Source organism: Stackebrandtia soli (genome assembly GCF_965137155.1).
Lineage (GTDB): Bacteria > Actinomycetota > Actinomycetes > Mycobacteriales > Micromonosporaceae > Stackebrandtia > Stackebrandtia soli.
The window spans coordinates 67,074-124,744 of sequence record NZ_CBCRZX010000005.1; the positions used below are offsets into that span (position 1 = coordinate 67,074).

Here is a 57,671-nt window from a genome sequence, read left to right on the forward strand (position 1 = left end):
CGACTACCTCTTGCGGGACCTGACTCCGCAGGTCCTGGGGGTCCTCGTCCGCCGTGGAGCCGACTTCGCGGCGGCCGAGGACGCCGTTAAGGAAGCGCTTGTGGAGGCCGTCCGGCGCTGGCCCGTCGAGGTGCCCGACGATCCCGGGGCGTGGCTGATCACCGTGGCCTGGCGCAAGTTCCTGGACGCGCGGCGTTCGGCGTCCGCTCGGGTCCTGCGCGAGGTGGCGGTGACGCGCGAGCCGCCGTCGGGTCCCGCCGAGCAAGTGGACGACACGCTGTTGTTGCTCAGCCGCTGCTGTCACCCGGCCCTGACGCCGGCGTCCGCCATCGCCCTGACGCTGCGGGCGGTGGGCGGCTTGACGACCGCTCAGATCTCGCGCGCGTTCCTGGTCCCGGAGGCGACGATGGCGCAGCGCATCTCCCGAGCCAAACGGGCGGTCGCGAACGAGCGGTTCGAGCGGCCGGGTGACGTGCGCGCGGTACTGCGCGTCCTGTATCTGATGTTCGACCACGGGTTCGCCGGGGCGAGCGACAAAGGACGGGGCATCGGTGATGCCGACCTGGCCGCCGAGGCGATCCGTTTGACGCGGCAACTCGCGGCCTCCGTGCCGCACGACATGGAGGTCGCGGGTCTGCTCGCCTTGATGCTGCTGCACCACGCCCGTCGCGCTGCACGGCTCGACGCGGCGGGCGAGCTGGTGCCGTTGACACGGCAGGACCGGTCCCTATGGGACACTTCGATGATCGCCGAGGGCGTCGACGTCCTGCAACGGGCGCTCGCGCGCGACCGGCTCGGCGAGTACCAGGCGCAGGCCGCGATCGCGGCTCTGCACGACGACGCGGCGTCGCCGGACGAGACCGACTGGCCGCAGATCCTCGAGTGGTACGAGGAACTGATGCGGATCGTGCCCGACAACCCCGTCGTCGCGCTGAACCACGCGGTCGCGGTCGGACATGTGGACGGCCCGCGCGCCGGGCTGCGGCTGGTCGACGAGTTGGACGCGGGACTTCCGCGTCGAAGTGCCGTGGCGGCATATCTGCAGGAGCTCGCCGGGAATGACGCCGGGGCGGCGCGTCTCTACGTGGCGGCCGCCGAACCCGCGCCCAGCGCGGCCGAGCGGACGCACCTGCTCAAACAGGCGGCCCGGCTGAATCAGTCACGCGTGGTCGCACATTGACGAACGCCGAAGCTCATTCCGCGGAACGGCACTCGACGCCCGACAAACGGGCCAGGAATCATCGAACTCCATTCATCCACAAGGGAAGAATCGGTGCGCGAAGCCGTGAACGCGAAGGATCCCCGACCTCTTGGTCGGGGATCCTTCGGGGCTGTCGCCGAGGACCGTGGCTCGCCCGTCAGGCGTCCAGTTTGGCCATTTCCTCGTCGCTGACGTCGAAGTTGGCCCAGACGTTCTGGACCTCGTCGGAGTCCTCGAGTGCGTCGACGAGTTTGATGACCTTGCGGGCGCCGTCGGCGTCGAGCGGGACCTCGACGGTCGGAATGAAGCTGGCCTCCGCCGACTCGTAGTCGTGGCCCGCCTCCTGGAGCGCGGTACGGACGGCCACCAGGTCGGTCGCCTCGCTGACGACCTCGAAGGCCTCGCCGAGGTCGTTGACCTCTTCGGCTCCGGCTTCCAGGACGGCCATGAGCACGTCGTCCTCGGACAGGCCGTCGGCCTTCGGAACGATCACGACGCCCTTGCGGTTGAACATGTACGCGACGGCTCCGGGTTCCGCGAGGTTGCCGCCGTTGCGGGTCAGAGCGGTGCGGACCTCGGCGGCGGCGCGGTTGCGGTTGTCGGTCAGACACTCGATGAGGACGGCGACACCACCGGGCGCGTAGCCTTCGTACATAATGGTCTGGTACTCGGCGCCGCCGCCTTCGGCACCGGAACCGCGCTTGATCGCCCGATCGATGTTGTCGTTCGGGACAGAGCTCTTCTTCGCCTTCTGAATCGCGTCGTACAGCGTCGGGTTACCGTCCGGGTCTCCCCCGCCGGTCTTCGCCGCGACTTCGATGTTCTTGATGAGCTTGGCGAACATCTTGCCGCGTTTGGCATCGATGGCAGCCTTCTTGTGCTTGGTTGTCGCCCATTTGGAGTGGCCGCTCATCAGTCCTCTTTCGTGTCGATCGTCGTTCGTCTCTACACAGCCGCGCGCACCAGTTCGACGAATGCCTCGTGAATCCGCAAGTCTCCCGTGACCTCGGGGTGAAAAGCGGTGGCCATCACATTGCCGGCGCGGACCGCGACGATCTTACCGTCCGCCGGTCCTCCGCTGATCCGCCCAAGGACCTCGACGTCCGGTCCGACCTCCTCGGCCCAGGGCGCGCGGATGAACACGGTCCGAAACGCGCCCCCGTCGATGCCGAGAAGCTCGACGTCCGTTTCGAAGGAATCGACCTGCCGACCGAAGGCGTTACGCCGGACCGTCATGTCGATCGCGGACAACACCTCTTGATCGGGGCGACCGTCGAGGACCTTGGAGGCGAGCATGATCATCCCGGCGCACGAGCCGTAGGCGGGCATCCCGGCGCGAAGGCGTTCGCGCAGCGGCTCCAGCATTTCGAAGGAGACGAGGAGTTTGCTCATCGTCGTGGACTCACCGCCGGGAATGACGAGCGCGTCGACGTCGGCGAGTTCCTCGGGACGGCGGACCGGGCGCGCGATCGTGCCGAGTTCGGCGAGCGCGGCCATGTGCTCGACGACGTCGCCTTGCAGGGCGAGTACCCCGATGGTGGGCATGGAGGTCTCCTTCTCGGGGGTCGGATGGTGCCTGGCGGGGCCGACCGTCGTGGGACGAGGGTTGGGATCGGCCGTGGCGAATCTACGTCACGACTTGCCTTGGAACGGCTCTCGACGCACCAACGTGATCGAGGTCCCATCGTCTCGGCTCGGCGCTTCCGGATGTGGCGCACGGTCCGGATCCTCGTGTGGGCGGCCTGCTCGCGCCATCGATGATCCGCGCACTCTGGGCCGATCCGCGTCGTCGGACGCGCGTTCAGGACCCGGTGGCGAGGCGGCGGCGCCAGACGTTCCAGGGTTCGGGCCCGTCGGCGCCCCGGACGCGCAGTGGGGCCGCCGCGCGGCTTGACTGGCGTTGGCGGGTCACTTCGTAGGCGCGCTCCTCGGCCGCCGTCAGCGACCGGTTCCCCTCGGTGGCTTCGAAACGAAGGTCGACGCTCCATCGGACCTTGCCGCTACGGTTCTCGGTTCCCGTGTGCGCCAAGGTGTTCGTGAACAGAAGTAGGTCGCCCTTGCGCATCGGCAACAGGGCCGTCGGTTCGAAGCGAACGCGGGCGCCCGTCGCGGCGTAGACGGCCTCGGGTTCGGTGGTGACGGTGACGGGGCGACCGTCGGGAAGCGGAATCGGCCCCCAGCGGTGGCTGCCGGGGACGACGGCCATGCAGCCGCCGTCAACGGGCGCGTCCGACAGGGGCAGCCACACCTGGACCATGTTCCACAGCATGCCGTCGATGCCCGGGCCGTAGAACTGCGCGTCCTGATGCCAGGGAAGCCGGTCGAGGTGGCGCGGCAGGTGCGGGCGCAGGTGGGAGTTGCCCTGGTAGGTGATCTCACCGCCGATGAGTGTGGACAGCGGATCGGTCAGCTGCGGGGAGGTGACGATGTCGTGGTACTCGCGGCAGCGGAGGTGTTGACGCCAGTCCCGCATGACGAAGCCCCCTGTGGAGTAGACGGCGGCGATGCGCTCGTCGAAGTCGAGTTCGTCGAATGTGGATGGGACGAGACCGGAACGGTGGCGTTCCTCGGCGACGGCGGCCACTCGCGCGGACAACACGTCTATGAAGGGCTGCAGGAGATCGGGATCGACGGCGTTGCGTAGGACGACGTAACCGTCCCGACGGAACTGCATCAGGTCCATGGCTGGCCTTTCGGTAGGTCGTGCCTTGCCCCCCGCCCGTCCCATTCTGACCCAATCGCGGGGTTCGATGGTGACCACGCGGGAACGGAATGCCACTGTCACGACCTCCAGTGGCTTCGCAATTCGCCTGTCGGGCAATGAAATCGGGGCGAAACGTCCCCACAAAGACTTACTAACAAGTCAGTAACCGTGATACTGTGACGCACATCGCATTCGGATGCGAGTACCCATCACATCGATACATGGAGCTGTTTCAATGCTTTCCCGTCGACGACTCTTCGCCGCGACCGGCGCCGGCGCACTCGCGTCGCTGTCCACATCACTGTGGACCGGGGCCGCGAGCGCCAACCGCGTCAACTCCCCCGAAACCTGCGAACTCGCCCTCGAGAACCGGGGCGGAACCGCGCTCAACGCCTACGTCACCGGTCGCGAGTTCGGCACCAACCGCTGGATGCTGCTGCGCGCCGACTCCTCCGTCTACTACCTCGAGAACCCCGGAGCGCCCCAGACTCCGCTGCCGGTGGACTGCGCCATCCCCGTCGGTTCGTCCACAGTCCTCACCTTGCCGCGCATGTACGGGGCGCGCATCTACTTCGTCGCCGACGACACGCTCGACTTCTTCGTCAACCCCGGCCCGGCCCTCGTCGAACCGGCCTTCGTCAACCCGGCGGACTCCAACTATCACAAGATCTGGTCGTTCTGCGAGTTCACGTTCAACGACGTTCAGATATACGTCAACATCAGCTACGTCGATCTGGTGACGGCACTGCCGATCGGTCTGACGCTCGAGGGCGACGGCACGCACACCGTCGCGGCGCTGCCGGACGGCGCCGTCGACGCCATCGCATCCGACCTCCAAGCACAGGCGGCGGCCGACGGTCTGCCGTGGAACGAGCTCGTGCTGGCCGGTGACGGCGGCGGGGTGCTGCGCGCCATCTCCCCTCAGAACCTCACCGGTGACCGCTTCGCATCACTGTGGACGCCCTATGTGGATTCCGTGTGGAACAAGTACCGGGACACGGATCTGCGCGTCGACGTCCAGGGTGGAGGCGGAATCTACACCGGACGCGTCGTCGGCGACACGTTGACGTTCAACGGTGGTCACACCTTCATCAGGCCGAACGCCTCCGACATATTCACGTGCAATTCGGGCCCATTCGCCAACAACCCGGCCGACCCGGACGCGAAGAAGGGACTGCTCGCGCGCATCGCGGCCGCGTTCAATCGCTCGACGATCCTCGACATCGCCGACCAGCCGAACGGCGCGACCGCCGCCGACTACTACCAGACCCCGATCACGAACCACTACTCCCGAATCGTGCACGCCAACTCCCCCATCGGCTACGCGTTCCCGTACGACGACGTGCGGCCGGACGGCCAGCCCGACGAATCCGGGGCCGCGCACGACGGAAACCCCCGGCGTCTCACCGTCTCGGCCGGTTGAGGCGCGTCCACACAGAAAGGTATGACCATGTATGCCCGCTCCATCCGCACCCGCGCGGTGCCACTCGTCTTCGCGATCGCCGCGGTGCTAGTGGCGACTCTCAGTCCACAGGCGAACGCCGACGCGCCCGACGCGAACATCCGTGAGGTCGTGTGGTCCGACGAATTCGACGGCGCCCCCGGCACGCCGCCGAACCCCGCCAACTGGACGCACGAGGTCAACGGCGACGGTGGCGGCAACGCGGAACTCCAGTACTACACCAACAGCACCGACAACGCCGCGCTCGACGGCAACGGAAATCTCGTGATCACGGCTCGCCGGGAGAACCCCGCCGACTACCAGTGCCACTATGGACGTTGTGAGTACACCTCGGCGCGTCTGATCACGGCGGACAAGTTCACCCGACAGTACGGACACTTCGAGGCCCGGATCAAGGTCCCCGTCGGACAGGGGATCTGGCCGGCGTTCTGGATGCTCGGCGAGAACATCCGCCACGGGGTGCCGTGGCCGGACTGCGGCGAGATCGACATCATGGAGAACATCGGCAGCCAGCCGTCGACCGTCCACGGTAGTCTTCACGGCCCCGGATACTCCGGCGGGAGCCCGCTGACCGGCTCGTACACACTGCCAAACGGGGAACGGTTCACCGACGGCTTCCACACCTTCGCCGTCGACTGGACGCCCGACCACATCGCGTGGTCCATCGACGGAGTCGAGTACTCGCGGAAGACGCCAGCCGACGCGGGCGGCAACCCGTGGCCGTTCCACCAGCCGTTCTTCATCATCATCAACCTCGCCGTCGGCGGCCACTGGCCCGGCCCGCCCGATGGAAGCACCCAGTTCCCGCAGTCGATGGTCATCGACTACATCAGAGTGTCCGCATAGGTCACACCCCTGCGCCCCGAGCGATCCCGCCGCCGACGTCGACCACGGTCCGACGTCGGCGGCACTGTGCGCGAGCGAGCGAAAGCGTCCGGAACGTGGCACCCTATGGGGAAACCGCTACCAAATCGTGACCCAGTTCACTTACTGACCTGTCAGTCAGTCTGTTAACGTGACCGACATCGCAGCGACATCGACCACCCTCATCGAGTCGACGGCGATGACCACAGCCGACAGTCCCTCGGTGCTGTCGGCCCCGTTCGATCACCCCCGGAGCAGCCGTGAACCCACGCCCCGCGTCGCCCGTGTCCGACGAGGTCATCTCCGCACAGCTGACGACGCTCACCCTGTCCGACAAGGTGCGCATCCTCACCGGATCCGGGCCTTGGAAGCTGTATCCCTTGGACGCCATCGGAATGCGCGCCGTCGCCATGTCCGACGGGCCCGCCGGCGTCCGGGGCGTGCGGGACTCCTCCGACGAGACCTCCGCGTCCTTCCCGTCCCCGACCGCGCTCGCCGCGACCTGGGACCGCGACCTCGCGTCGCGCCTCGGAGCGCTGTTCGCCGCCGAAGCGCGCCGCCACGACGTCGACGTCGTCCTCGCGCCCGTCGTCAACCTGCACCGCACACCTGTTGGCGGGCGCCACTTCGAGTGCTACTCGGAAGACCCCCGACTGACGACCGACATCGCCGTGACCCTGATCGAGACGATGCAGCGGCACGGCGTGGGCGCTTGCGTCAAACACTTCGTGGGCAACGAGTCCGAGACCGCCCGCACCGAGTACGTCGCCACGATGGACGAACGGACCCTCCGCGAGCTGTACCTCATGCCGTTCGAGGGGGCCGTGGACGCAGGCGTGTGGATGGTGATGGCCGCCTACAACGCACTCGACTTCGACGGCGAGGTCAACTCCGCCACCGACCACTCCCGGCTACTCACCGGCCTGCTCAAGGACGAATGGGGTTTCGACGGGGTCGTCGTCAGCGACTGGACGGCCGCTCGAACCACGGTCCCGTCCGCCAACGCGGGGCTCGACCTGGTGATGCCCGGCAAGGGCGGCCCTTGGGAGGACGCGCTCCTGCGCGCCGTCGAGACGGGTGAGGTCGACGAGGCCGTCATCGACGACAAGGTGCGTCGAATCCTGCGGCTCGGACATCGCGTCGGCGCCTTCGACGCTCCCCCGATCACTCCGCCGGACGTCGACGCCCGCGCGCTCCTACGCGAGTTCGCCGCCCGGTCCACGGTGGTCATCAAGAACGACCGTGACGCGCTTCCCCAGGCGGTGGAGCGGTTGCGCAGGGTCGCCCTCATCGGGCCGAACGCCGTCGACACCTTCCTCCAGGGCGGCGGGAGCGCGCACGTCAACCCGGATCTCGTCGTCAGCCCGGAAACGGGGCTTCGCGAGGCGCTCGGCCCCGACCGTGAGCTGACCGTCCACCGCGGTGGATACGCGCGTCCACACTCGCCGGAGATCGACACGGACATCCTCGACGGACCGATGATCGTCGAGTTCGTCGACGTCGACGGCTCCGTCATCGCGTCCACGACGGCGGACCGGCCGAACCTGTGGCTGCGCGACATCCCTCGGGCCACGACACGGGCGCGCGTTCGCGCGACGGCGAACCTCACGGCGGGAACGCATTGGCTCGGACTCGGCGCCGTCGGCACCTTCACCGTCAGCGTGGACGGCGCGATCGTCGCGCGCGGCGATCATCCGGCCGGGAACGACGTCATCCTCAACTCGAGCGTCAACGCGCCACCGTCGCACGGGCACACCGTCGACCTGGACGTCTCCCGCTCCGTCGAGATCGTCACGGAGCTCGGCGTCATCGAGGCCGAAGGCTGGGGACGGTTCTGTCGGATGGTGCTGCGGCACATCCCGCCGGGGCCGTCGGTCGAGGAGGAGATCGCGGAGGCCGTCACGGCGGCGGCGAACGCGGAGCTCGCCGTCGTCATCGTCGGCACCAACAACGAGGTCGAGTCGGAGGGTTGGGATCGCCCCGGCCTCTCGCTCCCCGGCCGCCAGGACGAACTGGTCCGGCGCGTCTCCGCCGCCAACCCGAACACGATCGTCATCGTCAACGCGGGCGCTCCGGTCCTGCTGCCCTGGTTGACGGAGGTCTCGACCGTGCTGTGGTCCTGGTTCCCCGGACAGGAATGCGGCCACGCGATCGCGGACATCCTCACCGGGCGGACGGAGCCGAGCGGCCGCTTGCCGTGGACGCTCCCCGCCGACGAGGCGGACGTCCCCGTCCCGAACGCGATACCCGTCGACAACATCGTCGAGTATCAAGATGGAATCCATATCGGATACCGCGGATACCTGCGGAACGACACCACTCCCGCCGCGCCCTTCGGCCACGGACTCGGCTGGACCGACTGGCGCTATCACGACGTGACGGTCACGCCAACCGAAGACGGCGGCGTCGATCTGAACGTCACCGTGGAGAACGTCGGGGCCCGCGCCGGCCACGAGGTGATCCAAGCCTATTTGGACGCCGAGGGCGCCCAACCCGGACGACCCGTGCGGTGGCTCGCCGGGTTCACCGTCATCAACGCCGAACCTGGTCAGACCGTCGCGACCACCGTGCGCATCCGGCAGCGTGACTTCGCCGTCTGGGACACGGATTCCGCGGATTGGCGGGTTCCTTCGGGCCGATATGGAATCCACGTCGGCCGATCCCTTGTCGACATTCGACTGTCGACCTCCCTTCAACGATGAGTTGCCCCCCACATCCCGCTGAGGAGACCTTGCCATGAAACGACGCACCACACTCAAACTGCTGGGAGGTGCCGCCGCGGCCGGAACGCTGACCGGGCTCACCGCCGGCTGTAGCGGCGATTCGAGCGGCGGCGGCAGCGTGCTGACCGTCGGAATGCCCAACAGCACCCAGACCCACAACAACAACCCGTTCTCGCCGGGTTCATCGGCGAACTCGCTCGGCTACCGCTTCCTGATGTACGAGCCGTTGGCGCACGTCAACCAGATCGACCCGGCGTCGGAGCCGACACCGTGGCTGGCGACGGAATGGGCGTGGAACGAGGACTACACGAACCTCGAGATCACGGTGCGCAAGGACGTGAAGTGGTCCGACGGCACCGACTTCACGGCCGGGGACGTCGCGTTCACCTACAACCTGATCAAGGACAACGAGGCGTTCAACGGCGAGGCGATTCCCTACGTGGACGTGACCGCCGCCGACGACACCGTGACCCTCACCTTCGAACGCCCCCAGTTGATCAACCAGCAGAAGATCATCAACGTCTTCATCGTTCCCGAGCACTTGTGGTCCAAGATCGACAATCCGGTCGAGGACACCGTGAAGAGTCCGATCGGGACCGGCCCGTACACGCTGAAGTCGTGGACGGCTCAGGCGGTCACCATGGTGGCCAACAAGGACTACTGGGGCGGCGAACTCGAGGTGCCCGAGGTGCGGTACACGTCCTACAACGACAACAACGCGCAGACGACGGCCCTCGTGTCCGGTGCCTGCCAGTGGTCCTATGTGTTCATGCCGGACTACGAGAAGATCTACATCGACAAGGACCCGGAGAACAACAACCTGTGGTTCCCGTCTGGTCTCGGCATCCACGCCCTGTGGCTGAACCACAAGCGCAAGCCCTTCGACCAGCTCGCGTTCCGCAAGGCGATGAACATGGTCATCAACCGGGAGACGGTGCACGTCCAGGGCGAGTCCCGACTGTACCCGCTGATCGAGAGTCTGACCGGGATTCCCCGCCCGGCCGGTGACGCGTTCATCGCCGCCGAGTACAAGGACGCGGTCGCGAAGGTCGATGTCGAGGGCGCGAAGGAGGTCCTCACCGAGGGCGGGTTCACCTACGACGGCGACACGCTCATCGACCCCGACGGCGACCCGGTGTCCATCACGCTCATCGACCCGTCCGGCTGGTCGGACTACCTGGCGAGCCTCCAGATCATCGCGGACAATCTCAAGGAGATCGGCGTCGAGGCGAAGGTCGAGAACCCGACCGTCGACAACTGGAACGTCGCGATGGCCGAGGGCGACTTCGACGCCAGTCTGCATTGGACGAACACCGGCTTCACGCCGTGGGACATCTTCGCCAACATCATGGACGGCAAGCAGTACCGCGAGATCGGCGAGTCCGCGACCTGGAACTTCGGCCGCTACGAGAACGACGAGGCGACGAAGGCGATCGAGACCTACGCGTCCTCGACCGACGAGGCCGAGCTGACGGCGGCGCTGGAGACCCTCCAGCAGATCATGGTCGAGGACGTGCCGGTGATTCCACTGGTCGCGGGCCCGATCGGCGCCGAGTACTCGACGAAGCACTGGGTCGGCTGGCCGTCGGAGGACGACCCTTACGCAGCCCCCCAACCGACGCAGGCGAGCGCGTCCCTGATTCTCACGCGACTCAAGCCCGCAGGCTGACGCATCGGACCGGTGGCGGCCTTCGTCGTCGTTCTCGCATCGCGGCGACGGCACCGCCACCTCACCATCCATAGTTGAGCTTTTGTGGACAGACAGGCGAACGTTCCCATGATTGTCGATTTCTGGGCGCCGTGGCGTTCCGATGTCACGACGGAGTGCGGCCATGACTGACGACGTGATCGAGATGGCAGGAGCCGTCGCGCCCGAGGGCGCGCCCGACGCGAGCCCCGTGCTGAGAGCGGTGGGACTGGCGAAGAGTTTCGTCGTACGCGGTGCCCGCGGGCGGCGAGCCGTGGTGCGTGCCGTCGACGACGTGTCCCTGGACCTGCACCGGGGCAGGGTGCTGGCGTTGGTCGGTGAGTCGGGGTCCGGGAAGTCGACGGTGGCCAGGCTGCTGGCGCAGCTGTATCCGTCGACCCGCGGCGAGGTAGTGCTGCGCGGCGAGGCCGTGAGAGTACGGGGTGGACGCCGGTTCCGGCGGTACTGCCGCAGCGTTCAGATGATCTTCCAGGACCCGTTCGCGTCGCTGAATCCGATCCACACGATCGGGTACACACTCCGGCGCGCGATCCGGATCCACCACCCGAAGGCGAACCGGGCGCAGCGGGAGGCCATGCTCACTGGCCTCCTGGAACAGGTGCACCTGACTCCCGCGAGCCGCTACGTCGACAAGTTCCCGCACGAGCTGTCCGGCGGACAGCGGCAGCGCGTGGCGATCGCCCGGGCGCTGGGAGCCCGACCGGAGGTGCTGCTGGCCGACGAACCGGTGTCGATGCTCGACGTGTCGATCCGGCTGGGGGTCCTGAACCTGTTGCAGGAGTTGAAGGACGAGCTCAGTCTGGCCATCTTGTACATCACACACGACATCGCCTCCGCGCGGTACTTCGCGGACGAGACGATCGTGATGTACGCGGGTCGGATCGTCGAACACGGCGACAGCGAACGGGTGACCCAGGCCCCCGCGCACCCGTACACGCGGCTGCTGGTCGCGTCCGCTCCCGACCCGGACGCGCTCGACGTCGAGCGGCCGCCCACATCGGCCGGAGAGCCGCCGAGTCTGATCTCACCGCCGTCGGGCTGCCGTTTCCATCCCCGGTGTCCACAGGCGATGGCGCGCTGTTCGGTCGAGGCGCCACCGTTGTTGCCGGTCCCCGGTGGAACCGCCGCGTGCTGGCTGTACGAGGCCTCCACCGGCGAGGACGGCACGACAGAGGAGGCGTCGTGAGGTATTTCGTTCGCCGGGCGATCTTCTACGTGGTGACGGCGTGGGCCGCGATCACGTTGAACTTCCTGATCCCCCGGATGATGCCGGGCGATCCGGTGCAGTCGCTGCTGATCCGCTACCAGGGTCAGCTGTCGACCGATGCCACGGAGTCGCTGTACGTCCTGTTCGGGCTCGACAAGGAGAGCTCGATGTGGGATCAGTACGTCGAGTACTGGGGCAATCTGTTCGCCGGGGACTTCGGGTTGTCGTTCTCGTTCTTCCCCACGCCGGTCGGCGACGTCGTCGCGCAGAGTCTACCGTGGACTTTGATCCTGGTCGGGATCGCGACGGCGATCAGCTTCGCGATCGGCACACTCGCGGGCGTCTACATCGGATGGCGTCGAGGCGGGCGATCCGACGGGCTGCTGCCCGTGGCGAACTTCTTCTCCGCCATCCCGTACTTCTGGCTCGGCCTCATCGCCATCGCCCTGTTCGCGGTGACCTGGCAGGTCTTCCCGGCGTCCGGCGGCTACGACGGCGCGCTCATTCCATCCTGGAACGCCGAGTTCGTCGGTTCGGCGATCTACCACGGAACTCTGCCCGCGTTCACCATCGTGATCAGCTCGGCCTCCGGCTGGATCCTCGGCATGCGCAACATGATGGTGACCGTCTCCAGTGAGGACTATGTGACGGTGGCGCACGCGAAGGGACTCAGCGAGCGTCGGGTGATGTTCGGGTACGCGGCGCGCAACGCCGTCCTGCCCAATGTGGCCGGTTTCGCGCTGTCACTCGGTTTCATCGTCGGCGGCACCCTCGTCACGGAGATGGTCTTCTCCTACCCCGGCATCGGATACGTGCTGTACCAGGCGGTGCTGGCGAAGGACTATCCCCTCATGCAGGGCGTGTTCCTCATCATCACGTTGTCGGTGCTCGTGGCGAACATGTTCGCCGACATCGTCTACGCCGTGCTCGACCCGCGAACCCGACAGGAGGGCTGACCCATCATGGCCGCACAACCGGTCGGACTGACCGCCGCGGAGGACGTCACCACTCCCTCAACACAGGCGAACCGCCTGCTGTTCTTCCGCAATCGCAAGACCATCATCGGACTCACGATCTTCGGGTTCTTCGTGTTCATCGCGATCTTCGGAGAATTGCTGGCCCCCTACGATCCGGCCCAACTGTCCGACGACGTCCTCCAACCACCGTCCCTCGCTCATCCCCTGGGAACGACGAGCACCGGCCAGGATCTGCTGTCCCAGCTGCTCGTCGGCACTCGCGGCGTCATGGTCGTCGGTCTGCTCGCGGGGGTGTTCGCGACGACGCTGTCGGTGCTGGTCGGCGTCACGTCGGGGTTTCTCGGCGGTGTGGCCGACGAGATCGGCTCGCTCGTGTCGAACGTCTTCCTCGTCATCCCCGCGCTGCCGCTGATCATCATCATCGCCGGACAACTGCCCGACGCGGGCGGCATCACCGTCGCCTTGGTCATCTCCCTCACCGGCTGGGCGTGGGGCGCACGGGTACTGCGCGCGCAAACGCTGTCGCTGCGGCGTCGCGACTTCGTCGAGGCCGCCCGAGCCTGCGGGGAGTCGACGCCGAGACTCATCCTGTTCGAGATCATGCCGAACCTGACGGCGGTCATCGCCGCCGGTTTCGTCGGCACCGTCATCTTCGCGATCCTGTCGGAGGTGACGCTCGCGTTCATCGGCGTCACGAGCATCTCCGACTGGAACTGGGGAACGATCCTGTTCTGGGCGCAGAGCGAGCAGGCGCTCGCTCGGGGCGCGTGGTGGTGGTTCGTTCCGGCCGGACTGTGCATCGCCGCGATCGGCACTTCGCTCACGCTCATCAACTTCGGCATCGACGAGTTCGTCAACCCACGGCTGCGTACCACCGGCCGTGACGCGAAGTTGTTGCGCGCCAAGAACATCAAGGCGCGCGTCGGGTTCACCCCGGTGTATCGGCCGACGGGCCGCGCGGATCGAAAGGCAACCGATGAATGACACGGCCAAGGCCCCGGTGCTGCAGATCAAGGGCCTCAACGTCCACTACGGATACGACGACCGCGCGGTACACGTGCTGCGCGACGTCGACCTGACGCTGCGAGCGGGCGAGGTACTCGGCATCGCCGGGGAGTCCGGCTGCGGCAAGTCCACACTGGCCTACGCGTCGACCCGACTCCTGCCGCCTCCGGGTCTCATCACCGGAGGCGAGGTGATCTTCACGAGCCAGCGCGACGATCGGCGATTCGACCTCCTCGAACTGTCCGATGAGGAACTTCGAAGGAGTCGATGGGACGATACGGCGATCGTCTTCCAGGGCGCCATGAACGCCCTCAACCCCGTGTACCGGATCGGACGGCAGCTGATCGACGCGATCGCCGCGCACCGGCCGGGCCAACGGGCCAAGGAACACCGCGCCCGTGCCGCCGAACTGCTCGACATGGTGGGAATCTCCGCAGACCGCATGTCGAGCTACCCGCACCAGCTCTCCGGCGGCATGCGGCAGCGCGTCATGATCGCGATGGCCCTCGCGCTGGAACCGCAGGTCGTCATCATGGACGAGCCGACGACCGCGCTCGATGTCGTGATGCAACGGCAGATCGTCGAACAGCTCACCCGGCTGCGAACCGAGCTGGGATTCTCCGTCATATTCATCACGCACGACGTCTCGCTCCTCATCGAGCTCGCCGACCGGATCGCGATCATGTACGCCGGTGTGATCATCGAGGACGCCCCCGCGCGCGACGTCCGGCACCGACCCCGCCACCCGTACACGCACGGGCTCCTGCACTCCTTCCCGCCGTTGCACGGTCCGCGTCGCGAACTCGGCGGGATCCCCGGTTCGCCGCCCGACCTGGCGGCCCTGCCTCGTGGTTGCGCCTTCGCCGCCCGCTGCCCGGTCGTCCTCGACGAGTGCGCGGACACCCCGCCGACGCTGCTTCGCCCCGATGAGGGATCGCCTCGCCAGGCGGCCTGCCTCCACCACGCTGGCCGGTCCACACCACTGCCGGACATCATCGGCGCCCGATGACGGTCGCCCCGTCCGGTCCGCCGCGCGTCCTTCTGTCCCACGCAACTCTTAAGGTATTGCCATGCCCCAAGCTGATTCAGCGCCCGCGTCAGGTCCCAAAGGCGTCGACGCGCGCAGTCTGCGCGAACGCCGCACGGCGGCCCGGCGCGCGGAGATCCTTCGCGCGGCGATGGACGTGTTCGGGGCGCGTGGTTACAAGAGCGGATCGCTCGGCGAGATCGCCGAGCAGGTGGGGATGACGCACGCAGGGATCCTGCACCACTTCGGATCGAAGAACCAACTGCTGCTCGAAGTGCTCGACTACCGAGACGAGGTCGACGTCGAGAGCCTCGAAGGACACCACCCGCCGGAGGGGATGCCGCTGTTTCGGCATCTCGTCGACACCGCGCGTCTCAACGCCACCCGCCCGGGCATCGTCCAGACGTACGCGGTGCTGTCGGCGGATTCGGTGACGGACGACCACCCCGCCCAGGACTACTTCCGGCGGCGGTTCGTCGGCCTGCGGGAGATGATCGCGCGGTCCCTCGCCCAGGTCTGCGACCCGGAACGCCCGCCGTCACAGCGCGACCTCGACACGGCCGCCGCCGCGATCATCGGTGTCATGGACGGCCTCCAGGTGCAGTGGCTCCTCGATGACATCAATGTGGATCTTCCCTACGCGACGGCCTTCGCGATCGACGCGATCCTCACCGCCCTCGTCGCCGGCCGCACCGGTGATCGACTCCGGTGAGCCGTCGTCACGAGCCGACCCGGTACGAACAGGACAAAGGGTCCGACCAGCACGTGACCAGGGTCGCATGGTCGTTATACATAGACACCCGCTAACCTGCTCAGGCAAGAACTAGCCCTCGTTCAAGGAGCGCCCAATGGCCAAGCCACTCAACCCAATGCCGCCGTCTGCGAAGACCGCGAGACGCGCGATCTGGGTTCAGGCGCTGCTGGCGATTCTGCTTGGTGGTGGGTTCGCGATCGCGCAGACGCAGGCGCCCAGCCTCGTACCCGAGCTTATCGCCAACGGCGTGTACCGCGCGGGGTTCGCCCTCGGCATCGGCGCCGTCGTCATGCTGCTGCTGTCGTTCTGCATGCGCTACCAGTGGCGACTGCTGTGGGTGCTGCTGCTCATCATCGAGCTCGGCGCCACCGCCGGCCTCGTGTGGGCGGGCGTCAAGGGCTTCAACTGGTTCGCCGTCATCGGCCTCGCGATCCCAGGACTGGTGGTGTTCTTCTCGCTCACCGGCCGGGTCGCGCGCCGCTGGTTCGGCCACTAGGAGCGATCGACGACGCGGAACGATCCACACGCCGCCGTTTCGACGTGTGGGCGTTTCTCGACGCCGCTCACAGTGTTCCCGCACCATCGCGGTCGCTCGAGAAGACGCGACCTCGAAGACCAGCGGACGGCGACGTGCCACGCCCGGGCACGTCGCCTCCACTCATGATTCGCGCTTAGGAGTGCCGCTCGTGACGTCCCGATCCCCCGAGAGCACCGAACCCATGCCGGGATCGATCCGGCTCACCCGCATCCTGGTGTGGGTGCAGGCGACGGGAACACTCGCGTGGAGCATGCTCGAGGTCGGAACGATCGTCCGCATCCAAGGGCTGAGCGAAGCGGCGCTCAAGGACGAGTTCAACCTCGCCTCGCACGCCGACGTACCGTACGGCGCCGCGTGGACGCAGGCGATCGTGCTCGCCGTGTTCGGGCTGGTGCTGGGTATCGCGGCGGTGAAGTTCCCGGGCCGATCCCGACGCGTTCGAGCGATCAGTCTCGCCGCGGAGGCGCCGTTGATCCTGCTCGGCGTGTTGAACATCCCCGCGTTGAACTGTGTCCTGGCGCTCGGCGTGGCCGGTTTCATCGCGTTCGTCATGCTGTTGCGGCCGGACAGCCGGGACTGGTTCGACGAGTGATTCGCTGTCGAACCGGACGCTGATGCCGGTACCGAGCGACACCGCCAGTCCCGAGTCAGGTCGGCAGCTTGAACGCGTCGGCGATCAGTTCGGTCGACCGTAGCCGCGTCTCGTCGCCATGGACGTTGCTGACGATCATCAACTCGTCGGAGCCGGTGCGTTCCACGAGTTCCTCGACACCCTCGCGGACGCGCGCCGGACCACCATAGATCACATTGGACAGCCAGGCCTCGATGAAGTCGGCCTCCGCCGGACTGTAGGGGTACGACTCGGCCTCCTCCGGAGTCGGCATCAGGCCCGGTGTCCCGGTGCGCACGCGCAGCATGGCCAGACCCATCGTCCGGGCGAGCCGTCGTGCCTCGTCGTCCGTGTCGGCGGCCACGACGCTCGCGGCGACGACCGCGTAGGGCGCGGCCAGGTCGTCGGACGGCGTGAAGTGCTCCCTGTACAGCGCCAGCGCGGGCAGCGTGTTCTGGGCGGAGAAGTGATGCGCGAACGCGAACGGCATCCCGAGCTTCGCCGACAACTGCGCGCTGTAACCGCTGGAGCCGAGGAGCCAGATCGGCGGACGGGAGACGGGATGCCCGTCGGGTACCTGGACGGGCCCGGGCACGGCGTGGATGCGCGCGTAGGGGTGGCCGGCCGGGTACGAGTCGTCGAGGAAGCCGATGAGCTCCGCGAGCTGTTCGTCGAAGTCGTCGGCGGCGGGGTTGGCCTGACGGCGGAGCGCCGCGGCCGTCGCGCGGTCGGTGCCAGGGGCGCGGCCGAGACCGAGGTCGATGCGACCGGGCGCGAGCGCTTCGAGGGTGCCGAACTGTTCGGCGACGACGAGCGGGGCGTGGTTCGGCAGCATCACGCCGCCGGAGCCGAGCCTGATGCGTTCGGTGCCGGCCGCGAGGTGGGCGAGCAGGACAGCGGGCGATGAGCTGGCGATGCCGGGCATCGAGTGGTGCTCGGCGACCCACAGGCGAGCGAAGCCTCGGCGATCCGCGAGTCGGGCGACGGCGGCGGACGCTCGGAGCGCCGCGGTCGCGGTGCTGCCGGTGCTGACCGTCGCGAGGTCGAGGATCGACAGCGGAACGGGGGCGTCTCCGACGGCGGTGGCGCGGATCGGGTGTGCGTTGTCGCTCAAGGGTTCTCCTGACGTCGACCCCGGACCGCTCGGCGCGACCCGGTGGACGGGGCATGGCCATGGTGGCGCCGCCGACACGGCGCCACTTCAGGGCAGCGACCCGATCGGCGTCGATATTCCGGAACGGCCGGTGACGGCCACCACGGCGACGTCTCGGAGGCGGGCGAGCGGCGAACCGCCGGTGACGAGAACGGGCGCCGCCGCCGATCGGATTCGCGAAACGGTCGTGAAGGGCCGCCGTCCGATCACGAACCGCGTGTTGGGTTCGACAACGCCACGGACCATGTGCCGACGGCCCGCCCGTGTTCCAGGGGACCCCGCCGCGATCACTTCGCGGGGAAGACCTCGCCGTCCTCGACGCGCACCTGGACCTTGGTCAGCCCGGTGGTCGCCGGACCGCTCAGCAGCGCCCCGTCGGCGGAGTTGAAGCGGGAACCGTGCGCCGGGCAGATGATCGTGCCGTCGGCCGGGGGGTCGACGTTGTTGCCCTGATGCGGGCAGGCCCGCAGGAACGCGCGGACGGTCTCCGCGTCTGGGCGGACCACGACGAGGTCGTCCGTCACGATCCCACCGCCGATGTCGATCTCCTCGACGGCGGCGATCGCGACATCGGGGTTTCGCGACGCGGTGGGACCGGCGTCCCCGCCGTCGTCTCCTCCCCCGCAGGCGCCGAGAAGCATCGACGCCGACGCGCCGAAGGCCGCGCACAGGGCGCCCCGACGGGTCACGCCCGAAGGTGGGGTCATGGGAGTCCCTTCGTCACGGGGCGGACGTTGGCGCCGTCTCGGCGATACGTCGTTCGACGATACCGACGAACGCGCTCACGTCCTCCCGACACGCCGAGCGGAGGGAACCGGTGCGGGCCGGTCGCCGTGTGCCCGCACCGGTCGTCCTACCACGCCGACAGACGCGTCGCGAAGACGTAGCGTTTGCCGGGATACTCGGTGGAGCCCCAAAGGAAGCCCGTCTGGGCCCAGTAGCTGACGTCTTCGGGGCCGATCGGCAACGCTCCGGCGTTGATCGTCGCGTACTCGCCCTGCCGCCAGGTGATGAGATCACCCTTTGTGGATTCGCCGTTGCTCCGGAAGGCGTAGAACGTGCCGTTGACGGCCGTCGCGCCCTGCACGCTGCGAAATGAGGTCACATAGGACCAATCGGCCCTGGCGTAACCGTCGGCGTCGGCCTGGATCAGCTTTCCACCCTCGTTGAGGTTGAACCGGACGATGCGGGTGCCGTCGCCGGGGTTGCCGTACTCGCTGACGACGAGGCTGTCGGGCGAGGTGGTGCGGTCGAGCGAGGTCTGCGAGTACCGCAGCTGTGGCTCGGTCCCGGTGGTGCTCGGCACGTAGCGCGCGGACTGCGGCAGCACGTACTGGTAGTCGTGCGCCATGTATCGACCGTCGGACTGGCGGCCGATCTTGGTCGCGTCGCCCGTCGTCACCTTGACCAGGTCGTCCATGTCGAAGACTCGCATGCCGTCGTAGGTGTCGTTGACGTACAGCTTGTCGCCGTACCAGACCAGGCCTCCCGCGTGCGCGGCGACGCGACGGAAGTTCGGCTGCGACCCGCTCCAGTACGGCTCGGCGAGCAGGATGTGCCGGTACGCGGGCGTCGACGCGTTCGTCAGGTCGACGAAGCTCAGTCGGACACCGCGGTCGATTCCCGAGGAGCCGGTGTCGTACCAGCTCGTGATCATGACCTTCTTGCCGTCGACGGTGCCGCCGGCGTAGGCGTCGGAGCTGGTGGTGATGCCCTGCGGCATCCAATACTCCACTGTGCTGTCGCCGGGGTTCCAGCAGAAGGACGCCGCACGGTTGACGACCGGGGCGGAGCAGGCCGTCCCGGTCCGATTCGCGGACGCGACCACTTGGGACACTGTGGCGTCCGGCAGCGCGGCGCGCAGGCCGCTGATCAGGGCGGGATCGGTGTTGCTGACCTTCAGGCGGATGTCGTTGGCGGACGCGTCGGCCCGTCCGGGAGACAGCGCCACCACCAGAGTGGAGGCGATCAGCAGCAACACGAACGACAGGATTCTCGCACGCGACCGGGTGTCTGCCAGGGTCACAAGGGCCTCCACGGGATTCGTCGGCGCTTTTCTCCACTGTACGGAGCATTTAGATGTGTGAATCTTCGGAAGTGTCCGCTTTGAATTGATATGCCCGAATATCGCGGACGGGATCCATGGGATTCGGGCGCCGTTACGGACATTTCATGGAACAGGGCGAATGCCCGACGCCGAACGACCGGAGGCGGGCCGCCACCCGAGACGCGATGGACAGTCGCCCCCGATCCCGCGCCGAACCCCTGCCTCGGAACGGTTCCCGAGTAACCGACAGTGAGTGGGTGGCGCATCACGCCACATGATGATAAAGATTCACATGGGTGCATGTACTTCTGCGCACTAGCCCAGACAAGGAGCCGACATGCCGGACAACTCCTCGCCGCAACGCTATTCGGTACAGCTGTACTCCGTACGAGACGCCCTGCTCAACGACCCCGTCGACACCTTCACCAGGATCGCCGAACTCGGGTTCACGCAGGTCGAGGCGTACGGAATCGTCGAACACCACGACGCCATCCAAGCCGGGCAGGAAGCCACGGGCCTCGCCATCCCAACCGCCCACGCTGGACTGTTCGGAGTAGACCACGCCGAGGTCTTCGACGCCGCGGAGTCCCTCGGCGTCGAACTCGTCATCGCCCCGTTCAGCGAACCCGAGCTGTGGGACAACGCCGAAGACATCCAGAACCTCGCCGAGGAACTCAACCTGCTCGTCCCCGAAGCGTCCCGTCGCGGACTCCGCGTCGGCTACCACAACCACTGGTGGGAGGCGCACTCCCGCGTCAACGGGCGGTGCGGGCTGGAACAGTTCGCCGACCTGCTCGATCCGCAGGTGGCCCTGGAGATCGACACGTACTGGGCGACCGCCGGAGGAATGACCGCCCCGACCCTGCTCCGTCGACTCGGCGACCGCGTGACGGCGCTCCACATCAAGGACGGATCGCTCGCGCACGACGCGTCCGGGCAAGTACCAGCGGGACAGGGGCTCGTCCCCATCGCCGACGTCCTCGCCAGCGCGCCCGACGCCTTGCGCGTCATCGAGTTCGACCACCATGACGGCGACTTGATGGAGGCGATCGGGAAGAGCCTTCGATTCGTGACGGAGGTGGACACGTGAGCATCGGTATCGGCGTCATCGGCGCGGGCGTCATCAGCGACACCTACCTGACGAACCTGACCGCCTTCCCGGACGTCACGGTGCGCTTCGTCGCCGACCTCGACACGGAACGCGCCGCCGCCCGGGCCACGGCTCACGGGATCGACGCCTCCGGCGGCGTCGCGGAGCTCCTCGACCGGGACGACATCGACCTCGTCGTCAACCTGACCATTCCCGCCGCCCACGCCACCGTCAGCACGGCGGCGTTGCGCGCCGGAAAACACGTGTGGACGGAGAAGCCGCTCGCGATGAGCCCGGAGGAGGGCCGCGCGCTGCTGGCCCTCGCCGAACAGCGCGGACTGCGCGTCGGCTGTGCCCCCGACACCATGCTCGGCGCCGGCATCCAAACCGCCCGACGCGCGATCGCCGACGGCCGGATCGGGCGCCCCACAACGGCGCTGGCGCTGTTCCAGTCCCCCGGACCGGACGCCTGGCACCCGAACCCGGCGTTCCTGTTCCAGGAGGGCGCCGGGCCGCTGTTCGACATCGGGCCTTACTACCTGTCCGCCCTGATCTCCGTGTTCGGCGCCGTTGACCGGGTGACCGCGTTCGGCAGCAGGGCCCGGGATCAACGCGTCGTCCAAGCCGGACCGCTCGCGGGCACCATCTTCGACGTCACCGTCCCGACGACCGTGACGGCGCTACTCGAGTTCCGAGAAGGCGGCGCCGCCCAACTTGTCCTCAGCTTCGACTCGGCACTGGTCCGCTCCGGCGTCGTCGAGGTGACCGGCCCGGAGGGAACGGCCGTCCTCCCCGACCCGAACGTCTTCGACGGTGCGACCACCCTGCATCTGACCGGCGGCGCTCCCCCGATCTCGCTGGAACCACTGGGACATAAGGCGTCGCGCGGCACCGGGGTGCTCGATCTCGCGAGGTCGATCCACACCGGAGAACCGGTGCGGGCGTCCGGCGAGCTCGGTCTCCACGTCCTGGAAGTCATGAGCGCGATCGACACCGCGATTCGGCGAGGCGAGACGACCGTGGTCGCCTCGACCGTTCCGGCGAATCCACCGCTGGCGGTCGACTGGGATCCCTACGCGCGCACCATCGGTTGAACCTCGACACCAGACCACGAAGGACGACGTACCCGTCAGGTACGTCCGTCCGACCAGGACGGCGACCTACCGAGCAGCGTCAGGATGCGGTCGAGCGTCGAGGTCTCGCGCACGAGCGCGATCGAGGGACGGAAGGCCGCTCCCGGATCGAGCCTCCCAGGGCCGTCGGGAATCGCCTCGGCGACCTCCAGCACCGCGTACTCCATGTCGGGATCGAACGCGATGGGCGCACCGATCGTCACCGCCACATCCCAGGCGTGGACGAGATAGTCGAGCAGGTGGAAGCCGATCGCGCGCTGCGCCGGGAAACGACGCTCGGTGCTGAACTCGGCGAGCCACCAGTCCCGCGCGACCGACTCGGGCTCCGCGAAGGCCGACACCACATCGGACACCGAGACGCGGAACGCGCCGACGGGATCGTCGCCGACCGGCCGGTCCACCCACAGTGCCCGATCCGCGGCTCCCCCGCGCGCGGCCGCGGCGAAGCCGTGGTTCTGCCCGACCATGTGCGCCAACAGTTCCCCGAGATTCCATGCGGCGCAGGGCGTCGGCAGGGCGAGGTGCCGGACTTCGACCTGATCGACGACGCTCTGAGCGATCGCCATGGTGCGGCGGTGCACGTCCAACTGGTCCGTCATGGATCGACCATAACGAACTCGATCGTGAGCGGCCCGGACCGTTCGGGCGGGATCACCTGCCGATGAGGGCGGCCCGCATCGCCTCGACGGGGGCGGCGACACCGGTGAACAGCTCGAACTGACGAACCGCCTGCGCCAACAGGAGCGCGAGACCGTCGAGAACGACGCAGCCCGCCCCCGCCGCGTTCGCGGCCAACGGCGTCGGCCACGGGTCGTACAGCACGTCGAAGAGGACCGTGTCGGCCCGCCAGTCGATCTCGAGGTCGTCCGTCACGCCCTTGGGGACGGTCGAGAAAACCACGTCGGACGCCGCGATGTCACCGATCGCCGACCACGGGCGCACGATCAAAGGCACCCCCAGGCGTTCGGCGACCGGCGCCAACTCGGCGTACGCGGCCGACTCCCGTCGCACGTGGACGACCGCCTCCGTCGCGCCGAGGTCCTTCGCGGCCGACAGGGCGGCGCGGGCAGTCCCACCTGAGCCGAGGATCGAGACCTTCTCGGCGGCGACCGTGCCGGTCTCGGCGAGCGCGTCGACGAGACCGGGTGCGTCGGTGTTGTGGAGGACTCGGCGACCATCCCGGACGACGAGTGTGTTCGCGGCGCCGAGTTCGGCGACGAGCGGTGTCAGTTCGTCCGCGATGTCGAGGACGACCTCTTTCAGCGGCATCGTCAGGGACAGTCCCGCCCAGGTCGCGTCGAGCCCGTCGACGAACGAGGCGAGCTGCCGCTCGTCGCATTCGTGCGCCGTGTAACGCCATCCGGTGAGCCCGGCCGCCGCGTAACCGGCGTTGTGGATGCGCGGAGACAGTGAATGCGCGACCGGTGAGCCGAGGACCGCCGCCCGCATCAGCACCCGACCGTCAGCACGCCGTTGCTGCACGCCTCGGCCACATTCGCGTTGTGCTCGTCGAGAGTCGAGGCGAACTCGGAGTTGCCCTCCTTGTCGATGGCCACGAAGAACAGCCAGGTGCCCGTCGGGGGGTTGAGGGCTCCTTCGATCGCAGCCTTGCCGGGGCTGTTGATCGGGCCGGGCGGGAGACCGGAGTGAATGTGCGTGGAGTACTCGTTGTCGGCATCGGACAGCTCGTCCCACGTCACGGCGTTGGAGTCCTTCTTCTCGCCACCGGCGAGCATCAGGCCGTAGTTGGTGGACGAGTCGAACTCCAGGCAGTTGGTGACGCCTTCGGCCCGGCAGTAGTACTCGGGGTGGGTGAGTCGGTTGTACGCGACGCGGGCGACCTTCGCCAGGTCGTCCACAGTGCCCGCCTCGGCATCGGCGAGCGACGCGACCACGAGCACCTCGTACGGGCTGTAGCCGAGTTCCTGCGCGCGGTCGACGAAGTCGACCTCCTCCGCGTAGGCGAGGAAGGCGGTGACCATCTCGGTGAGGATCGACTCGGCCGTCGCACCGCCCGCGAACTGGTATTCCTGTGGCAGAAGGAAACCCTCCACGGTTCCCGCGATGTCGCGACCGTCGAGCCGTTCGAACCACACGTCGGGAACGCCGAGCGCGGCCGGGTCCTTGCCCGCCTCCTCGAACTCCTCGACGGGGATGCCGGTCGACTGCGCGAGCGACTCGTAGGCCGTCCAGTACTCGTAGCCGTCGGCGAGAGTGAACGGCGGGAAACCCTTCGAGGACGGGTCGAGCATCGCGTTCAACGCGGCCTCTCCCGACATCTCCTTCTGGAGCCGGTACACGCCGGGCTGGATGCCGGTGGAGGCGGGGTTCTCCGCGGCGGCCTCGGTGAACGCGCGGACGCTCTTCACGACTCCGGCGTCGACCAGGGTCACCCCGATGTCGTCGAGGAGATCTCCCTCGGCGACTTCGACGGCGACGAACTCACCGTTGCCGGTGCCGTCGTAGTCCTCAGGACCGAAGAAGCCCTTGACCTTGTCGAATCCCCACCAACCGCCTACGGCGAGCCCGCCGAGCAGCACCACGACCAGAGTCAGCGTCAACGCTGAACGGCCACCGCGCTTGCGGCGGTGGCTTCGTGGTAGGGCGGCGTCGTCGGTTTCGAACGGGAGTTCGTCCAACATCGTCGTCGTTATGCCTTCCGCTGCTCCAGCCATTGCTGAAGAATCTCGACGGCTGCCGCCTGATCCACGACCGCCTTGCGGCGTTTACCCTTCACGCCGCGCTCCGCCAACCTACGTGACGCCACGGCGGTGGTCAACCGCTCGTCCATCATGGCTACTGGTATCGGAGCGATCACGTTCTCGAGCGTCGACGCATAGGCACGCGCCTCGATCGCGGCGAAGCTCTCCTGCCCGGACAGCGTGATCGGGAGGCCGACGACGACCTCTACGACCTCGTATTCGGCGATGATCGCCGCGATCCGCGCGATGTCGGTGGGAACGGCGGCCGCACCGGACATGTCACGAGGCACGGTCTCCACAGGGGACGCGAGGATGCCGTGGGGGTCACTGACCGCGACCCCCACGCGCACCTTGCCCACGTCGACGCTGAGACGGCGTCCGACCGGCGGACCGCTCACGCCGGGCCGACCTCCGACACGACGGTGTCGAGGAGGACCTGCGCCTGATCGGCGGGCACGCCGCCACCTTGCGCGACCTCCGCGCCGCCGCCGCCGCGACCCGACAGGGCCGCCTTGACGAGCGCCTGCGCGGACACGTCGCGACCGACACCGGTCTTGTTCACGCACACCACGAGGGAGGCCTTGCCACCGGCGGTGGCCGCGACCGCGGCGACACCGGGCCGGTCGGCCGGGAGCTTTCCGCGGATCTCCATCGCCAGGGTGCGCGCGTCGCCGCCGTTCGTGCCGTCCGGCGCGAGCACCGCGGCGACGAACACGTCACCGACCTGCTTGGCGTTCGCGGCGTGGGTGGCCGCGCTCGACATGATCGCCTGCGCGCGCAGCGACGCCAGTTCCTTCTCCGCGTCCTTCGCCCGCTGGATGAGCGCCGCGATCTTGTCGGGCAGCTCTCCCCGCGGGGCCCCGACCTCGGCGGCGAGCGACGTCACGAGGTCGCGTTCGCGCGCCAGGTACTGGAACGCCTCGAAACCGGTGAGGGCCTCGACGCGACGCTGACCGGCGCCGACCGAGGACTCGCCCGTCACGACGACGGGGCCGATCTGCGCGGAGTGCTCGACGTGCGTGCCACCGCAGAGCTCACGGGACCATTCGCCGCCGATCTCGACGACACGGACGGTCTCGTCGTAGGTCTCGCCGAACAGGGCGAGCGCTCCGACCTCGCGGGCCTGCGCCAGCGGCATGTACTTGACGGCGACGGGCAGGTCGCGGCGGACCGCACGGTTGGCGACCTCCTCGACCTCGCTGCGGGTCGCCTCGGACAACTTCGACCTCCACGAGAAGTCGAGACGCAGGTAGCCCGGGCGGTTGAACGAACCGGACTGGAGCGCGGAGGGGCCGAGCACCTCGCGCAGCGCGGCGTGGACGACGTGGGTTCCGGAGTGCGCCTGACGCGCGCCGAGACGCCATTCGGGGTCGACTTCGGCGGTGACGGCCTCGTCGACCGCCAGTTCCCCGTCGGTGACGCGAATCTGGTGCACGACCAGCCCCTTAATGGGCCGCTGCACGTCGATGACCTCGGCCGCGCCGCCGGGCGCGGTGATGAGGCCAGCGTCGGCGTGTTGTCCACCGGATTCCGCGTAGAACGGCGTCTTGTCGAGGATCAGCTCCGCGACCGCTCCCTGGCGGACGATCGGTTCGGGGCGGCCGTCGACGAGGATGCCGAGGACGCGTGAGTCCGTTCGGAGCGTCTCGTAGGCGAGCCATTGGCTGGGGCCGTTGGCATCGACGAGCTTTCGGTAGTGCGACAGGTCGGCGTGACCGGTCTTGCGGGCCTGCGCGTCGGCCTTCGCGCGACGCCGCTGCTCGGCCATGAGATGGCGGAAGCCCTCCTGGTCGACCTTCAGGCCCTGCTCGGCCGCCATCTCCAAGGTCAGGTCGATGGGGAAGCCGTAGGTGTCGTGGAGTTCGAACGCGCGGTCGCCCGCGAGCGTGTCGGAGCCGGACTTCTTCGTCTGTTGCACCGCTACGTCCAGAATGGTCGTTCCCTGACGCAGCGTCGTGCGGAACGCGTCCTCCTCGCCGTAGGCGTAGGACGAGATGCGCTCGAAGTCCGAGGCCAGCTCGGGGTAGGACGGGGCCATGCAGTCGCGCGCGACGGGCAGCAGCTCGGGCAGCGCGCGGTCCTCGAACCCGAGCAACCGGATCGACCGGATCGCGCGGCGCATGATGCGACGCAGCACATAGCCGCGGCCCTCATTGGACGGAACGACGCCGTCACCGATGAGCATCAACGAGGTGCGCACGTGGTCGGCGATGACGCGGAAACGCACGTCGTCGGGGTGCGCGGAATCCGCGCTGCGACCCGATTCGACGCCGTAGCGCTTGCCGGTCAGTTCGCTGGCCATGTCGATGATCGGCTTGACCTCGTCGATCTCGTACATGTTGTTGACGCCCTGCAGAAGGTACGCGACCCGCTCCAGGCCCATGCCGGTGTCGATGTTCTTCTTCGGCAGCGGCCCGAGGATCTCGTAGTCCTCTTTGTTCGTTCCCTCGCCGCGCAGGTTCTGCATGAAGACGAGGTTCCAGAACTCCATGTACCGGTCGCCGGCCTCCCAATCGCGGTCGGCGCCGAACTCGGGGCCACGGTCGATGAGGATCTCGGAGCACGGACCGCAGGGGCCCGGGATGCCCATGGACCAGTAGTTGTCCTTCTTGCCCAAGCGAACGATGCGGTCGTCGGGCAGGCCGGAGATCTTCTTCCAGAGCTTGATCGCCTCGTCGTCGTCGTGGTAGACGGACGCGTAGAGGACCTTCTCGTCGAAGCCGTAGCCGCCGTCGGCCTGGGAGCGCGTCACCAGGTCCCACGCCAGCTCGATCGCCTTCTCCTTGAAGTAGTCACCGAAGGAGAAGTTGCCGTTCATCTGGAAGAAGGTGCCGTGACGGGTGGTCTTGCCGACCTCTTCGATGTCGGGGGTGCGGATGCACTTCTGCACCGACGTCGCCCGGTTCCACGGCGGCGTCTGCTGGCCGAGGAAGTACGGCACGAACTGGACCATGCCCGCGTTGATGAACAGCAGGTTCGGGTCCTCGATCGCCGGCAGTGGTGCGCTCGGTACCACCGTGTGATCATTGGCCTCGAAGTGTGCCAGGAACCGCCTCTTGATCTCAGACGTCCTCATCGGATGAAACCTCCTCTTCCACTGTCGTCGAACTCGTCGGTCAGCAGTTCCTCGATCGGCATTCCCGCCTCGACCGCGGCCCGCAGTTCCGCTTCCTTTTCGGCCGCGCCATCCGACACGTCCGCCATGAAATTACGCGCGGAATCGCCGAAAGTCACGGCGGTTTCGCGCAGCCGGTGGGCGATGCCGCCCGGCGACATCGCCTCGGCGGTCTGGGCGATCTTGCGGACCACCACGACGCCGACGGCGACTCCGATTCCCAACCAGAGCAAGCGTTTGAACATGACCCCCGTCAGCCCTTCTTCCGGAACAGGCCGCGTCGCTTCGTGGCCGCGTCGCGCTGTCGAAGGGTGTCGCGAACCTCACGGTCCTCCTCCGCGCGGCGACGCTTGGAGGTGGCCTTTCGCAGACCGAACCCGAAGGAGGCGATCTTGATGAGCGGGGTCGTCGCGGCCGCCGTCACGAGCGTCGTCAGGTTCGCGACGTTGCCCGACACCTGCTGGGCGTGACCGGTTATCGAGTCGACGCGCTCGAGCTGGCTGTTCACGCCGTCCAGGGACGCCTGCACCTGGGTCAGCGCGACATTGACGTTCTCGACCGTCGCGTTGACGTTGTTGATGAGCGGCCCCACCCGCGCATTGACGTCCTCAATGGTCTTCGCGGTCTTGATGAGCGCCTTGCGAGCCGCCAACAACGCGAAGGCGAGTGCCAGCAGCGCGAGGACACCGGCGATGACGAGTGCGCCGTAACCGATGTCACGACCGGTTATCTCCACCAGAACCGCGGCATGCGTCGTCGACACGTTGGAGCCCCCTAGGGTCGAATTGTCCGAAATTGGTGCGCCAAGCGCAGGGTCGACCTTACCGCCCACACTGATCCGTCCCGTTTCACCCCACGCGGTCGCCGCGCGTGGTCGCGGGCGCCATCACCGCCGTGACGACGGCACCCTCGCACGCGAAGTCGTCACGGCACGCGATCGGCGCGACGATGAGTCGCAGGTGCCACGCGTCCCGCCGGAAACACTGGACGGCGGCGGAGTCCTCGGCCCCCGCGCAGTACGAGCGAGGCACCCGCGTCCAGGACGCCGAGTCGAAGGCGACGCGAAACGCGGCCGACGTCGCGGCGACGTCCGCCAGTGACGTCCATTGGCGTTGCCGCACCATGCAACGGTCGACGCACCAGCGCGAACCTTCGGCCGTGTCGCTGGGCCGGGTGGAGGCCCAGCGAGGCAACGGAAGTTCGTCGAGGGCGGCGAACCCCGGGTCACGCATCCACGTGGACAGGCGCATGGCGCCGGGGCCGGACACCACGAGCACGCCGAACGCGAGCGCGACGACGGCGAGGGCCGCGGTCACGGCGCGCAGGCGCCGAATACGAGACAGATGCCACAGCAGTTCGCCGCGAAGTCCGTATCGCGACGGGTCACGCTCGGCCATTCTCCCCCTTGTGGACTATCAGCGGTCCCAGACGATCGCCCGGAGTTTCGGCAATCGGACGGCGATCGGCTCCTCCGCGCCGTGCGTCGTCGGCCGATAGTAGACGGTGCCGTCGGTCGAGTCCGGCGCGTACTGCTGTGTGACGACACCGCGCGGGTCGTCGTGCGGGTAGCGGTAACCGGTGGCGTGCCCGAGTTTCTTCGCGCCCGCGTAGTGGCCGTCGCGCAAAGAGGCCGGAACCGCTCCGGTGTGGCCGTCGCGGACATCGGCGATCGCTGCGTCGATCGCGGTGATGACGGCGTTCGACTTCGGGGCCGTCGCCAGGTGCACGACCGCCTGGGCCAGCACGATCCGTCCCTCCGGCATCCCGATCAGGGCGACCGCCTGGGCGGCGGCGGTCGCCGACTGCAGCGCGGTCGGGTCGGCCATGCCGACGTCCTCGCTGGCGAAGATGACGAGGCGACGCGCGATAAAACGCGGATCCTCCCCCGCCACGACCATCCGGGCCAACCAGTGCAAGGCCGCGTCCACATCGGATCCACGGAGGCTCTTGATGAAGGCGCTGGTGATGTCGTAGTGGCTGTCCCCGTCGCGGTCATAGCGCACGGCCGCGACGTCGACGGCCTTCTCGGCGATCACGAGGTCGATGACCGTAGCGCCGGTCGCGGTCGCGCTCGCCCCCGCGGCTTCGAGCGCGGTCAACGCCTTGCGAGCGTCCCCGGCGGCGAGACGGACGATGTGGTCGCGGGCCTCGCGTTCGAGGGCGACGGTGCCGGCAAGGCCGCGCTCGTCGGCGACGGATCTCTCCACGAGGGCGGTGATGTCGTTGTCGTCCAATGGTTCCAGCGTCAACAGGACGCAGCGGGAGAGCAGCGGCGACACGACGGAGAAGTAGGGGTTCTCGGTCGTGGCGGCCAGCAGGGTGATGGTGCGGTCCTCGACGGCGGCGAGCAGCGCGTCCTGCTGGGTCTTGGTGAAACGGTGAACCTCGTCGATGAACAGCACCGTCGGCGCGTCACCTCGACGGCGGGCGTTGCGAGCGCGATCGATGACGGCGCGCACGTCCTTGACGCCGGCGTTGAGGGCGGACAGGGCCACGTAGGTGCGATCGGAGGCGTGCGCGACGAGGTGCGCGATCGTCGTCTTGCCGCACCCCGGCGGACCCCACAGGATCACCGACATCGGGGTGTCGCCCTCGACGAGTTGACGCAGCGGGGATCCCGGTGCCAGCAGGTGCGCCTGGCCGACGAGCTCGTCGAGACCGCGGGGACGCATGCGCACCGCCAGCGGCGCGGCCGGGTCGACGGCGAGCGACGTGGCGGGCTCGGAGGGGAGGTCAAACAGTCCGGGGCCGTCCATGAGCGGACACGTTACCTGGCGTCACCGACAAGTCCGGATCGGCCGGTCGTGGACGTTCTATTGGCGAGACCGCGAGACTGTCGGTTCGATCGAGGACCACGGGGCCGTGAAAGGACTGTTGATGCGCAAGAGAAGGAACGCGCTGGTGGCGACGTTCGCCGGGCTGCTCGTCGCCGTGATCGGAGTGATCGTGGCGCCTTCGGCGTGGGCGGCACCGAACGCCAAGGCGAACGACAATCCCGGATACCTCCAGGTCTACGACAACAATGTCGAGAATCTGCCGACGGCGTCCCTGTCGCAGTGCCCGGGCGACTGGCAGGACCTCGTCTATTACATGAGGCTTCAGCCGTACAAGCCGGACGTGTACCTGGTTCAGCAGGTCAGCAACGCGAAGCAGCTGTCGACGTTGACGAAGTTCCTATCGAAGCAGCTCGGTGAGACGTACAAGGGCGTCATCGCGGAGGCGTCACCGAAGAAGATGGGTTCGCCGTGCGGCGCGAAGAAGGCGTATCAGACGAACGCGATCGTCTACCGGGCCGCGCGTTTGGATCTGAAGAAGCACGACGTCTGGCAGGTCCGGGCGGAGAACGCGAAGGGTGAGTGCGTCGCGAACTCGCAGGCCCGCACGAAGACGGTCAAGGGTCTCTTCTACGACAAGGTCGCCAAGAAGAACGTGACGATCGCGTCGGCGCATTGGGCGACCGGTAAGTCCGGCGGACCGGCGTGCGCCACGGGCAACGCGAAGACCCTCGCGTCGAAGTTTCCGGCGGGCGGTTACGGCGCGAGCCTGTACATCGTCGGCGGCGACTTCAATTACGGCTATCGCGGCAGTGCGGGCGACTGGCATCCCTGGTACAAGTCCATGAACGGGTCCTTGGACGGTAGGCACAACTTCCGCGACGTCGTGTACGCCGACTGCCAGGCGGGCTCCGGGAGCGTGAAATCCTGCCTGAAGGGCAACTGGACGATCGGCAACGGCAGTCGGATCGACTTCCTCTTCGCCAAGCGCGGCAACGGAACGATGCCGAAGGTGACGGCGGCGCACACGATCACGTTCAATCAGGGCGACGACGCGGACAAGAAGCTCACTGGTGGGGATCGCACCGACCGCGACTACTCGCAGCACCGCGCGATCCGCGCGAGAATCCACTACTGACAGTCGATGGTGGAGTGTCGGGCCACGGGCACGGCGCGACACTCCACGTTCCGCGTCAGCTCGGGTTGTGCACGTACTGGGACTGTGCCGACAGGTTGACCGAGTAGAGCCAATGGCGGGTCGACGATCCACCCGCCGTCACGTAGGCGACGCCTCGGAACGAACGACTCTCCTCACCGAACAGCGTCAGCGAGATCGATTCGCCGGACTCAGGGCGCCAGTCCACGTCGTCAACGCCGATGTGGGCGAATCGGCGCCCGTTGCCGAGCTCTTCCTGGAGACGCAACGACCACGGATAGGGCTCGTGGCCATTCCTGTCGACGACCGTCGCCGCCACCGTCCGGCTGGAGTCGCGACCCGCCAGGACGCTCGTCGCCGAGCCGGCGCCGCGGTCCAGCGTCCTGCTGAGCACGAACGCCGCGCCGAACCCCATCACCACGAGGCCGATCGCGACCCACAACGTCCAGTCTTCCTCGGGGAAGGCGAAGTAGACCACCGCGGCCATGACGATGTCGGCCCCGGCGATCATCGGCGCCAGGCGCTTCACTCGACCCTCCTTGAGGACGAACCCTTCGAGGATGGCGCGTTCTCGTGTATCTAGGTGCATGCCTGGATGGTTCCACATCTTCGGAGGAGGCCGACGGCCTGGTCAGGGGGTCGGGCCGCCCGACAAGCGACGCCACGCCTCCGCCGACGAACTCTTCCCCGGCGGCAGGTCCTCTCGAAACGTGGTGCCCTTCGGGCGCTCTCCTGCCAGTGGCCCCTCCCGCGGTCCCGTACGCCCCCCACCAAACCGAAGTTGCACGGCCACCCGGCCNCCCGTGAACCACACTCGCGCGAAAGAGAAGCGCCCGAAGGGCATCACGCCGTCTACAGACAGACACACCCCGATGTGTCAGTCTTGGGAGTAGGCGCGGCTGGAGCCGCTTCTCAGCGTCCCCGTCCAATGCCGATGACCACTGTCGAGAGATTCCACGCACGCGACACCATCGGCGGGAAACAGGTTCCAGAACAGGTGGAGGGTGAACCGCGCACCCGGACTACTCAACCACGAGGGCTCGTCCATTCCGAAGTAGACGAATCCGACATCGTCATTCGGAACATCGAACTCCAACGTCAACGGGTACGGATGTTCACCATCCGCGTCCACCATCGTCCCGGACAGGACCATCACCGGTTGACCGCCCGCCAAGACCTTCCCGGCGGAACCCGAACCGCGAAAGACCTTGAAACGCAGGATCCACGCCGCGACGAAGACCAAGCTCGGAGCCGACAGCGCCGCGGCCCACCGTGGCGTCACGGTCATGGCGATGTAGCCGGCGACGGCCAGCACCACCGCCACCATCACCACCGCAATCCAGCGCGAACCGCGTTCGAAGGCATACAGCTCGGCGAGTGCGGCCCGATCACCGTCGGTGAGCCGGAAGCCTGGATCATCCACCATGGATGCCCTCCTTTTCGGACCGTCAGCTGGAGGACGAGCTGTACCGGGCGTGCCGGGACTCACGAGCGTGAACCATCCAATGTCGACGTCCGTCGTCGAGAGACTCCACGACCGCGACCCCGGCGAACCGAGACCAGGTCCCGAACACGCGCAGGCTCACTCGAGTGCCGGAGCCGAGCAGCCATTCCGGGGCGCCGTCGCCGAAGTGCGCGAATCGGATGGGACCGATGGGAACGTCGAATGTCATCGACCACGGGTACGGGGCATCCCCGCTGACGTCGTGCATGGTCCCGAGCATGACCACAGTCGGGCGGGCACCGGCGAGGACGCGGGCGACCGTGCCGCCGCCGGAGACGGCCAGCCGCACGCCGAAGACGGCGGGGGCCACCATGGCTAGTGCCACGAGCGCCGGGACCCACCATGGTCCGAGTTCGGACGTCGTCACGACGGCGGGTATCAATACGCCCGCCGCGATGGCGAGGATTCCGATGGCACGGTGACCGCGCTCCGCGCGACGTACCTCGGACAAGGCGGTCCGGTCGGCGTCGGTCAGCCGGAAGTCGGGGTCGGCGTCCATGGGGCTCCTTCCCTCAAGGCCTACGGTCGCATCGTATCGATGCCGCGAGATCTACCGATCCCGGTTTTCGCACCATCGGTGTCGGGGCCTCAACCGATGGGAGGTGTTGTCGTAGCACTCGGTTCCGCCGGTGAACTGGCCCACGCCTGGGAACTTTCGCCTCCGGAAGTTGCCCGTTCGCACCTCCTCCTTGAGTACCCCCGGTTGCCCGGCGAACCGGCCGCCGCGTTCGTCGTGCCACTGGTGTGAGCCCACTTCGTCAGTGCCACGACGTCGCCGCCGCCGAGTCTCATGGCTTCATCCTGGGAAACGTTCCCGCGCAACCGATCTCAGGTCAGCCGTCCGGATCCGTGTACCAGAGCGAGTTGTCGGCGAACACGCGATGCCGCCAACGACGACGACCCGGAGTCCCCTCGATCGGAGCGAAGAGGACCATGCCGTGGAAGGGACGATCGTCGCCGCCGAAGAGATGCACTCGGTACCGATGCCCGGGCACCAGCGCCCAGTCGGTCACGGGTTCGGGCAGGTGGGCGTAGGTCTTGCCGTCGGCCGCCTCGTCGAATTCGAGGGTCCACGGGTTGGGCGACTCCCCCTCGTCACCGACGACGGTCGCCGCGACGAGGAGCGTCGGCTGTCCGCCGGCGAGCACCGCGTCGGCCGCGCCCGCCCCGCGAAACGCGTCGTCCCACATGATGCCGCCGACGATGACGGCGATGCACAGGAGACACGGCACGCTCCACCACAGCGTCGCGGCGTCGGCCTCGCGCAGCAGCATGACGAGGACGAACAGCACCAGTCCGACGTCGACGGCGATCCAGAACGGCGCCCACGCCCGAAGGCTCCGCTCCATCCTCGCGAAGTGTTCCAACTGCCACAGATCCTCGTCGACCAGCCGGAAGCGGGGTTGCTCGGACACATCTGTCCCTTATGGTGAGAAGTCGACGGATCGGACTCGCCCGAGATGGTGCTCCAAGTTCTCTCGAAGCGTCGATGGCTACCGATCCCGGAATAGGGACTCGGAATCTTTGATCCATATAAGACGTATAGGGTCGGAGCGCTCGCGGGACGACCGCCTGGTCGTCGGCTTCAACCGACCTCCGGCTCGCGATGTCGCTCGTCCCTGCTGAGGCTCACCCTCAACCAGTGCCGTTCGTCGGTCTCGGTCACGATCAGCTGCATGCCGCGAAAGGGGTGGCGCGAGCTGCCGAAGCCGACGACGAGCACGCGGTCACCCCGAGCGAGTCCAAGCGTGCGTTCGACGTGGAGATACCTTGTGTGGCCGCGAATCGGGACGCCGAGCTCAACGGAGATCGGAGTCGGCTCGTCGCCGTCGGCGAACCGGACGACGGCCTCAACGTGCGCCACCGGGGCACGGCCCGCCAGGATGCGTTCCGGTGAGCCCTCGCCGAGGAAGAAGCGTCGAATCCCGTCGAAGACGGTCACCACGGCGAAGAGCAGCAGGGCCGCGGAGATCGGCAGCACGACAAGAGCCCACCACTGCTCGATCGGGCCGAGAAGGCACACGACGACGCCGAGCGCGGCCGCGACGGGGATGAGCACGACGCCGGCTATTCGGGACTCGCGATCCTCGTGGGCCCATTCCGTCAAACACTCGACATCGCGGTCGGTCAGTCTCATGCGCCGATCCTCGACGCACGAGCGCCGCTACCGATCCCAAGCCCCGCGGACGATCAGGCGTCAGTCCCAGACGATCGACCAGATCGAACAACCCTCGGGGACGGTCGGAACCTCGGCATAGTCGTCGACGAGGCCATCGATCACCCCGCTGGCTTCGAGTCCGTTCATCCAGCCGTCGCGGGTCGCCTCGTCGGCACTCGCGCAGACCGCGACGGCCTCACCGCAGAGTACGTCGAGATCGAGTGAGTCGCCGTGCGGTTGGACCCGGACCCACGCCACGTCGGCGCGCGCCTCGACGTCGCGGAATCGCTTGGCCAGCACATGAATCGGTGGGCGCCCGTACTCCCACTGGTTCGGCGCGATCGAGTCCTCCACGGTGTTGCCGTCGAAGAAGTCGGTGAGCGTCAACACCGGCATCGACCCGCCGCCGGTCCGCCGCCGAAATTCCTCCACTGTGATCATTCGATCCTCCGCGTACGACGCGTCCCCGGCACCCGACCATCGACGGCGGGGTACCGGGGACGCGGACTGTCGATCAGGCGTCGAGCGCGACGGCCGGTTTGGCGTCCACGCCGGCCTCCTTGCGCTGCTCCTGGGTGATCGGGGTGGGCGCGCCGGTCAGCGGGTCGTGCCCGCCACGGCTCTTCGGGAAGGCGATGACCTCGCGGATCGAGTCCGCTCCCGCCAGGAGGGAGCAGATCCGGTCCCAGCCGAACGCGATTCCGCCGTGCGGCGGCGGGCCGTACTGGAACGCGTCGAGGAGGAAGCCGAACTTGTCGGCGGCCTCGGCCTCGTCGATGCCGAGGACGTCGAAGACCTGCCGCTGCATCGCTCCATCATGGATACGGATCGAACCGCCGCCGATCTCGTTGCCGTTGCAGACGATGTCGTAGGCGTAGGCGAGCGCTTCGCCGGGGTTGTCGACAAAGGTCGACGCCCATTCGCTGTTCGGCGAGGTGAAGGGGTGGTGCACGGCGGTCCAGCCGCCGTCGTCGGTGCGACCGAACATCGGGGCGTCGACGACCCAGCAGAACGACCACTCGGACTCGTCGATGAAGCCGCCGCGACGACCGATCTCGAGACGGGCCGCGCCGAGGAGTTCCTGGGCCTCGATCTTGTCGGCGGAGGCGGCGAAGAACACGGCGTCACCGGGCTTGGCGCCGACTGCCTTGGCCAGGCCGGCGAGGTGGTCGGACGACAGGTTCTTGGCGACGGGACCGCGCGGGTCGCCCGTCTCGGCGTCGAAGACGACGTAGGCGAGGCCCTTGGCGCCGCGCGCCTTGGCCCAGTCCTGCCATCCGTCGAGCTGCTTACGGGTCTGCGAGGCGCCGCCGGGCATCACGACGGCGCCGACGTGGCCGCCGAGGGTCGCCAGCGCGGAGGCGAACACGCGGAACTCGGTGCCCTGAAGGTAGGCGGAGAGGTCGACCAGTTCCAGGCCGAAGCGCAGGTCGGGCTTGTCGGAGCCGTACCGGTTCATGGCGTCGTGCCAGGTGATCAGCGGGATCGACTCGGGCAGGTCGTGGTCGGCGAGTTTCTTCCACAGTGCGCGGACGATCTTCTCGCCGAGCTCGATGACGTCCCGTTCCTCGACGAAGGACGCCTCGATGTCGAGCTGGGTGAACTCGGGCTGCCGGTCGGCGCGGAAGTCCTCGTCGCGGTAGCAGCGGGCGATCTGGTAGTAACGCTCGAAACCCGCGACCATGAGCAGCTGCTTGAACAGCTGCGGCGACTGCGGAAGCGCGTACCAGGTGCCCGGCTGGAGCCGCACCGGCACCAGGAAGTCGCGCGCGCCTTCGGGGGTCGAGCGCGTCAGCGTCGGCGTCTCGATCTCGATGAAACCCTCGTCGTGCAGGAGCTCGCGAGCGATGCGGTTGGCCTCGCTGCGCATGCGCATCGCCGAGGCGGGGCCGCCACGGCGCAGGTCGAGGTAGCGGTGACGCAACCGAACGTCCTCGCCGACGTCCACATTGTCGTCAATGGGGAGCGGCAGGGGCGCGGCCTCGGAGAGCACGCGCAGCTCGTCGGCGACGACCTCGATCTCGCCGGTCGGGAGGTCGGGGTTCTCGTTTCCCTCGGGGCGACGCGCGACGACACCCTTGACCTGGATGCAGAACTCGTTGCGGAGATCCTTGGCGAGTTCGGCGGCCGCACCGTCCCGGAACACGACCTGGACCACGCCGGAGGCGTCCCGAAGGTCGATGAACTCCACACCACCGTGGTCACGGCGGCGGGCGACCCATCCGGCCAAGGTCACGGGATATTCGATGTCGGTGGCGCGGATGTCGCCGGCGTTGTAGGTCCGGTACACGGTCGGAGTGCTCCCCTGGAAAGTGTGTGATGAGACGTGGCGGGTGCGTGCACCCACAACGTCTCATCGTACGATCCGCGCCCGAAACGGCCGCGCGGGGAGGGCGCGGAGCCGCCGTCGTGACGCGGTCCGGGCCGTCGGTGGTCACGCCGCCGAGGGCAGCGGTTCGAGTTCCGGGGTCGTGTCGACCCGTGGTGTGCCGATCCGGGCGAGCGCCCCGGCGATGACGGCCGCCGCGACGGCGCCAAGGCCCGCCGCCACGAAACCCCATTCGACACCGATGTTGTCGACGATCCAGCCGACGAAGGGAGCACCGACGGCGCTGCCGATCGTGATCGCGGAACCGTGCATGCCCATCGCCTCGCCACGCACCGACGCGGGAACCATCCGGGACACCTCGTCGACGCTCGCGGCGATCGTCGGGGCGCAGGCCATCCCGGCGGGGATCAGCGCGAGCGCGAGCAGCCACCAGTTCCCGGGCAGGCCCAATGGAATCGTCGTCGCGCCGAGACCGGCGAGCAGCCACAGCGGATTGACCTTGCGGTCCGTCGCACCGAGCAGGAAACCACCGACCATTGAGTACAGTGCCCAGAGGGTCATGACGGCCCACAGCCAGCGATCCTCGCCGGTGGATTCGAGCATCGACACCACCGCGATGTCGGTGCCGCCGAGCGCGACGGTCGCGCCGACACCGGCGACGAGCATCGCGACCATCCGGGGTCGCATCCAGGTACGGCGAGCGGGGCGCGGGCCGGAGGCCTCGGCGAGCTCGTGTTCGGCAGTCGTCTGTGGATTGATCCACCACAGCAGGGCTCCGGCCAGCGGCGCCCACGTGCCGATGACGATGGGCATGACCCACGGCTCGGCGAGCGTCGCGAGCACCGCGGCGGCGGCCGGGCCGACCATGAAGGCGAGTTCGACGAGCGTCGAGTCCAGTGCGTAGACGGTGCGGCGCTGTTCCGGCGGGACGAGCGCGGCGAGGGGTTGCCGGACGACGACGAACACCGGCAGGTTCACGAGTCCCGCCGGTAGCGCGAGCAACGCCAGTACGGGGTACGACATCAGACCCGCCGACAACCAGAACGCGGCCATCGCGACCGAGGTGACCGCGAGGATCACGCGAACCCCGTACCGGTCCGCGATGCGACCGTGGACCGTGGACCCGATCGCGCCGCCGATGACGAACAGCGCTCCGACCAGGCCGGCCTCGAAGTAGCCGCGGTCCAGGCCGAAGACGATGTACAGCGTCAGCGTCAAACCCATCGCCGCGTATGGGACGCGCGCGATGATGCCGCCGAGCAGCAGGCGTTTGACGCCGGGCAGCCGCAGCACGTTCCGGAAAGGGGTCAATGTCATCTCGGTCGAAGCACCTCCGTGAGCCATCATCGCTGAAGACTCGGCTGGCGCAAATGGAGTTTCGCGTGAGTTCGCTCTCCACGGCGACGTCGGGAAACCGGGACGTCGTGGGCTCAAGAAACGCAGGTGACGGCAGACACGTGGCTGCGGCCGATCGGGACGCGCGGAACGCGAACAGCGGCGGGTCGACGACGCGCGCGACCCACCGCTGTTCCACTATGGCCGAACCATGGGGAGGGGTGCCGGGTTCCCTCCGTCAACGCCGAGCGGCGGGCAGGCCTTTCAGGACGCGACGGCCCCTCATGAGTTCGATCGCGCGAGGATCGGCCGGACGCCCGAACAGCCAGCCCTGGCCCGTGTCGCACCCGGCGTCGCGCAGCACGCGCGCCTGATGTTGCGTCTCGATGCCCTCGGCGATGACGTCCAGCCCCAGAACGTGGCCCAATTGAACGATCGTCGTGAGGAAGGCGACCCTGCGGTCATCCGAGTGGGTCGTCGAGTCGACGTGCCGCGCGAACGCCGCGTCGAGCTTCAACCCGTGCACCGGCAGCCGGTTCAGGCACGCCAGGTTCGAGTAGCCGGTCCCGAAGTCGTCGATCACGATCCGCACACCCAAACGGGTCAACCCCTCCAGGGCCTCGATCGCCTGAGCGTCGGTGTCGATGACCGCGTGCTCGGTGATCTCCAACTGGATCCGCGACGGATCGACGCTCGTCTCCTCCAGAACCTGGGCGACATACCCGACGAGGCCGACTCGGTGCAGCTGACGAGACGCGAGGTTGACGCTGACGTACGGCGCGTTCGGCTGTTCCTGCCAGCGCGCGGCCTGCTGACAGGCCCGCATCAAGAGGTGGTCGTCGAGCGCGATGATCAGGCCGGTGTCCTCGGCGAGTCCGATGAAATTGCCGACCAACAGCATCCCCAACTCGGGGTGCCGCCACCGCGCCAACGCCTCGACACCGATCATCGAACCGGAGTCCATATCGACGAGCGGCTGGTACGCGAGAGTGAACTGGTTGCGACGCAACGCCGAGGGCATCGCCGCCGACAGCCGGAACTTGGCGCCGTCGCTGCTGCTGCGCGTCGGCTCGTACGACAGGGCCTTGCCCTTGCCGTCGTTCTTGGCCCAGTGCAACGCGATCTCCGTCGACCTGAGCAGTTCCGACGGTTCACCGCTGAGCGCGGGCGCCACCACGATGCCCGCGCTCGCGGTCAACGGCACCTCGTTCTCTCCGATGTGGAACGGTTCCGACAGGGCCGTCAACGCCAGATGGGCGGCCTTGTCGACGTCCTGCGAGGAGTCGATGTCGGGGAGGAGCAGCGCGAACTCGTCGCTGTGCAGGCGGAACGTCTCGAACGCGACGCCCGATCCCGTCGTGCCGACCCTGGTGAGGCGCTTCGCCGCCGCCACCAGCAGGCGGTCGCCGATGTCGTGTCCGAGGGAGTCGTTGACGACGTTGAAGCCGTCGAGGTTTATGCAGCACACGCCCAAACGCTGATCCGCCGAGGCGGCCTCGGTGACGTCGCGAACGCGTTCGACGAATCTCGTGCGATTCGGCAGACCCGTCAACTCGTCGTGGGTGGCGAACCTGCGGAACCGCTCCTCGCTGGCTTTGAGCGCCTGTTCCGCCCGGGACTGGGCCGACAGGGCCGCGATGCGGACGGCCTCCTGGCCGTCGAGGCTCCGGTCGTACATCGCCCGCGCGAAGCCGGTCGACAGGTGCTCGATCAGCGGCACGAGACGACGCCAACCCTCGTCCTCCTCGAGCCCAACGATCTCCGGCAGACCGGACAGCACGAAGAGGGTCCGACCGAGCGCCTCGGGTGTCGCGAAGTCGCGGGCGACGAGGTCACGCCCGATCTGTTCGGCCGCGTTCGCGTCGAGGGGCACCGTACTGATCAGCTCGACAAGGCTGTCGGCGACCCCGGTGAGGATGCGTTCCCTTTCCTCCCAAGGGATCGGGACGTAGCTGGTGTACCGCAACGCCCGCATCCAGCCGGTGACGAAGCGACGGACACCGGTGGGTTCGTCAGGGCGATCGGGGGGGCTGTGCTCAGAACTCACGGTTTCCTCCCGACTCCGACGTAGAAGCCCATGGGCTCGATCTGATCGAGCAGGTCGTCGGGCTCCTCGGGACGCCATTCCGAGGTCCACACCAGACCCGGTTCGACGAGATCGAACTCGCCGAACAGTTCCTCGACCTCGGCGCGCGTGCGCAAGGTGCCCGGAGTGGCGGTCTGTTTACTCAGGTCCTGGGCGGCGCGCATCTCCTTCGAGAGGTTGTCCGCGGTGCCGTGACTGATCGCGAGGTAGCTTCCCGGCGCGAGCGCCGCTCCGTAACGGGCGATGATGTCGCGCGGGTCATCCTCATTGGAGATGACATGCAGGACGGACACGAAGAGCAGCCCGATCGGCTGACCGAAGTCCAGCAGATCGCGCACCCGGTCGTTCGACAGGATGTCGTCCACATTGCGCAAATCGTTTCGAATCGCCATCCCATAGGGGTTGTCGGCGAGAATCTGTTCACTGTGGGCCACCGCTATCTGGTCGATGTCCACATAGACGACCTTCGTGGCCGGGTCGATCCCCTGCGCGATCTCGTGGACGTTGCCGACGGTGGGAATACCCGAACCGAGATCAAGGAACTGCCGGACGCCCTCCGCCATCATGAACCGGATCGCCCGCTGCATGAACGCCCGGTTGTCCTGCGCGATCTGACGAGTCGCGGGGAGGACTTCGAGGATCTTTCGGGCGTACTCGCGGTCCACGGCGAAGTTGTGGGAGCCACCGAGCCAGTAGTCGTAACTGCGCGCCATGTTCGGCGCGGAGGTGTCGACGCCTTCGAAAGTCCATTCGGAATCCTGTGTCATCGTTCATCCCTTCGACCTGGCCGCGCGACTGGACGCGACCGTCGGCTTTAAGTTGTGCGAGACCGCCTACCGATGTCACAGCGCGATCTCGATACATCCCCCGGTATCAATGAAAAATTCGCGCAATGGTGTCCCACCATAACGAACTTCGCGTCCGTTCGGGAGGGCAAGCCGTGCCTGAACTTGGCGTGATTGCGCAGGTCAGCCCTGCCGTAACGCTACGGGACGACAACAGGGGGCCACTGTCGTCACGTCAGGCTCCTCCATCACGGCAGTATCGCCTCGACGCCCACCGCGTACACCTCGGCGCCAACGGATCGCGACGAGACATTCACGAAGGGTTCACTCCTCAGCGCGGTGACGGCGGTGTCCAGTCGGCGGCCGAATCGGTGCCGCGACCGAGCCAACCGTCCGGAAGGGCGCGAAGAACGCCGTTGCGCAGAGAGGACCCGACCCGACCGCGCGCGCCGAGGACCGCGCCGAGGCGTTGTGACGCCTTCGCCAGTTTGACGGTTCGGGAGCGCCGCAACCGTTCGTACTCGGCGAGGCCGTCCTCGACGCTGCGATTCGTCATGCACACGCCGAGGGTCACGGCGTCCTCCAGCGCCAAGCCCGCGCCCTGACCGAGGTCGGGGGTCATCGCGTGCGCGGCGTCGCCCACGAGGACCGCGCCGGAGCCTTCACCGGTGTGGACGTACCGCTGCGGCAGGGGCTTCAGATAGGCGATCTCCTGCTGATGGATCTCCTCGGCCCGGGTTGTGGCGATCAAACGCGGGATCGGATCGTGCCAGTCCGCGAACCAGCGCTTCAGCAGGTCCCGACGGACGTCCGGTGGTTCCGGTCGAAGCCCACCCGGCATGACGGCCGCCCAGTAGACGCCACGACGACCCATCGGCGCGTATAGGAACCGATGACCGTCGGGTCCCTGCGTCTCTCCTCCCTCGTCGGGGAGTTCGGGGGCGCGGTGCGGGGGCACGACGGCGCGAAACGCGACGGTCCCGGTGCCGCGAATCCGGCTCGCCTGGTCGATGGCGGAGCGCACCGCGCTGCCGATGCCGTCCGCGCCGACGACGAGATCGGCGGGCCACCGTCGGGCCCGGTCCCCGGCGGCGGAGCGAACGAGATCGATATGAGTGGCGGTGGTGCTGGTGTGCACCTCGACGTCGCTACCGAGCGCGGCGACCAGAGCCTCGAAGAGGTCCTCGCGATGCACGACGACGGTCGACACCTCGGGCGACTCGGGCGTGCCGATGTGGACGAGCTCGCGTCCGTCCCGCCGACGGTATCGTCCGGCGTTGACGGGCGTCGCCATCGCCTCGATGGCCATACCGAGCCCGAGAGCTCGGAGCGCCCGGATCGCGTTGGCCTGAACGAGGAGTGCCGTTCCGTCTCCGCGCAACCGATCGCCGCGTTCGAGCAGCGCGACTCTCCACCCCGCTTGCTGTAGCGCGATGGCCGATCCGAGCCCGGCTATGCCCGCTCCGACGATGACCGCGCGTGGCTGCGTTGACATGGGGGGTTACTTTCCGCTCGGTTCTCCGTTGTCTTTGTCTTCGGCGGACTCCTCTTCGTCCGCCGTGGATTCCTCGCGTTCCTTGACTGCGGCGACGGCCGCCGCGACGACGTCGGGATCGGGGTCGTCGTCGTTCGATCGCGTCGCGTCGGCGAGGTACACGCCGTGCGCGGCCGACGGGCTGTTCCAGTCGACCGGCAGGAGACCGGTCTCGGCGTCCGGCACGAGGACCTGACGTTCACCGTGCACCCGCAACAGGTAGATGATCGCGCCGACGACCATCACGAGAGCGACCCACTCGTTGACTCGCAGCCCCAAGAAGGCGTGCGCCTCGTCGATGCGGACACCCTCGATCCAGAACCGGCCGACGCCGTACAGGCCGACGTAGATCGCGAAGGCGCGACCGGCGCCGAACTTGAACTTCGCGTCGAGACGCCACACGACGAGCGCGATGCCGAGGTTCCACAGCAGCTCGTACAGGAACGTCGGGTGGTAGGCGAGCGCGCCCTTCGTCTCCGGGGGGATGCCCTTTTGGTGGTTCGCGTCGATGACGACGCCCCACCACAGTTCGGTCGGACGGCCGTAGAGCTCCTGGTTGAACCAGTTGCCTAGACGTCCGATCGCCTGCGCGACAGGCAACGCGGGTGCGATGGCGTCGGCGACCATCACGAACGGCACATCGAGTTTGCGGACCGCGATCCACGCGCCGACACCGCCGAGGACGACCGCCCCGGGGATGCCGAGGCCACCGTTCCAGATGTAGAGGGCCGCGATCGGATTTCCGCCCTCGCCGAAGTACGCGTCCGGGGAGGTGATGAGGTGATAGATGCGTCCACCGATGATGCCGAAGGGCACGGCCCAGACGGCGATGTCGAGAACGGTGCCGGGCGGAGCGCCACGGCGGCGAAGCCGAACCTCCGTGATCCAGCAGGCCACGACGATTCCGGCGATGATGCACAACGCGTATGCCCGGAGCGGAAGCTCCACCCCGATGAACGGGATGGGAATCAGCCATTCGCTCTGTGACGGGCTGGGGATGAAGGCGTAATCCACAACCGGAACGCTACCGGTTCATCTCCGCGGCTTCGACGCCCCGTCGGCCAGATCTGTTGTCAGTCGGGACAATGCACGCAAACCGGCCGCGAGGTCCTCCCCGTTGTGCAGACACGACACCATGGCGGAGCCCACGATCACCGCGTCGGCGTACCCGGCGACCTCGGCCGCCTGCTCCCCGTTGCGGACCCCGACACCGACGCCGATGGGCAGATCGGTGACCTTGCGGGTGCGTTCAACGAGCGCCGGCGCCACCGCCGAGGTGTGGTCACGGGCTCCGGTGACGCCCATGACGGACTGGGCGTAGACGAAGCCCGAGCACACCGCGACGGTCGCGGCGATGCGCTCAGCGGTGGAGCTCGGTGCGACGAGGAAGACCCGGTCGAGGTCGTGTTCGGCGGAGGCGGTGAGCCAGTCGTCGGCCTCCTCGGGGATCAGGTCGGGCGTGATGAGGCCGGCGCCCCCGGCTGCCGCGAAATCACGCGAGAAGGCTTCCACGCCGTACTTCTCGATCGGGTTCCAGTACGTCATGATGAGGATCGGAACGCGGCCCGCGACGGCTTCCACGATCCGCAGGACGTCGGCGGTCCGCACGCCCGCGGCGAGCGCCGTCTCGGCGGCGCGTTGGATCGCGGGGCCGTCCATGACGGGGTCCGAGTAGGGCAGTCCGATCTCGATCGCGTCGCAGCCGGAGTCGATCATGGTGTTGATGGCCGTGATGGAGTCCTCAACGGTCGGGAAGCCACCTGGCAGGTAGCCGACGAGCGCGGCCCGCCCATCGGCGCGCGTGCGGGCGAAAGTCTGGGCGAGGCTCACTGATGCTCCTATTTAGCCAGTCCGAAGTATTCGGCGGCGGTCGCCATGTCCTTGTCCCCACGACCGGACAGGCACACGACGATCGCGGCGTCCGGCTTGTCGACCCGCAGCCGGTCGGCAAGCCGCAGCGCACCCGCGAGGGCGTGGGCGCTCTCGAGGGCGGGAATGATGCCCTCGGTGCGGCACAGAAGCTGGAACGCCTCCATCGCCTCGGCGTCGGTGACCGGCTCGTAGCTGGCGCGGGCCGTGTCCTTGAGCCAGGCGTGTTCGGGGCCGACGGCGGGGTAGTCGAGCCCGGCCGAGATCGAGTAGGACTCGACGATCTGACCGTCATCGTCCTGCATGACGTAGGTGCGGGCACCGTGGAGGACGCCAGGGGTGCCGGCCGAGAGCGTGGCACCGTGCCGACCGGTTTCGACGCCCTCTCCCCCGGGCTCGTAGCCGTGCAGGGCGACGTCGGCGTCGGAGATGAACGGGGCGAACATGCCGATCGCGTTGGACCCTCCCCCTACACAGGCCGCGACCGCGTCGGGCAGGCGGCCGAGGAGGCGGAGGCTCTGCTCGCGGGTCTCGGTACCGATGCCGGACACGAAGTCGCGAACCATCGCGGGGAACGGGTGAGGACCGGCGGCAGTGCCGAGCAGATAATGCGTTGTGTCGACTGTGGATACCCAGTCGCGCAGGGCCTCGTTGATGGCGTCCTTGAGCGTCCGCGAACCGGTCGTGACGGGGATGACCTCGGCGCCGAGCATGCGCATGCGGGCGACGTTGAGCGCCTGTCGACGAGTGTCCTCCTCCCCCATGTACACGGTGCACTCGAGGTCCAGGTACGCCGAGACGGTGGCCGTGGCGACGCCGTGCTGACCGGCGCCGGTCTCGGCTATGACACGCGGCTTGCCGAGCCGCTTCGTCAACAGCGCCTGCCCGAGAACGTTGCGGATCTTGTGCGCGCCGGAGTGGTTCAGGTCCTCGCGCTTGAGGAGGACGCGGACCCCCGCCTCCTCCGACAGCCGGGTGGCGTCGTAGAGGGGCGACGGGCAGTTGGCGTACTCGCGCAGCATCCGGTCGAACTCGTCGCGGAACGACTGGTCGGCCCAAGCCTTGCGATAGGCGGCGTCGAGCTCGTCGAGCGCCGCGATGAGCGCCTCCGGCACGAACCTGCCGCCGTAGCGCCCCCAGTGGCCGAACTCGTCTGGTCCCGTGTCGGTGGTGTTCATCGAACCGGCCTCGGTGTTGATGGGTGACTGCCGGCGGTCACCATGTCGGCCACCGCCTCGCGTGGGCTCTTGCGGGTCACGAGGCCTTCGCCGATGAGGACGGCGTCGGCGCCGACGGACGCGTACCGCAGCAGGTCGCGGGTGTCTCGGACACCGGACTCGGCGATCTTGAGCACCCCGGACGGAAGGCCCGGCGCCAGTCGCTCGAACACCGACTTGTCCACTTTGAGGGTGCGCAGATCGCGCGCGTTGACGCCGATCACGCGGGCGCCGGCGGCGAGCGCGCGGTCGGCCTCCTCCTCGTCGTGGACCTCGACGAGCGCCGTCATGCCGAGCGATTCGATGCGTTCGCGCAGTGCCACGAGCGCGTTCTGCTCGAGCGCGGCGACGATGAGCAACACCAGGTCGGCGCCGTGGGCACGAGCCTCGTGAACCTGGTAACTGGATATGATGAAGTCCTTGCGCAGCACCGGAATGCGAACGGCGGCGCGCACGGCGTCGAGGTCGTCCAGGCTGCCTCGGAAGTAGTTCTCCTCGGTGAGGACGCTGATCGCGCGGGCGCCCCCGGCGGCGTACTCGCACGCCAACTCGGCCGGGTCGGGGATCTCGGCGAGCTTCCCCTTCGACGGCGACGAACGCTTCACCTCGGCGATGACGCCGACACCGGGCTGCCGCAGGATGCTGAAGGCGTCCAATGCGGGCGGTGCCTGTTCGGCGAGGGACCGTATCTGTTCTATAGGGATTCGACGCTGGCGTTTCTCCACGTCAACGGCGACTCCGGCGACTATCTCGTCGAGCACACTCACCGCGCGTACTCCTCTCCCGGCGCCGTTTGGCTGATAGTAGGTGCTGATGGATCGACCCCGCGATCGAGGGCGTCCCACAGCGCCGAAGGGTCGTCTGATAGGGCGACGGGACGCTCGATCCGGTCGTATCGGGCGGACATTCGCGGCCATCGGGCGCCCCGCAGGAACGTCCACGCCGCGACGATGACACCGCCCACACCGGACAGTAGGACGATCGCGGGCCAGACGCCGGGCGTGCCGACGAGCCCCGTCACGCCTCCCGCGACGGTCGCCGCGCCGGCGGCCGCGATGGCGATCGCGACGATCTTGCGCAGCGAACCACCGACGGCGAAGATCGCTATCGACGCGGCCAACAGGACGAGGGCCGACGGCAGGATCCAGCCGGCGATCGCCAGCCCGGTCTCGGTGATCTCCTCGGACGGCAGCGGCGCGGGTCTCGGGCGGGTCGTCGTCGACCAGACGCGTCCGGCCGCCCACAGTGCCGCCGACCCCGACGCCAGGCCGGCGACGACAGCCATTGGCAGTGATCGGTCACGTGTACTCGTCATCGTGTGCCACCCTCGTGCCAGATTTCACGTCCGGTGAAGCAGGTGCGCGTTCCGGTGTGACAGGCCACCCCGGTCTGGTCGACTCTGACCAGGAGCGCATCGCCGTCGCAGTCGACGGCGACCGACACCACCGCTTGGGTGTTGCCGGACGTCTCCCCCTTGACCCAGTATTCGTCACGACTGCGCGAAAAGTAGGTCGCCGTGCCGGTGTCGAGGGTGCGGTGTAGCGCCTCGGCGTCCATCCACGCCAGCATGAGCACCTCACCGGTGTCGTGCTGTTGGACGATCGCGGCGACGAGACCGCGCTCATCCCAGGAGAGGCGGGCGAACTCAGCGTCGCGACCTGCGCGGCCAGGCAAGGATCCCACGGCCACCGATTCTGGCCGATCATCGGCACGGCGCTGCGCGCGGGTGCCGTCCCACGAACCGGGACGGCCGGGGTGAGCGCGTTCCCGGTCGACGCGTCGCGGGCGGAGGCGCCGTCGCATGAGCGCCAGCCCCGTGTGGGCACGCGAGACAGGAAACGGTTTCCCGAACCCGCCCTATACGGCCCCGGCCGACTCGATCTGGTCGAGACGCGCGACGATCACGTCGTGGTCGGCGCGGGCGCGGGCCTGCTCCTGGACGTGGATGTGGGCGTCGCCGACGATCTGTTCCACGGTCGACGCCACCAGGGACCGGGTGCGTTCCTTGGCGGTCCTGACGTCGCCTCGGTTGATGCGGACCTCACGGAACTCCGAGACGCCGATGCCGCCCGCGATGAGCGCGCCGAGACCGAGCGTGACCCCGAAGCCGAGCACGTTCGACCATATGAGACCGAGCGCGACCAGGAGCGCCACCGCGGAGCCGATGAGCAGCAGCCCACCCGAGTTGCGGACGGCCGGGAACAGACCCTCGATGTGGTTGTCGTGGGCGATCAGGTCGCGTTCGGAGACGCCGTCGCGGGTGACGGTCAGGGTCTTGCCGTGTGAGCGGATGTCTCGCGACAACGCCATCGGGCGACGACTCTCCTCGAAGAGCTCGGCGGCGACGTTTCGCAGCGTCGACACGGAGGCGCGGAGCGCGACGACCCGTGCGGGCGTCGGCGCGTCCTCGGACAGCAGGTCTTCGCGGATCAGGTCGTCGATGTCACCGATCGGGCGCCGCCACGCGGGATACACCTTCTCGTCGAGTCCGTCGAGCCGGTCTCGGTGGTGTTTGGCGCGCTCGAAGACGGGCCGGGCGGCGGCCGAGCCCTCGGCAGCCAATTCCTCCATATAGGATCTCCAGGCGTCGATGTCCGAGCCCGAGTCGTCTCGGACCGGGGCGTCCAGGATCTGCTCACACCGTGTCCGCAACGCGCGCAGCGCCTGAGCGGCCGTCGGGCGGTCCTCATCGGGCACCAGCCACGTCCGCCACTGTTTGACCGTGGCGGAGTCACTGGCCTCCGTGAGTCGTTCGAGCAGTGTCGCGAACGCCTCGGGGCCATGGGCTCCGGACGCGGAGGCGAGCCACAGGGACCGCCATGCCGTCGACACCGAGGCACGGTCGATCCCGGACGGATCGCGGTCGAGAAGGGACGGATGGGCCAGGAGGAGGTCTCGCGCGGGGCCGCTCGTCAGTTCACGGCGCTCGAAACCGTGGCCGGCGGACAACAGGAACAGGCGCGACCGCACCGGATCCCGCCCCACCGCCGACTCGAACCAACCCGGGTCCACGGGGGCGCCGCCTAGGCGGGCCAGGACGTCGCGCGCGGCCGGAGGAAGCCAGTATTCGGGAATGTCGGCGAAGTCCGCCTTCACGTCCGCCACACCCGAGGCCAGTGCCGCGAAAGACCGACCGATGGCGTTGTGGACGGCGAGTTCGTCATCGAAGACCAGCAGATCGAACCGGAGCTCGACATATTCCATAAAGGAGTTCAGTCGCTCGGAGACGGCGGAGAGCTCCGTCGACAACTGTTTGCTGGTCGAACGGGCGTCGCGCAACTGACGGCTGAGGCTGCGCGTCTGCCGGGACACCGAGGAGGCCAACGACTCGATCGCCTCGTTCTGGTATCGATCATGACCGGTGGCGGTCCACCAACTGCCCTCGTACATAAGCGATTCAGCCCTCCAAGTCGGTCGGTCCGTCGGCGGCCGACGGCATCGCCGCGACGCGACCGTGCGAGATCGGTCGTCGACAGCGGACACCAAGATATCGACGCACCGCAATATTGTGCGCGGTCGTCGCGCCGGTCTCCGTTCCGCCCGCCACGCGCTCCCACGGTCGAGCTGAGGGCGGCAACTATGCTCGGGCGGTGACCACCGATGGGAAACGGAGCGGGCGGCGCCCCGGCAGACCCGACACCAGGCAGGACATTCTCAACGCTGCGCGTGTCGCCTTCGCCGCCGACGGCTACGACCGGACGTCCATCCGACGGATCGCCACCGACGCGGGCGTAGACCCCGCGCTCATCCACCACTACTTCGCCACCAAGGACCGGCTGTTCCTCGCCGCGATCGAGGCGCCCTTCATTCCCTCCGAGCTGATCAGCCAGGTCGCCGAGGGAGACTTCGCGACGTTCGGTCGAAGACTCGTCGCGACCTTCGTCCAGATCTGGGACGGCGAGATCGGCGAACGCGCGCAAGCGTTCCTGCGATCGGTCATCGCGCACCCCGATCGGCGAACTCTCGTCAACGACTTCGTGCTGACGCAGATCCTCCGCGAAGCACTCGGCCACGCCGCGCCCGACCTCGATCACGCGGAAACGCGCGGCAGTCTCGTCGCGTCCCAGTTGCTCGGCCTCGCGTTGACCCGGAACATGTTCCAGCTACCGCCGTTGCAGGCCCTGACGCCCGAACAGATCGTCAGGATCTACGCCCCCACCATCCAGCGTTATCTGACCGCAGAGGCCGCCGAGCTCGGTCTGACGCTTTCACCCGAGTGACACGGACGGCCCCGACGACGGCCCCGCCGTCGCCCTTCGGAGCGGATCGCCGAGAATCACCCGCATGACGACGATCCCGGATCTGTTCGCCGCCTCGGCCGCCCGCGACGCGGCCCGACCGTTCCTCACGTACTACGACGACGCGACGGGCGAACGCACCGAACTGTCCTACGCGACGATCGACAACTGGGTCTCGAAGACGGCCAACCTGCTCGTCGACGGCGCCGGGCTCGGTCCCGGCGGGCAGGTGTCGGTGAATCTGCCGCCGCACTGGCTGACTGGCGTGATCATGCTCGGAGCGTGGCGGGCGGGGGCGGCGATCCGCCATGACGACGCGGCCACGGACGCGGCGTTCGTCGACGAGACCCTTCACACAGAAGCCGAGGCCGACGAGGTCTACGCCGTGGCGCTGGCGCCGATGGCCGTCGGACTGCGGACGGAGTCGGCGCGCGCCGCCGCCGCCAACGGTGAGGTCACCGACTATCTCACCGAGGTCCGTACCCACGGCGACCACTACGGCGGGCCACGCGTGTCCGATGACGCGCCCGCCCTCGTCGCGCTGCCGCGCGGCGGGGACCTGAGCCAGGCGGCGCTCGTCGAGGCGGCGCGGGAGCGCGCGGCCGAGCTCGGCCTGAACGGCGGGGAGCGGGTCCTCATCGCGACCGATCGTCCGCGCCCCCTGGACTGGCTGCTGGCGCCCCTCGCCTCGGCGGGAGGAGTCGTCCTGTGCGTCAACAGCGGCGCCGTCGACCTCGCGAAGCGGGCGGCGTCCGAGAACGCGAGGACCCTGACGCTCTGACCGATCGGCGTGACCGCGCGTGAACGGCGCCGCCCGAACGACGACCCGAACGGGTGTGCCAAGGCGACCGTTCCGAGGCACCGCGCGCACGGAAACGGCAGGTAGAATCGCCTGGCGTGAGCCTCACACAGCGCGCCAGCAATCCCACCCGTCTGCTCGTCGTCGACGATGAGCCCGTACTCGCCGAACTCCTCGTCGACTCGTTGACGTTCGCCGGTTATGAGGTCAGCGTCGCCCGTACGGGATCGGAGGCGCTCAACTCCGTCACCGAGTATCAGCCCGCGCTCATCATTCTCGACGTGAACCTGCCGGACTTCAACGGTTTCGTCGTCGCGGCGCGGCTACGCGCGGGTGGGGACGACACGCCGATCATCTTCCTGACGGCCAGGGACGCCCCCACCGATCTGCGCGACGGATTCGGCGCCGGTGGCGACGACTACCTGACGAAACCGTTCCGCCTCGAGGAACTGCGGCTGCGCATCGACGCCGTCCTGCGCCGAACGCTGACGCCGACCGCGGGGGACTCGTCCACGTTGAAGGTCGCGGACCTGGTCGTCGACGTCGACGGACGCCGGGCCTGGCGGGGGAACGTCCCGATTGAACTGTCCACCATCGAGTTCAGCCTGCTCCGACATCTGGCGACCCACCCGAACAAGGTGTTCTCCACCGCCGACCTGTCCAGGCACGCGTGGGGCAGCGACAGCAAGGCCGACGCCTCGACCGTCCACCTGGGCATGTCGGGCTTGCGCCGCAAGGTGAACCGCCCCGGACAGTCCATGATCGACACGGTGGCGGACCTGGGCTACGTCATGCGAGTCCCCCAACACTGACGGCCTTACCCGACACACCCCGTGGAGCCCCCGACATGGCGATCAAGACCCGACTGATCCTCGCGATGGCGGCGCTGCTGTGCGCGGCGACCATCATCATCGGCACGGTGGCGATCACGGCCGTCACCACCGAGATGACGTCCAATATCGACGCTCAGCTGTACGAGTACATGGAACAGGCGGACTTCACCGAGAACGACACCGAGATCACGTCGGCGGAGCAGCCGACCTTCCAACAGATCGCGCTCATCATCCTCGACCAGGACCAACGCGCGATCCGCGACATGAAGGCCGGCTTCGCCGACACTCCACTGCCGCTGCCGGATCTGAACCGCACCCTCCCGGAGCCGGGGGTCCCGGTAACGGTGACGGCGGAGTACGGCAGCGTCCAGTACCGCATCCTGACGGCCCCGTTCCCGGAGAAGAACGTCTGGACGGGCGACCGCATCGCCGAGACCGTCGTCGCCGCGGTGCCGATGACCGAGGTCGAACGGGTTCGCCAGAACCTGTTCCAGACGATGGTCTACACGGCGCTGGTCGTCCTGACGGTCGGCATCATCGCCGCGTGGTGGATCACCCGACGCGGGTTGCGTCCCGTCAATTACATGATCGACGCCGCGTCCGCCGTCGCGGGCGGTGACCTGCGTCGACGGCTTCCCGCGCACAGCCAGCGCACCGAGATCGGCAAGCTCGCCACCGCACTGAACATCATGGTGTCCAAACTGGTCGGAGCGATCACGGAGCGGGACACCCAGCAGGCTCGGCTTCGGAGGTTCGTCGCGGACGCGTCCCACGAGTTGCGCACCCCGCTCGCCGCGATCAGCGGCTACGCGGAGTTGTACGAGTCCGGTGGCACGCCCCCCGGGCCCGCTCTCGACCGGGCCATCGGGCGCATCCTCAGCGAGAGCCAACGCATGGCCAGTCTCGTCGACGATCTGCTCCTGCTGGCGCGCCTCGATCAGGTCGAGGACGAGTCCGCCTCACCGGTGCCGCAACGCATCGACCTGGTGGCGCTCGTCAGTGAGTGCGTGGACGACGCGCGCGCGGCCGGCGGCGAGCACCCGATCGAACTGACGGTGACGGGGGCGGTCACCGTCGCCGCGAGTGGGGCACGCCTGCGCCAGGTCATCAGCAATCTCCTGAGCAACGCCAGAATCCACACTCCACCGTCCACATCGATCACGGTCACGGTGGCCCGGCACACCGCGCAGGCCGTCGTGACAGTGCACGATGACGGCCCCGGAATTCCCCCCGAGCATCGACACCGGGTCTTCGACCGCTTCTACCGCGCCGACGACTCCCGCTCCCGCGAGACCGGCGGCACCGGCCTCGGCCTCGCGATCGTCAAGTCGATCGTGGAGTCCAGCGGCGGCCGGGTCGAGCTCGCCAGCCAGCTCGGAAAAGGCACGACCGTCCGGGTGATCCTTCCCGTCGCGGAGGACACCGCCGACACCAACTGACAAATCCCGCGCCACGACGGGTCCGCCGAAACACCGCTCGCGCTCCAGAACACTCGTCGGCCCATGCGCCGGGACGCGGGAACAGCGTGAACGCCCCAGGAGACACCGAACCCCCGCACACCACTGTCGTGTGCGGGGGTTCGGTGATGGCACCTGGCGTCAGCCCTGGTCGGACTGCTTGTCCGGCTTGTCCTGATCGTTCTCCTCGTCCTCGGGCAGCTTCGGCTGGCCGAGCAACGGGTCGGCCGCGAACAGCTGCGCCGCCGCGTCCATGGATCCGAACGGACTCGGTGACACATGCGGAGAGGCGCCGAGGGCCAGATCGCTCTCCGTGTCCACGGGCGGGACGTCCTCGGCCTTGGTCGGGACCTCGGGCGCGGGCACGTCGACTGCCTCGACGTCACTGTCCGACGAGGACTCGGTGACGGGCGGGGGCGTCGACGACGACTTGCCACCCAACGAACCGGTGAGACCGCCCATCGCGCCTCCGAACGCGTCGAGCGCCCGGGTCAGTTCGGCCGGGACCACCCAGACCTTGTTCGACTGACCGGCGGCGATCTGGGGCAGCATCTGGAGGTACTGGTAGGCGAGGAGCTTCTCGTCCGGGTTGGCGCGGTGGATCGCGCCGAACACGGTCTCGATCGCCTTGCTCTGACCTTCGGCCTGAAGGATGCGGGCCTGCCGGTCGCCCTGCGCGCGCAGGACGGCTGCCTGCTGTTCACCTTCGGCGGTCAGGATCTGCGACGCCTTGACACCCTCGGCCGTCAGGATCGCGGCACGACGGTCCCGCTCGGCGCGCATCTGCTTCTCCATCGAGTCCCGCACGCTCGGCGGCGGGTCGATCGCCTTGATCTCGACGCGGGTGACCTTGATACCCCATCGGCCCGTGGCCTCGTCGAGCACCTCACGAAGGGCGCTGTTGATGATGTCTCGGCTGGTGAGGGCCTTCTCCAGGTCCATCGAGCCGACGACGTTACGCAAGGTCGTCACCGTCAGTTGCTCGACACCCTGCAGGTAGTCGGCGATCGCGTAGGTCGCGTCGACGGAGTTCGTGACCACGTAGTAGATGACCGTGTCGATCGACACGACGAGGTTGTCGGACGTGATGACCGGCTGCGGCGGGAAGCTGACGACCTGCTCACGCTTGTCGACCTTGGCCCGAATGGCGTCCAAATAGGGCACCATGAAGTTGATGCCCGGTCGCATGACCTTCTTGTACTTACCGAAACGTTCGACGATGTATTCCATCTGCTCGGGCACCATGCGCACCGCCTTGAACATGGCTGTCACCACGAACAAGACGACGACCCCGAGCAGGATCAACAACAGGGGTTCCAGGTCTTCCATTTACTGCCTCCAAACTATCGCGGTGGCACCGCGAATCTCGATGACGTTGACATCCTCGCCAGGTTCAAACACCTGGTCCCCTTCGAGAGCGCGAGCCGTCCATTCGACACCGTCCAATTTAATCAATCCACCTCGGTTGTCCACCCGCTGTACCACGACGGCGGGCGAACCCTCGATCGAGCGCAGTCCGAGGCTGTCCGTCTCACCCTCGGGGCTCTCCCGCAGGCGCTTGGCATACGGGCGAACACCCCACAACGCGAAGAGGGACACGACGACGAAGACACCGCCCTGAACGAGCACGGGCGCACCGACCGCCGCGGCGACAGCCGCCGCGATGGCGCCACCCGACAGCATGAGCAGGACAAAACTCAAGCTGAAGAGTTCCGCGATCCCCAGGACCAACGCAACCAATAGCCATATAATCGCCGACACCCCCCAAGGATGGCATGTCGGTGCCACCCCCGCACAGGGCGACGAGAATCCACTCAGACGGTCAGGCGGCAGTGACACGCAGCCAGAATCGCCGGTCGACACGCCTTTGCCAAGCCGCGCAGGACCTCCGCCCGACCACTCGCCTCCGCAGCCGTGACCGCGCCGCCGAACGCGTCGGCTTCCGCGACCCGCAGCACCGTGTCCAACATCAACGCCCTGGCGTGCAAACGCGAGGCACGCGGCGGAAAACCGGGCGGCAGCTGGTCGACGAGCGGCCCGCGCAGGGCCCGAAGGACATGGTCGAGTTCCGGGTGCCATCGGGCCACGTCGAGCTGGATCAGATCGTCGGTCGCCGTCCGCAGCGCCTCGCTGAGCGCGACGTCGGCCTCCCCGAGACTGTGATCGAAGGCCGGGGTCGGCGGCGACGCCGGGAGTCGGTAGAGCCGCCAGGCGACGGTCTGCCACGCGTCACCGGAGCCGGACACATGATTCGTCCACAATGGCACAATCCCCCATTGGCCCGCGACGATCGCCTCGCCCGCGCGCATCGCGGCCAGGGCGAACGGCCCCGACGTGGGCAGGCCCCGCACGTCACCGGGCACCGGCAACACCAGGAACACCTCATCCGCCGGGACACGCGACAGGCGCGCGAATCCCGACGTCAGTGACATCGTCTCGGAGTCCTCGCCGCACACGGAGACCCACTGCTCCACGCCCACCATCGGCGCCGAGGTGATCGCCGCGACGACGTCGTCTATCGACGCGAGACCGGCACGCCACGAACGCAGCCACGGCGTCAGACGCGTCGTCAACCGGGGAGAGAAGTCGATGGAGTCGGGCACGACGCCACCTCCCGCGACGCTCAGCGACCCAGCCCGGCCGGGCGGCGGGCGGGGCAGCAGCCGTCATCGCCCGGCGCCCACAACGGAAGCTTGCCGAGCCGACGAATCGGCGCGTCGTCGGTGCGTTCGGTGACGAGCTCGCGGACCATCGTCACGACTCGAGAATCCAGGCCGGGCGTCCCCGCCCGGTGCAGCGTCATGCCGAGCTCGGCGGCCGTCTGCTGAGCCTCGGTGTCGAGATCCCACAGCACCTCGATGTGGTCGCTGAGGAAACCGACCGGACTGACGACGACGGTGCGCACACCCTCGGCTGCCAACTGTTTGAGATGGTCGTTGATGTCCGGGCCCAGCCACGGCGACTCGGGCGGACCGGAGCGCGACTGCCACACGATGTCGTACGGCAGGTCGACGCCCGACTGCTCCATCACCAGCTCCGACGCCTCCGCCACCTGATCGGTGTAGCGCGCGCCGTCAGGCCCCGAGACGTCGTTCATCGCGTCGGGGATCGAATGCGCGGTGAACAGGACCCTCGTCGCACCGCGCTCGGAGTCGGCCACCCGACCGGCCGCGTCCCGCAGGTTGTCCGCGAACGGGTGGATGAAACCGGGGTGGTCGAAGAAGTGCCGGATCTTGTCGATCGCGGGCGCCTTCGAACCGACGGCGGCGCGGGCAGCCGCGAGGTCCTCGAGGTACTGCCTGCATGACGAGTACGAGCCGTACGCGCTCGTGGTGAACGCCAGGGCTCGTTTGACGCCGTCCCCGGCCATGCGCTGCACGGCTTCGACGAGCATCGGCGGCCAGTTCCGATTGCCCCAGTAGATCGGCAGGTTGACGCCGTTCGCGGCGAAGTCCTGCTCGAGGGCGTCGACGAGTTTGCGGCACCATTCGTTGATCGGGGAGACTCCGCCGAAGTGATAGTAGTGCTCGGCGACCTCGGTCAATCGGTCCTCGGGCACACCACGGCCACGGGTGAC

General features: G+C 68.0%; 56 protein-coding genes (2 of these 56 cut by a window edge). 19 read left to right on the plus strand and 37 right to left on the minus strand.

The window, feature by feature from the left end:
* Positions 1–1,180, plus strand: partial view of an RNA polymerase sigma factor gene (locus tag ACM9NP_RS04890; RefSeq protein WP_415645487.1) — the 3' portion only. The gene continues 5 nt to the left of window position 1, outside the view; only the last 1,180 of its 1,185 coding nucleotides appear in the window; its start codon lies beyond the left edge, outside the window; it ends in the stop codon at positions 1,178–1,180.
* A gap of 178 nt (positions 1,181–1,358) precedes the next feature.
* Here ACM9NP_RS04890 and ACM9NP_RS04895 read toward each other — a convergent pair whose 3' ends face one another.
* From ACM9NP_RS04895 to ACM9NP_RS04905, 3 genes are all read right to left on the minus strand, one after another.
* Entirely contained in the window at positions 1,359–2,114 is a 756-nt protein-coding gene (locus ACM9NP_RS04895) for a YebC/PmpR family DNA-binding transcriptional regulator (RefSeq protein ID WP_415645370.1), read from the minus strand.
* A gap of 32 nt (positions 2,115–2,146) precedes the next feature.
* Positions 2,147–2,746, minus strand: coding sequence for a pyridoxal 5'-phosphate synthase glutaminase subunit PdxT (gene pdxT / locus ACM9NP_RS04900; RefSeq protein WP_415645371.1), 600 nt, complete (start codon positions 2,744–2,746; stop codon positions 2,147–2,149).
* 256 nt (positions 2,747–3,002) lie between these two features.
* Positions 3,003–3,884: a phytanoyl-CoA dioxygenase family protein gene (locus ACM9NP_RS04905; RefSeq protein ID WP_415645372.1), complete on the minus strand. Its 882-nt coding sequence runs from the start codon at positions 3,882–3,884 to the stop codon at positions 3,003–3,005.
* A gap of 256 nt (positions 3,885–4,140) precedes the next feature.
* On the opposite strand from ACM9NP_RS04905, the gene ACM9NP_RS04910 reads away from it, so the two are divergent.
* From ACM9NP_RS04910 to ACM9NP_RS04960, 11 genes are all read left to right on the plus strand, one after another.
* Entirely contained in the window at positions 4,141–5,328 is a 1,188-nt protein-coding gene (locus tag ACM9NP_RS04910; protein ID WP_415645373.1) for a glycoside hydrolase family 64 protein, read from the plus strand.
* Between the two features lie 21 nt (positions 5,329–5,349).
* Positions 5,350–6,213: a glycoside hydrolase family 16 protein gene (locus tag ACM9NP_RS04915; RefSeq protein ID WP_415645374.1), complete on the plus strand. Its 864-nt coding sequence runs from the start codon at positions 5,350–5,352 to the stop codon at positions 6,211–6,213.
* Positions 6,214–6,491: 278 nt separating this feature from the next.
* Entirely contained in the window at positions 6,492–8,933 is a 2,442-nt protein-coding gene (locus tag ACM9NP_RS04920; protein WP_415645375.1) for a beta-glucosidase family protein, read from the plus strand.
* Positions 8,934–8,967: 34 nt separating this feature from the next.
* Positions 8,968–10,623, plus strand: a complete 1,656-nt coding sequence (locus ACM9NP_RS04925) for an ABC transporter substrate-binding protein (RefSeq protein ID WP_415645376.1) — start codon at positions 8,968–8,970, stop codon at positions 10,621–10,623.
* A gap of 163 nt (positions 10,624–10,786) precedes the next feature.
* Complete coding sequence (locus ACM9NP_RS04930) at positions 10,787–11,848, plus strand: ABC transporter ATP-binding protein (RefSeq protein ID WP_415645377.1); 1,062 nt, start codon at positions 10,787–10,789, stop codon at positions 11,846–11,848.
* Positions 11,845–12,825, plus strand: coding sequence for an ABC transporter permease (locus tag ACM9NP_RS04935; RefSeq protein WP_415645378.1), 981 nt, complete (start codon positions 11,845–11,847; stop codon positions 12,823–12,825). Before ACM9NP_RS04930 ends, ACM9NP_RS04935 begins: the two co-directional genes overlap by 4 nt.
* 6 nt (positions 12,826–12,831) lie before the next feature.
* A complete protein-coding gene (locus ACM9NP_RS04940; RefSeq protein WP_415645379.1) occupies positions 12,832–13,830 on the plus strand; it encodes an ABC transporter permease in 999 nt (332 codons plus the stop codon).
* Entirely contained in the window at positions 13,823–14,860 is a 1,038-nt protein-coding gene (locus ACM9NP_RS04945) for an ABC transporter ATP-binding protein (protein WP_415645380.1), read from the plus strand. The genes ACM9NP_RS04940 and ACM9NP_RS04945 overlap by 8 nt, the downstream gene beginning before the upstream one ends.
* Before the next feature lie 61 nt (positions 14,861–14,921).
* Positions 14,922–15,590 carry a TetR/AcrR family transcriptional regulator gene (locus ACM9NP_RS04950; RefSeq protein ID WP_415645381.1) on the plus strand — a complete coding sequence of 223 codons (669 nt, stop codon included), beginning with the start codon at positions 14,922–14,924 and terminating at the stop codon, positions 15,588–15,590.
* 136 nt (positions 15,591–15,726) lie between these two features.
* Positions 15,727–16,128 carry a hypothetical protein gene (locus ACM9NP_RS04955; RefSeq protein WP_415645382.1) on the plus strand — a complete coding sequence of 134 codons (402 nt, stop codon included), beginning with the start codon at positions 15,727–15,729 and terminating at the stop codon, positions 16,126–16,128.
* A 190-nt stretch (positions 16,129–16,318) separates the two neighbouring features.
* Positions 16,319–16,762, plus strand: coding sequence for a hypothetical protein (locus ACM9NP_RS04960; protein ID WP_415645383.1), 444 nt, complete (start codon positions 16,319–16,321; stop codon positions 16,760–16,762).
* A 55-nt stretch (positions 16,763–16,817) separates the two neighbouring features.
* Here ACM9NP_RS04960 and ACM9NP_RS04965 read toward each other — a convergent pair whose 3' ends face one another.
* The 3 genes from ACM9NP_RS04965 to ACM9NP_RS04975 form a co-directional block, all read right to left on the minus strand.
* Positions 16,818–17,894 (minus strand): LLM class flavin-dependent oxidoreductase, encoded by a 1,077-nt coding sequence (locus tag ACM9NP_RS04965; RefSeq protein ID WP_415645384.1) that lies wholly within the window; start codon positions 17,892–17,894, stop codon positions 16,818–16,820.
* A 326-nt stretch (positions 17,895–18,220) separates the two neighbouring features.
* Positions 18,221–18,640 (minus strand): Rieske (2Fe-2S) protein, encoded by a 420-nt coding sequence (locus ACM9NP_RS04970; protein WP_415645385.1) that lies wholly within the window; start codon positions 18,638–18,640, stop codon positions 18,221–18,223.
* Positions 18,641–18,786: 146 nt separating this feature from the next.
* Complete coding sequence (locus ACM9NP_RS04975; protein ID WP_415645386.1) at positions 18,787–19,959, minus strand: hypothetical protein; 1,173 nt, start codon at positions 19,957–19,959, stop codon at positions 18,787–18,789.
* Positions 19,960–20,317: 358 nt separating this feature from the next.
* Between ACM9NP_RS04975 and ACM9NP_RS04980 the strand changes: the two genes are divergently transcribed.
* Both ACM9NP_RS04980 and ACM9NP_RS04985 read left to right on the plus strand, forming a co-directional pair.
* A complete protein-coding gene (locus ACM9NP_RS04980; protein WP_415645387.1) occupies positions 20,318–21,070 on the plus strand; it encodes a sugar phosphate isomerase/epimerase family protein in 753 nt (250 codons plus the stop codon).
* On the plus strand, positions 21,067–22,164 hold the full coding sequence (locus ACM9NP_RS04985; protein ID WP_415645388.1) for a Gfo/Idh/MocA family protein: 1,098 nt from the start codon (positions 21,067–21,069) through the stop codon (positions 22,162–22,164). Before ACM9NP_RS04980 ends, ACM9NP_RS04985 begins: the two co-directional genes overlap by 4 nt.
* 35 nt (positions 22,165–22,199) lie before the next feature.
* Here the strand turns inward: ACM9NP_RS04985 and ACM9NP_RS04990 are convergent, their stop codons facing one another.
* The 9 genes from ACM9NP_RS04990 to ACM9NP_RS05030 all read right to left on the minus strand — a co-directional run bounded on the left by ACM9NP_RS04990 (position 22,200) and on the right by ACM9NP_RS05030 (position 30,692).
* On the minus strand, positions 22,200–22,802 hold the full coding sequence (locus tag ACM9NP_RS04990) for a TIGR03086 family metal-binding protein (RefSeq protein WP_415645389.1): 603 nt from the start codon (positions 22,800–22,802) through the stop codon (positions 22,200–22,202).
* A gap of 52 nt (positions 22,803–22,854) precedes the next feature.
* Positions 22,855–23,685: a shikimate dehydrogenase gene (locus ACM9NP_RS04995; RefSeq protein WP_415645390.1), complete on the minus strand. Its 831-nt coding sequence runs from the start codon at positions 23,683–23,685 to the stop codon at positions 22,855–22,857.
* On the minus strand, positions 23,652–24,845 hold the full coding sequence (locus tag ACM9NP_RS05000; RefSeq protein ID WP_415645488.1) for an endolytic transglycosylase MltG: 1,194 nt from the start codon (positions 24,843–24,845) through the stop codon (positions 23,652–23,654). The genes ACM9NP_RS04995 and ACM9NP_RS05000 overlap by 34 nt, the downstream gene beginning before the upstream one ends.
* A gap of 8 nt (positions 24,846–24,853) precedes the next feature.
* On the minus strand, positions 24,854–25,303 hold the full coding sequence (ruvX, locus tag ACM9NP_RS05005) for a Holliday junction resolvase RuvX (protein ID WP_415645391.1): 450 nt from the start codon (positions 25,301–25,303) through the stop codon (positions 24,854–24,856).
* Positions 25,300–27,981 (minus strand): alanine--tRNA ligase, encoded by a 2,682-nt coding sequence (alaS, locus tag ACM9NP_RS05010; RefSeq protein WP_415645392.1) that lies wholly within the window; start codon positions 27,979–27,981, stop codon positions 25,300–25,302. Before alaS ends, ruvX begins: the two co-directional genes overlap by 4 nt.
* A complete protein-coding gene (locus tag ACM9NP_RS05015) occupies positions 27,978–28,265 on the minus strand; it encodes a DUF6167 family protein (RefSeq protein ID WP_415645393.1) in 288 nt (95 codons plus the stop codon). Before ACM9NP_RS05015 ends, alaS begins: the two co-directional genes overlap by 4 nt.
* Positions 28,266–28,273: 8 nt before the next feature.
* Positions 28,274–28,783 (minus strand): DUF948 domain-containing protein, encoded by a 510-nt coding sequence (locus tag ACM9NP_RS05020; protein WP_415645394.1) that lies wholly within the window; start codon positions 28,781–28,783, stop codon positions 28,274–28,276.
* Between the two features lie 85 nt (positions 28,784–28,868).
* Positions 28,869–29,417, minus strand: coding sequence for a hypothetical protein (locus ACM9NP_RS05025; protein WP_415645395.1), 549 nt, complete (start codon positions 29,415–29,417; stop codon positions 28,869–28,871).
* Between the two features lie 18 nt (positions 29,418–29,435).
* Positions 29,436–30,692, minus strand: coding sequence for a replication-associated recombination protein A (locus tag ACM9NP_RS05030; RefSeq protein WP_462933502.1), 1,257 nt, complete (start codon positions 30,690–30,692; stop codon positions 29,436–29,438).
* Positions 30,693–30,897: 205 nt separating this feature from the next.
* On the opposite strand from ACM9NP_RS05030, the gene ACM9NP_RS05035 reads away from it, so the two are divergent.
* Positions 30,898–31,932, plus strand: coding sequence for a hypothetical protein (locus tag ACM9NP_RS05035; protein ID WP_415645397.1), 1,035 nt, complete (start codon positions 30,898–30,900; stop codon positions 31,930–31,932).
* 55 nt (positions 31,933–31,987) lie between these two features.
* Here ACM9NP_RS05035 and ACM9NP_RS05040 read toward each other — a convergent pair whose 3' ends face one another.
* The 18 genes from ACM9NP_RS05040 to ACM9NP_RS05125 form a co-directional block, all read right to left on the minus strand.
* Entirely contained in the window at positions 31,988–32,539 is a 552-nt protein-coding gene (locus tag ACM9NP_RS05040; protein WP_415645398.1) for a hypothetical protein, read from the minus strand.
* Positions 32,540–32,827: 288 nt separating this feature from the next.
* On the minus strand, positions 32,828–33,376 hold the full coding sequence (locus tag ACM9NP_RS05045; RefSeq protein ID WP_415645399.1) for a hypothetical protein: 549 nt from the start codon (positions 33,374–33,376) through the stop codon (positions 32,828–32,830).
* Positions 33,377–33,398: 22 nt separating this feature from the next.
* Positions 33,399–33,953, minus strand: coding sequence for a hypothetical protein (locus ACM9NP_RS05050; protein ID WP_415645400.1), 555 nt, complete (start codon positions 33,951–33,953; stop codon positions 33,399–33,401).
* Between the two features lie 334 nt (positions 33,954–34,287).
* Positions 34,288–34,869 (minus strand): hypothetical protein, encoded by a 582-nt coding sequence (locus tag ACM9NP_RS05055; protein WP_415645401.1) that lies wholly within the window; start codon positions 34,867–34,869, stop codon positions 34,288–34,290.
* 170 nt (positions 34,870–35,039) lie between these two features.
* Positions 35,040–35,591: a hypothetical protein gene (locus ACM9NP_RS05060; protein WP_415645402.1), complete on the minus strand. Its 552-nt coding sequence runs from the start codon at positions 35,589–35,591 to the stop codon at positions 35,040–35,042.
* 60 nt (positions 35,592–35,651) lie between these two features.
* Complete coding sequence (locus tag ACM9NP_RS05065; RefSeq protein ID WP_415645403.1) at positions 35,652–36,053, minus strand: hypothetical protein; 402 nt, start codon at positions 36,051–36,053, stop codon at positions 35,652–35,654.
* 73 nt (positions 36,054–36,126) lie between these two features.
* Positions 36,127–37,902 (minus strand): aspartate--tRNA ligase, encoded by a 1,776-nt coding sequence (gene aspS / locus ACM9NP_RS05070; RefSeq protein WP_415645404.1) that lies wholly within the window; start codon positions 37,900–37,902, stop codon positions 36,127–36,129.
* 144 nt (positions 37,903–38,046) lie between these two features.
* A complete protein-coding gene (locus tag ACM9NP_RS05075; protein WP_415645405.1) occupies positions 38,047–39,258 on the minus strand; it encodes an MFS transporter in 1,212 nt (403 codons plus the stop codon).
* A 256-nt stretch (positions 39,259–39,514) separates the two neighbouring features.
* Entirely contained in the window at positions 39,515–41,323 is a 1,809-nt protein-coding gene (locus ACM9NP_RS05080; protein WP_415645406.1) for a putative bifunctional diguanylate cyclase/phosphodiesterase, read from the minus strand.
* Complete coding sequence (locus ACM9NP_RS05085; RefSeq protein WP_415645407.1) at positions 41,320–42,129, minus strand: SAM-dependent methyltransferase; 810 nt, start codon at positions 42,127–42,129, stop codon at positions 41,320–41,322. The genes ACM9NP_RS05080 and ACM9NP_RS05085 overlap by 4 nt, the downstream gene beginning before the upstream one ends.
* 349 nt (positions 42,130–42,478) lie before the next feature.
* Positions 42,479–43,642, minus strand: a complete 1,164-nt coding sequence (locus ACM9NP_RS05090) for an FAD-dependent oxidoreductase (RefSeq protein WP_415645408.1) — start codon at positions 43,640–43,642, stop codon at positions 42,479–42,481.
* A 6-nt stretch (positions 43,643–43,648) separates the two neighbouring features.
* Entirely contained in the window at positions 43,649–44,695 is a 1,047-nt protein-coding gene (lgt, locus tag ACM9NP_RS05095; RefSeq protein WP_415645409.1) for a prolipoprotein diacylglyceryl transferase, read from the minus strand.
* 18 nt (positions 44,696–44,713) lie between these two features.
* Positions 44,714–45,511: a tryptophan synthase subunit alpha gene (gene trpA / locus ACM9NP_RS05100; RefSeq protein ID WP_415645410.1), complete on the minus strand. Its 798-nt coding sequence runs from the start codon at positions 45,509–45,511 to the stop codon at positions 44,714–44,716.
* Between the two features lie 8 nt (positions 45,512–45,519).
* Positions 45,520–46,728, minus strand: a complete 1,209-nt coding sequence (gene trpB, locus ACM9NP_RS05105) for a tryptophan synthase subunit beta (protein ID WP_415645411.1) — start codon at positions 46,726–46,728, stop codon at positions 45,520–45,522.
* Positions 46,725–47,528, minus strand: coding sequence for an indole-3-glycerol phosphate synthase TrpC (gene trpC / locus ACM9NP_RS05110; protein WP_415645489.1), 804 nt, complete (start codon positions 47,526–47,528; stop codon positions 46,725–46,727). Before trpC ends, trpB begins: the two co-directional genes overlap by 4 nt.
* Positions 47,529–47,530: 2 nt before the next feature.
* On the minus strand, positions 47,531–48,082 hold the full coding sequence (locus ACM9NP_RS05115; RefSeq protein WP_415645412.1) for a Trp biosynthesis-associated membrane protein: 552 nt from the start codon (positions 48,080–48,082) through the stop codon (positions 47,531–47,533).
* Complete coding sequence (hisI, locus tag ACM9NP_RS05120) at positions 48,079–48,441, minus strand: phosphoribosyl-AMP cyclohydrolase (protein ID WP_415645490.1); 363 nt, start codon at positions 48,439–48,441, stop codon at positions 48,079–48,081. The genes ACM9NP_RS05115 and hisI overlap by 4 nt, the downstream gene beginning before the upstream one ends.
* Before the next feature lie 183 nt (positions 48,442–48,624).
* On the minus strand, positions 48,625–50,157 hold the full coding sequence (locus ACM9NP_RS05125) for a hypothetical protein (RefSeq protein ID WP_415645413.1): 1,533 nt from the start codon (positions 50,155–50,157) through the stop codon (positions 48,625–48,627).
* Positions 50,158–50,357: 200 nt separating this feature from the next.
* On the opposite strand from ACM9NP_RS05125, the gene ACM9NP_RS05130 reads away from it, so the two are divergent.
* The 4 genes from ACM9NP_RS05130 (at position 50,358) to ACM9NP_RS05145 (ending at position 54,076) form a co-directional block, all read left to right on the plus strand.
* The gene (locus ACM9NP_RS05130; RefSeq protein ID WP_415645414.1) at positions 50,358–50,987 is read left to right on the plus strand and encodes a TetR/AcrR family transcriptional regulator; all 630 of its coding nucleotides are present in this window, start codon (positions 50,358–50,360) and stop codon (positions 50,985–50,987) included.
* 64 nt (positions 50,988–51,051) lie between these two features.
* Positions 51,052–51,786 (plus strand): TIGR03089 family protein, encoded by a 735-nt coding sequence (locus tag ACM9NP_RS05135; protein ID WP_415645415.1) that lies wholly within the window; start codon positions 51,052–51,054, stop codon positions 51,784–51,786.
* A gap of 116 nt (positions 51,787–51,902) precedes the next feature.
* Positions 51,903–52,616 (plus strand): response regulator transcription factor, encoded by a 714-nt coding sequence (locus ACM9NP_RS05140; RefSeq protein ID WP_415645416.1) that lies wholly within the window; start codon positions 51,903–51,905, stop codon positions 52,614–52,616.
* 35 nt (positions 52,617–52,651) lie between these two features.
* Positions 52,652–54,076 (plus strand): sensor histidine kinase, encoded by a 1,425-nt coding sequence (locus tag ACM9NP_RS05145; protein WP_415645417.1) that lies wholly within the window; start codon positions 52,652–52,654, stop codon positions 54,074–54,076.
* Between the two features lie 159 nt (positions 54,077–54,235).
* Here ACM9NP_RS05145 and ACM9NP_RS05150 read toward each other — a convergent pair whose 3' ends face one another.
* The 4 genes from ACM9NP_RS05150 to ACM9NP_RS05165 form a co-directional block, all read right to left on the minus strand.
* Positions 54,236–55,414, minus strand: coding sequence for an SPFH domain-containing protein (locus tag ACM9NP_RS05150; protein ID WP_415645491.1), 1,179 nt, complete (start codon positions 55,412–55,414; stop codon positions 54,236–54,238).
* Between the two features lie 9 nt (positions 55,415–55,423).
* On the minus strand, positions 55,424–55,795 hold the full coding sequence (locus tag ACM9NP_RS05155; protein ID WP_415645418.1) for an NfeD family protein: 372 nt from the start codon (positions 55,793–55,795) through the stop codon (positions 55,424–55,426).
* A 113-nt stretch (positions 55,796–55,908) separates the two neighbouring features.
* A complete protein-coding gene (locus ACM9NP_RS05160; protein WP_415645419.1) occupies positions 55,909–56,697 on the minus strand; it encodes a hypothetical protein in 789 nt (262 codons plus the stop codon).
* A 20-nt stretch (positions 56,698–56,717) separates the two neighbouring features.
* A protein-coding gene (locus tag ACM9NP_RS05165; protein WP_415645420.1) for a ferrochelatase crosses the window boundary here: on the minus strand, positions 56,718–57,671 show its 3' portion. 78 nt of this gene lie beyond the right edge of the window; the window shows 954 of its 1,032 coding nt (coding positions 79–1,032); the start codon falls outside the window, past its right edge — the gene reads right to left on this strand; its stop codon occupies positions 56,718–56,720.

Excerpts from the sequence above, each read along its gene's own strand:
- ACM9NP_RS04895 (WP_415645370.1), bottom strand. The coding sequence starts at position 2,114 with ATGAGCGGCCACTCCAAATGGGCGACAACCAAGCACAAGAAGGCTGCC.
- pdxT (WP_415645371.1), bottom strand. The coding sequence starts at position 2,746 with ATGCCCACCATCGGGGTACTCGCCCTGCAAGGCGACGTCGTCGAGCAC.
- ACM9NP_RS04905 (WP_415645372.1), bottom strand. The coding sequence starts at position 3,884 with ATGGACCTGATGCAGTTCCGTCGGGACGGTTACGTCGTCCTACGCAAC.
- ACM9NP_RS04910 (WP_415645373.1), top strand. The coding sequence starts at position 4,141 with ATGCTTTCCCGTCGACGACTCTTCGCCGCGACCGGCGCCGGCGCACTC.
- ACM9NP_RS04915 (WP_415645374.1), top strand. The coding sequence starts at position 5,350 with ATGACCATGTATGCCCGCTCCATCCGCACCCGCGCGGTGCCACTCGTC.
- ACM9NP_RS04925 (WP_415645376.1), top strand. The coding sequence starts at position 8,968 with ATGAAACGACGCACCACACTCAAACTGCTGGGAGGTGCCGCCGCGGCC.
- ACM9NP_RS04930 (WP_415645377.1), top strand. The coding sequence starts at position 10,787 with ATGACTGACGACGTGATCGAGATGGCAGGAGCCGTCGCGCCCGAGGGC.
- ACM9NP_RS04940 (WP_415645379.1), top strand. The coding sequence starts at position 12,832 with ATGGCCGCACAACCGGTCGGACTGACCGCCGCGGAGGACGTCACCACT.
- ACM9NP_RS04945 (WP_415645380.1), top strand. The coding sequence starts at position 13,823 with ATGAATGACACGGCCAAGGCCCCGGTGCTGCAGATCAAGGGCCTCAAC.
- ACM9NP_RS04950 (WP_415645381.1), top strand. The coding sequence starts at position 14,922 with ATGCCCCAAGCTGATTCAGCGCCCGCGTCAGGTCCCAAAGGCGTCGAC.
- ACM9NP_RS04955 (WP_415645382.1), top strand. The coding sequence starts at position 15,727 with ATGGCCAAGCCACTCAACCCAATGCCGCCGTCTGCGAAGACCGCGAGA.
- ACM9NP_RS04970 (WP_415645385.1), bottom strand. The coding sequence starts at position 18,640 with ATGACCCCACCTTCGGGCGTGACCCGTCGGGGCGCCCTGTGCGCGGCC.
- ACM9NP_RS04980 (WP_415645387.1), top strand. The coding sequence starts at position 20,318 with ATGCCGGACAACTCCTCGCCGCAACGCTATTCGGTACAGCTGTACTCC.
- ACM9NP_RS04990 (WP_415645389.1), bottom strand. The coding sequence starts at position 22,802 with ATGACGGACCAGTTGGACGTGCACCGCCGCACCATGGCGATCGCTCAG.
- ACM9NP_RS05000 (WP_415645488.1), bottom strand. The coding sequence starts at position 24,845 with ATGTTGGACGAACTCCCGTTCGAAACCGACGACGCCGCCCTACCACGA.
- alaS (WP_415645392.1), bottom strand. The coding sequence starts at position 27,981 with ATGAGGACGTCTGAGATCAAGAGGCGGTTCCTGGCACACTTCGAGGCC.
- ACM9NP_RS05015 (WP_415645393.1), bottom strand. The coding sequence starts at position 28,265 with ATGTTCAAACGCTTGCTCTGGTTGGGAATCGGAGTCGCCGTCGGCGTC.
- ACM9NP_RS05025 (WP_415645395.1), bottom strand. The coding sequence starts at position 29,417 with ATGGCCGAGCGTGACCCGTCGCGATACGGACTTCGCGGCGAACTGCTG.
- ACM9NP_RS05030 (WP_462933502.1), bottom strand. The coding sequence starts at position 30,692 with ATGCGTCCCCGCGGTCTCGACGAGCTCGTCGGCCAGGCGCACCTGCTG.
- ACM9NP_RS05035 (WP_415645397.1), top strand. The coding sequence starts at position 30,898 with ATGCGCAAGAGAAGGAACGCGCTGGTGGCGACGTTCGCCGGGCTGCTC.
- ACM9NP_RS05040 (WP_415645398.1), bottom strand. The coding sequence starts at position 32,539 with ATGCACCTAGATACACGAGAACGCGCCATCCTCGAAGGGTTCGTCCTC.
- ACM9NP_RS05045 (WP_415645399.1), bottom strand. The coding sequence starts at position 33,376 with ATGGTGGATGATCCAGGCTTCCGGCTCACCGACGGTGATCGGGCCGCA.
- ACM9NP_RS05050 (WP_415645400.1), bottom strand. The coding sequence starts at position 33,953 with ATGGACGCCGACCCCGACTTCCGGCTGACCGACGCCGACCGGACCGCC.
- ACM9NP_RS05060 (WP_415645402.1), bottom strand. The coding sequence starts at position 35,591 with ATGAGACTGACCGACCGCGATGTCGAGTGTTTGACGGAATGGGCCCAC.
- ACM9NP_RS05065 (WP_415645403.1), bottom strand. The coding sequence starts at position 36,053 with ATGATCACAGTGGAGGAATTTCGGCGGCGGACCGGCGGCGGGTCGATG.
- ACM9NP_RS05075 (WP_415645405.1), bottom strand. The coding sequence starts at position 39,258 with ATGACATTGACCCCTTTCCGGAACGTGCTGCGGCTGCCCGGCGTCAAA.
- ACM9NP_RS05085 (WP_415645407.1), bottom strand. The coding sequence starts at position 42,129 with ATGACACAGGATTCCGAATGGACTTTCGAAGGCGTCGACACCTCCGCG.
- ACM9NP_RS05090 (WP_415645408.1), bottom strand. The coding sequence starts at position 43,642 with ATGTCAACGCAGCCACGCGCGGTCATCGTCGGAGCGGGCATAGCCGGG.
- trpB (WP_415645411.1), bottom strand. The coding sequence starts at position 46,728 with ATGAACACCACCGACACGGGACCAGACGAGTTCGGCCACTGGGGGCGC.
- ACM9NP_RS05115 (WP_415645412.1), bottom strand. The coding sequence starts at position 48,082 with ATGACGAGTACACGTGACCGATCACTGCCAATGGCTGTCGTCGCCGGC.
- ACM9NP_RS05125 (WP_415645413.1), bottom strand. The coding sequence starts at position 50,157 with ATGTACGAGGGCAGTTGGTGGACCGCCACCGGTCATGATCGATACCAG.
- ACM9NP_RS05135 (WP_415645415.1), top strand. The coding sequence starts at position 51,052 with ATGACGACGATCCCGGATCTGTTCGCCGCCTCGGCCGCCCGCGACGCG.
- ACM9NP_RS05145 (WP_415645417.1), top strand. The coding sequence starts at position 52,652 with ATGGCGATCAAGACCCGACTGATCCTCGCGATGGCGGCGCTGCTGTGC.